Here is a 57,671-nt window from a genome sequence, read left to right as displayed (position 1 = left end):
GCTGCTGTTTCCGCAAGTCCAGCTATTTTTTCAGAGTGACTCACCAATTGGACTGTATCGCGATGAATCGCTTGGGCTGCATCGTTCATACGATGTACTTGCTGGCTGACGTCTTGAACGGCCACCAAGATTTGCTGGAAGCTGTCTCCTGCCTGGGCCACTCCTTCGCGTCCATCCTGTATAGCGACTGCAGTCGTTCCTATTGCCGATACAGCGGCGAGAATATCTGTATGGATCGTATGAATCAAGCCTGCGATCTCTTCTGCAGCCTCACCCGATTGCTCAGCCAGCTTACGTACCTCCTGAGCAACAACCGCAAAGCCGCGTCCCTGTTCCCCCGCCCGTGCAGCCTCGATGGCGGCATTCAAAGCCAATAGATTCGTCTGGTTGGATATTTGACGAATGATCGTGATGATTCCCATGATTTGCTCGGATTGAGAGCCAAGCTCGCGGATAACCTGCTCCGTACTACGGGCATGATCCGTGATTTGATCCATTTCTTGTACGAGCTCTTGCAGCTTGCCTTCACCAACCTGTGCCAACCGATTCGCGTCTGTCGCATCAGCATTTACTTGAGAGGTCGAGACTGCAATGAGTTGGATATCTCCACCGATGCGAGACAAAAAGCGTACTGTATCCGTCACCGTTTGTTTTTGTTGTTCAGAACCTGTAGCGATTTCCGAAGAAGCCACGGAAATCTGTTCGGAAGCACGTGCACTTTCTGTCGCACTCGCTGTTAATTCTTCCGAAGCTGCCGCTACCTGCTGGGCTACTCGCTGCACCTCATTGACCATACTGCGAAATACCCCCATCATCTCATTGTACATCGACGATAATTCTCCAAGCTCGTCTCGGGAACGTACAGTCACTTCCGTGGTCAAATCTCCAGTCTCTGCACGCTTCATTGCCGATACCAGCTCTTTTAGCGGTCGTACCAGCTTGTTGACAATAAAAATGCCTGTGACCAGCGCTAAGGTGGCACTAATCAGGTTGAGGAGAAACATCATCGGACGACTGCTCTCAATCGTCGTCAGCAAATCATTCTCGTAGCTCCCAATAGCTAGAATCCACCCGTTCGGAAGCTGCTTATACGCCGCCACTTTGGTAGAGCCGCCGAATTCATATTCGATCCATCCATTTTTTTGAGCGAGCATGACTTGCGTGAATTCTTCATTCGCCAAAGAGGTATTCTCGACTTTCGGGTCTGGATGAAAGATGGCAATTCCACTCGCATCCAAGATATAGGCGTAGCCAACCATGCCATTTGGCTTGTAATATTTTTCTGCCACTTCGCGTGTTATTTCATTAATTTTCTGTCTGCTCTCCTCATTAATCGTTGCATCTTGAGCGTAAACAGCCAGCTCACGTGCCTTCATTTCCGTTATGAATTGCAAGTCGGATACAGCCAGCTTGTATAGCGCGCTGCGTGCATTTTCAAATTGGATATAACCGACGACCATTAATGGAAGCATGGTTAGGATGAGTATCGTAAACACCAGTTTGTAGCGAATAGAGTAGCGTCTGGCCAACATGAAAGTCCTCTCCTTATCGGATGATCCGAATTATGTAGTTCTTCAGGATTAGTACCACAGCATCATTTTACCATCCTCTTCCACAATTCACCACAAACTCCAATAAGAAACTCGCTTTTGCTCAAATGAAAAAGCCGCTTGGCTTCATCCAAACGGCTTTCATCCTTCGTTATTCGCGTACCAAACGCTTTACAATCGCAGCAATCGCTGTAGCAGCTTGCTTCGCCTCTTCCACCGTATTCGTAATTCCAAAGCTGAAACGAATGGCTGAATGCGCAATCTTCTCGTCCAAGTGCATTGCTTTCAGCACGTGTGACAGCTCTAATGATCCGGATGTACAAGCTGAGCCGCTCGCTGCTGCAATCTTGGCGATATCCAAATTCATCAGCATGGTTTCTGTATGTGCACCAGGGAAGGACACATTGAAAATATGAGGCAATACCTGCTCACTATGTCCATTCAGGCAGAACGTAATTCCTGCTTCCTGCCAGACTGCGATCATCGCTGCTTTCATCTGTTCATACTTTTCAACCCGCTCCGCCATTTCCTCACCAGTGACCTTTGTCGCTTCGGCAAACCCAACAATCCCGGCGAGGTTTTCCGTTCCCGCTCTGCGTTTGCGCTCTTGCGAACCGCCGTGCAAAATCGGGGCAAACGGAACCTTACGCGCTAAATACAAAGCGCCGACTCCTTTTGGACCATTAATTTTATGAGCAGATACCGAGAGCATATCAACAGGCAGCTTTCGTGCATGGACAGGCAGTACACCAAAAGCCTGTACAGCATCCGTATGAAAAACAATCCCTTTTTCACGCAGGAAGGTACCAATTTCCTCGATTGGCTGAATCGTTCCTACTTCGTTGTTCCCGTACATAATGGACACCAGTACTGTATCCGGGCGAACCGCTTGTTTCAGGTCATCCAAACGGACCATGCCTGTCTGGTCAACAGGCAAGTACGTCACTTCAAATCCAGCCTGCTCCAAAAATTCACAAGCATGCAAGACTGCATGGTGCTCGATTTGCGAAGTAATGACGTGACGACCACGTTCGCGCTGTGCCATTGCTGCGCCGATGATCGCCATATTGTCCGCTTCTGTCCCGCCACTCGTAAAGATAAGTGATTGCGGATCAGCATCCATAAAGTCGGCAATCGTGTCTCTCGCATGCTCCAATGCTTTTCGCGCTTCGCGACCTGCACCATGGACACTGGATGGATTCCCGAATACTTGAGTCAAATAGGGAGTCATTGCAGCAACTACACGCGGATGTACAGGCGTTGTAGCTGCATGGTCAAAATACAATAGATCTGACACTGCTGTCACCTTCTACCAACTTTTATTCTAGATGTAAAACATATAATTATCGGCAGGACCATCGTCTTCAAAGCTGATCAAGTCTTGAAGGGAAGTCGAATCCAGAACAGCAGAAATACTATCCCGAATACGCAGCCATAAAAAACGCTTGGCCGGATCTTCTTCCTCTGCAAATTCCACAGGGCTGATCGGTCCTTCCAGCACGCGAATCACATCACCAGCAGAAATCTCATCCGGCTGCTTTGCCAGAACGTAACCGCCATATGCGCCACGAATGCTTTTTACCAAACCCGCGTTACGCAGAGGTGCAATCAATTGCTCCAAATAATGCTCGGACAAATCGTGTTTTTGGGCGATGCTCCGCAGTGAAGTCGGCCCTTCTCCGCAACGGTTGGCCAATTCCATCATGATCGTCAGCCCGTAACGTCCTTTCGTCGAAATCTTCACGTTAACAACTCTCCTCTTTGTATCGGTAATACGCGCCCGCCCCCTACATGTCTTCTGTATCGTGGGACACACTAACATCTTAGGGGGTGATATGCAGATGGCAACGAACAAACGCTCGGAACGAGGTCGCAACCACCCGTCCGAAACCTTGTACGACCAACCCGCAGGCACGATTGCTCACAAAGCCCGTTACGGTGCGAGTGAGCAGAGCAAACAACCGAATGAAAACGGTGATTTGCCCAATAAACCAGGCGGAAATGTCCGCACTTAAAATGCTAGCTCCCCCATTATTCGGGGGAGTTTTTCCTTGGCAATCCACTTCCATCCATCTTCTGTCGTTCTTCCTGGAAGCGGCGAATGTGACGCTCATAGCCGTGATCCTTTGGCTGGTAGAACGAGTAGTTTACACCGTCAGGCAGATACTGTTGAGGTACATACCCATATGGATAGTTATGTGGATACAGATATCCCTGACCGTGTCCCAGCTTCGCAGCTCCCTTGTAAGCAGAATCTCGCAGGTGAATCGGCACTTGCTTGTGACCATCCGTTCGGATACGATCCAACGCAGAATTAATTCCGTTGTAAGCGGCATTGCTTTTAGGGGCAGTTGCCAGGTACGTCGTCGCTTGTGCTAAAGGGATACGCCCTTCAGGCATCCCCACCAATTCTACCGCCTGAAAGCAGGAGATCGCAACTGTGATCGCTTGCGGGTCAGCATTTCCGATGTCCTCTGAAGCCGAAATGACCAAACGGCGAGAAATGAACCGCGGATCTTCTCCGGCATCGATCATTCTCGCCAACCAGTAAAGAGCTGCGTCCGGATCAGAACCACGAATGGATTTAATAAAAGCGGAGATCGTGTCGTAATGGTTGTCCCCACTCTTATCGTAGCGCACAGCCCTGCGTTGAATGGATTCTACGGCGACGTCCAGCGTCACCGTAATTCGTCCATCCGCTCCTGGTTGCGTCGTTGTCACTGCCAGCTCCAATGCGTTCAGCAAACGTCTGGCATCCCCTTCCGCGTATTGAATCAAATGCTCTGCCGCTTCCGGTTCTACGTTGACAAATAACTCCGCCAATCCGTTTTCTTCATCTGTAAGTGCCCGATCCATGACCTGCTTCAATTCCTCATGAGAAAGCGATTGAAGGGAAAACACTTGTGAACGCGACAAAAGCGCCGGATTCACCTCGAAAAAAGGATTCTCCGTCGTAGCGCCAATCAAAATGATCGTACCTTCCTCCACATAAGGAAGAAGGGCGTCCTGTTGCGATTTATTGAAGCGGTGAATCTCGTCTACGAACAACGTTGTCCGCTGACTGTCCATGACGAGCCGCTCTTTTGCCGCATCCACCACTTTGCGGATGTCAGCGACACCGGCCGTAACAGCATTTAACTCGGAGAAATGAGTACGTGTGGTCCCGGCAATGACTTTTGCTAGCGTTGTTTTCCCTGTACCTGGAGGTCCGTAAAAAATGACAGAGGACACTTGATCTGCTTCAATCGCGCGTCGAAGCAGCTTTCCAGGAGCCAAAATATGCGATTGCCCGATTACATCCTGAATCGTTTGCGGCCGCATCCGTGCAGCCAATGGCTTCTGTTTGCCCCCACCCTGCTGGTCGTAGGCAAACGTGAATAAATCATTCATGTTCCACTATCCTTTTACAGGCTGCCACTCCAGAATATCTCTTGCCACTACACTGGCCAAAATTAAACCAGCCACAGAAGGCACGAAAGCATTGCTTGCTGGAGGCATCCGCACTTTGCTAATCGGTGAATTCGGGTTGGAAACGATCTGTTCGCGTACATCTACACGTACGGTTACGGGAATCTCACGGGAATATACAACTTTTACCCCTTTGTAGATACCGCTTTTCCGTAGCTCACGACGAATGACCTTTGCAATCGGATCATAACTCGTTTGGGAAATATCGGCAACCTCAAAACGAGTCGGGTCCATTTTGTTGGCCGCACCCATGCTAGAAATAATAGGGATATTGCGACGCTTCGCTTCCTTAATTACATGGAGCTTCGCGGACATAGTGTCCATGGCATCCACGATGTAATCCAGTTCATGCTCAAACAGCGCATTCGCTGTTTCTTCATTGTAAAACATATTGAGAGTTACGACCTCGCACTCTGGATTGATCGTCGCGACACGCTCCTTCATGAGCTCAGCCTTTTTTTGACCGACTGTGTTCAGCGTCGCGTGGATTTGGCGGTTGATGTTCGTAATGTCTACTACATCCTTATCTACCAAAACGAGCTTGCCTACACCTGTACGTGCGAGTGCTTCTACTGTAAAGGAACCGACTCCGCCAATTCCTAATACAGCAACACGGCTATTTTTCATTTTTTCCAAACCTTCGGGACCGAAGGCCAATTCACAACGAGAAAATTGATGAAGCATATTTCGTGTCACCTTTCATTCGCAAGCGAGATTATTGGGGTAGTTCAATGCGCAACTTATAGTCAATCGGAAAAGTAGGATTGAAGAAGAAAAAAGGAGCCCCATTATGCCGTGTTGCTCCTTAGTTTTGAACCTGCTCATCGCAGGTGGGTGTCTTGCCGAACTGTTACAGACGTCCACTCTAAGGAGGCATGCCTTTACAATCACGGACGAAAAACTCCCTAAACAAACTTTGTGGCTCAAAACTATCGGATGTCACGAGCATCGCAGGGCTTTCATCATAGTATTACCAATGTATCAAAGAGCAATGCAGTTGCGCAAGTCGATTACGCTTCCACCTTTTCTTCTTCTGTGACAATTGTTGTAATGGACAACTCTTTCAATTGTTTTTCGTCTACTACATCTGGAGCGTTTACCATCAGGTCGCTCGCACTTGCTGTTTTCGGGAATGCAATGACTTCGCGCAGGTTGGTGCGGCCAGCCAAAAGCATGATCAGACGGTCCAAGCCGAGAGCGATTCCACCGTGTGGAGGTGTACCGTATTCGAATGCATCCATGAGGAAGCCGAATTGTTTCCGCGCCTCTTCTTGTGTAAAGCCAAGTGCGGTAAACATTTTTTCTTGCACTTCACGCTTGAAGATACGCATGGAACCTCCGCCGAGCTCGTATCCATTGAGAACCATGTCGTACGCTTGTGCGCGCATTTGACCTGGATCGGTGTCGAACAGGTGCAGGTCTTCGTCTTTTGGACGTGTGAACGGATGGTGCAGGGCAACGTAGCGTTTTGCATCCTCATCCCACTCTACCAGCGGGAAGTCTACCACCCAGAGGAATGCGAACTGGCTTTGGTCAATCAGACCAAGTTCAGCACCCAGCTTGGAACGAAGAGCACCCAGTGCATCTGCTACTACTTTTGGTTTGTCAGCAACGAACAGGAGCAAGTCGCCTTCTTCTACCGCCAGACGTGCTTTCATCTCGTTGATTTCTTCTTCTTTAAAGAACTTCGCAATTGGCCCTTTGATCTCGCCGTCTTTGAAGCCGATCCAAGCCAAGCCTTTCGCGCCGTAACGGGAAGCGAATTTGCCCAGGTCGTCTGCTTCTTTACGGGAGTAGTGTCCGCAACCTTTTGCGTTGATCGCTTTTACTTGTCCGCCGCCAGCTACTGCTGCTGCAAACACCTTGAAGTCGCTTGTTGCAACCAGATCAGATACATCTGTCAGCTCCATGCCGAAACGTACGTCTGGTTTGTCAGAACCGTAACGCGCCATTGCATCCGCATACGTGAGACGAGGGAATGGAGTCGGTACGTCTACGCCAACCGTTTGTTTGAATACGTGAGCGACCATCTTTTCCATCATTGGCAGAATTTCTTCCATAGACAGGAAAGAGGTTTCAATGTCCACTTGGGTAAATTCAGGCTGACGGTCAGCACGCAGGTCTTCGTCACGGAAGCAACGAGCGATTTGGTAATAGCGCTCCAAACCGGATACCATCAAAAGCTGTTTGAACAGCTGTGGCGATTGCGGCAGTGCATAGAACTCGCCTGGATGTACACGGGAAGGCACGAGGTAGTCACGTGCGCCCTCAGGAGTGCTCTTCTGGAGAATTGGTGTTTCTACTTCCACGAAGTTGTTCTCATCCAAGTAGTCACGGAACGCTTTCGCTGCTTTGCTGCGCAAAATCAGGGAGCGCTGCATTTCTGGACGGCGCAAGTCCAGGTAGCGGTATTTCAGACGAACTTGTTCATCTACATCGATCTCGTCTTCAATCAGGAACGGAGGCGTTTTTGCATCGTTCAAGATTTCGATTTCAGAGATATGCACTTCTACTTCACCGGTTTTCAGCTTTGGATTGACTGCTTCTGGTGCACGGTTTACAACTTTCCCTTTTACAACCAGTACGTATTCGCTGCGAACCTTGTCAGCCGCTTCCCAAGCTTCTTTGTTGTACTCCGGGTTGAATACGATTTGGACGATGCCAGTGCGGTCACGGAAGTCAATGAAGATGACGCCCCCGAGGTCGCGACGCTTTTGTACCCATCCGTTCAGTACGACTTCCTGCCCAACGTGTGCTGTTGTTACTTCTCCACCATGTACGGTGCGATATTGCCAAGACATGATCATTTCCCCCAACGATTTGTTTTTATTGATTTGCTTTCGCAGCGAGTACCGAAACGAGTTCCTCGCGTTTCACTTCTTGTTGCTCGCCTGTTGCCATTTCCTTTAGAACAACCGTGCCATTCGCTAATTCAGACTCACCGATGATCGCCGTAAAACGAGCCTGTAGACGATCTGCTTGCTTCAGCTGTGCTTTCATTTTCCGATCCAAATAATCCAGCTCAGCCGCAATCCCTGCTTGGCGCAATTGGTCGACGAGAACGAAAGCTGTTGTTTTCGCTTCTGGTGTCTGCACCACTACGAAGCAATCGATGCCACCCGAGATTGGCAGTTGAACACCTTGCTTTTCCAGAGCCAACAGCAGACGCTCGATACTGAGTGCGAAGCCGATGCCCGGCATATCGTCGCCGCCCAGCTCTGCAACCAGTCCGTTGTAGCGCCCACCGCCACAAAGCGTTTCTACCGCACCGATCTCCGCCATTTTGATTTCAAATGCGGTCAGTGTGTAATAGTCCAAGCCGCGAACCAGACGCGGATTTACATGAAACGGAATATCCAGTGCGGTCAAGTAGTTTTGTACGGCTTCGAAGTGTGCCGCAGATTCCTCGCTCAAGTAGTCCAAAATGGACGGAGCGTCCATCGTCAGTGTTTTGCATTTTTCGTTTTTGCAATCGAGCACGCGCAGCGGATTGCGATCTATACGAGATTGGCAATCCTCGCACAGCTCGGAGCGAACACCGTTCAAATGTGCGAGCAAATGCTCACGGTGACGCGCTCGGTCTTCTACCGTACCTACGCTGTTCAATTCCACAGAAAGTCCTGTCAATCCGAGCTCCTGATACAGACGAATCGCAAGACCAATGACTTCTGCATCGATCGCTGGATCGCTTGAGCCGATCGCTTCTGCACCGAATTGGACGAATTGGCGATAGCGGCCTGCTTGCGGGCGCTCGTGACGGAACATCGGTCCCAGGTAGTACAGCTTGGTAGGCTGATTAGGCACACCGTACAGCTTGTTTTCCACGTAGGAGCGAACAACACCCGCTGTCCCTTCTGGACGCAGCGTGAGAGCATCCGTACTGCGCGGATTGGCTACACTGTACATTTCTTTTTCCACGATATCCGTGGTCTCGCCTACACCCCGTTGGAACAACTCTGTGCTCTCAAACAGCGGCGTACGAATTTCCGCGTAATTGGAGCGGCGACACAGATCGCGGGCCTTGGCCTCCACGTAGTGCCACAGCTCTACAGTACCAGGCATGATATCCTGCGTACCGCGTGGGATCTGGATTCTTGTCATTCCTCTCGAACCTCCATGTCTTTTCAAAAACTCGGGCTAAAGCCAAACCTTCAGGATCAAGGAACCTTTATTTACGACCAAATAAAAAAGTCCCTCGTCTCCTGACATTTAGCAAATCGCCGCATGTCAGGGACGAGAGACTGGTTATACTCCCGTGGTGCCACCCTGTTTGAATAGCCCTACAATCACAAAAGGCTATCCCACTTATTAGCCGTTAACGCCGGCACACGCCTGCCAGTTACTGGGGAAAGAGGTTTCTTTCAGCCGTTCACTGCGGTCTTCAGGGATGTCATTCACCAAGCCGTTATACGAAAGCACTCTCAGCCACGGCGCTTTCTCTCTGGGCATCCGGTTCCTGGATACTTGTTCCCGTCATCAGATCATTTCTTATTCAATAAAAAAGCTTAATGTGAATCATAGCAAACCCGTCAACAGCCGTCAACAGGCGCTCGAATAAAACTTTTTTTATTAAGGATCAGTATATCCATCACTTACTTGCCAGATACCTGTCCAGCCGTTCTCGCCCCTGAATAGATCTCATCCAAATCACGGAGTTTGTTTTCGACTAATATCTTGTACGTGTCATTGTACGTTTTCGGGTCCTTTGGATTCGGAAACCGCGTCAGCTTGCCGCTTCCTGGAGCCATCAGCTTGGATACTGCACCACAGCCTAGACCAAGGATGGTTTGTACCTCTTCCATGATCATGATGTTGTAGATGCTCTCCTGCCCTGGCTCGGCAGCATATCCGACATTCTCCAGATTTCCCAAAATGTTTTTCTGCCGATACAAATAGTACGGGTCATAGCCGTTCGCCGCTGTCCACTCGGAGGCCATCTCCATCATCTTGCTAATTTCATCGCGACTGGCTACCTTGTAGCGGTCTTTGTTCTGCGTCATTTCTGATGCTCTTTTGAAAGACAGCGTATGAACCGTCAGGGAGGCGGGCATCAGCTTTTCTACCTCTTGGAGACTGTGCGCCAGCTCGGCTACGCCTTCGTTTGGCAGCCCAATAATCAGGTCCATATTAATATTGGTCAAACCCATCTCCATAGCCAGATGGTATTTCTCAATCGTCTCTTCGACGGTGTGATGGCGTCCGATCGCCTGGAGCGTCTCCTGCGTGAACGACTGTGGATTAATGCTGATCCGATCCACTTCCCACTGCTTCATCACATCGAGCTTTTCGCGTGTAATCGTGTCGGGTCTTCCCGCCTCAACGGTCAATTCACGCACATCTCCCATGTGTGGGAACGAACGATGCATCGTCTCAAACAGCTGGTTCATGTCATCTGCGGTAATACTCGTAGGGGTTCCGCCACCGAAATAAATGGACGTAATCCGTTGGTCATTCGCGCGAAGCCACTCTCCCATCCGCTCCATCTCGTAATGGAGGCCTTCGAGAAACGGGTTAACCGAAGCCGTATGACTGCGAATGGCGTAAGCAGGAAACGTACAGTACGCACACTTCGTCGGACAAAATGGAATGCCGATATACACCGACAGTTCGCGATCAATTTGATACAAATCAGGCACGACGTAGAGCTGTTTGTCTACGATTTCTTGCAAGAGCTTTAGCTTGTATGGACGCAAAATCACATCCTGCTGCAATCTCTTGTGTGATTCCTGTCTGTCTACACCAGCGGCGTTCAACTGATGCAGCAGTTTCGTCGGGCGTATCCCGGTCAAAATACCCCAGCCTTGCTCCATGCCCGTGTATTCTTCCAACATCAATAACAGCGCATAGCACAGAGCTTGCTTGGCCGTCTTTTTCATCGCTTTTTCATCACGTGCTACGTAGTCTCTCTCCACCTGATGGGAGATGCTTCGTTTGCCATTGTATAACTCTCCCGAAGCTACGACTCCATTTTCATGCACGGTCAATGCCAGCTTGATTTTTAAATCAGCCTCACCTGTCCACGCGGGCACAAAAGCGAGCGCTGGATCTTCGTAAAATAACGCGAGAATTAAGGAGAGTTCCCGCTCGAATGCGTGTCCCTCACATATGATCTGTATCATGGAGTTCACCTGCTTTTTTCAAAAATGCCACTCCTCATCATAGCCGACGACAATTACTCGGGTCAACTAGACAAGTTGTGGCATCATGTGCAAGGTCACTTTCGTTTTTGCCGAGGGTGTTGGTTATCCCGCAAGCCTGGATAAAAATCTTGGGCCGTTTCTACATTTTGTAGTGACGTTTCTTTCTCCAAATCGTCTTGAAAATCAACAGACAAAAACTGCCGATTCAATCCTTGCGCGAATGTTTCCTTCTTTGACTGTCTCACGATGAATTCCTCCTGAAAAGCTGCGTGCGCTAGCATCTAGTAAACTTTAGTATTGCCTTACCAGCTGAAAAGCAATCAGGGAACCGATGCAGAACTTTGTCGTTTTTTGCAGGAAAAAGCAGGAGAAATAGCGAAGTGATTATTTTGGTAAAAACATGCAAGATCGCAATGAATTCTAAAAGCTACGTATTTCGGAAAGGATGTCTATCGTGTTTGTTCGTCAAAAGATCCTGAGGAGTCTCCTGACTGTCGTCTGTGCCATTTCCCTCCCCGTTTCTGCAGCTTGGGCCGCCGGTTCTGTTCAGGTCACCGTGGACAAGCTCAATGTCCGTTCAGGTCCTAGCCTCCAAGACGCTATCGTCACTACACTGCCGAACAAAACTGTGCTGCCCGTCATCTCCACCAAAAATGAGTGGATTCAGGTAAAGCTTCCGAACGGTCAAAGCGGTTGGGTAGCGAACTGGCTCGTCAACACACAGCAGCAACAGCAACAACAGAAACAGCAACAACTGAAACCAGCAACTACATCTGCCAAGCAAGTAGAGAGTACCACGACCAGTGTCAATGTTCGTTCTGGACCCGGTCAGACATATGCAGTTGTACAAACAATCAATCCAGGTACGCGCTACCCTATCGTGCAACAGAGTGGCGAATGGATCCAAATTCAACTCAACGCAGGAACAAAAGGCTGGGTCGCGAACTGGCTTGTAAAAGAAGCAGGTACGGGACAAGCAGTTTCTCCACCCTCTACTGGTAGCACACCCCCAGCAACCAATCCTGCGGGCACAGTCTCACAAACGAAGCCTCCTGCCGTACAAGGAGCCAGCCTAACCTTGGATTTCGCTCCGTACGTATACGCCACGCCAGATGCCAGTACACCTGCTATCGGTCAACTACATGCGGGCGAGAAAATCACGGTCTTGAACAGACAAAATGGTTGGGTTCAATTCCCTTACGATGGAGTCAACGCTTGGCTCTCCACCGATCAAACTAACCCGGACACAGGTCAACCGACTCTGCCCGAAAATGGAAATGGAAGCACGCCACCTCAGACAGGGCAACCATCTTCTTCAAGTCAAACGGCCACAGTAAAAACGGACGGATTGAATCTGCGCAGTGAACCGAATACAACCAGTGCTATTCAAGCTACACTTCCAGTCGGAAGCAAGCTGACTGTTTTGGAGAGTCGTGGAGACTGGTATCGTATCAACACAGCGGCCGGAAAAACTGGCTGGGTGGCAGGCTGGCATATTACAGTGAATCAACCAAACATACCTACTCCGAATGGCCCATACGTGACAATCATGAATCCAGATACCAATGTTCGTTCTGGTCCGAGTACCGATCACGATGTTATCAAACAGGTACAGCCTGGCGAGAAATACGGGATTGCCAATAAATCAGGCGAGTGGTTCCAAGTTAACTTCCTTGACGGCTCCACAGGCTACATTGCAGGCTGGCTCGTTTCTGCTAATGGTGCACAAGCAGTAGTACGCAGTAATGATCTTGCCGGCAAAGTTATCGTCGTCGATGCTGGACATGGTGGCACAGATGGTGGTTCGACTGGCTCCAGCTTCTCTACTTTAGAAAAAACGGTCAATCTGCAAGTATCTCTGCTCCTGCGCAACAAGCTGGAATCGGCAGGTGCCAAAGTCATCATGACACGGGCTGATGATCGCAAGCTGACCCTGCAACAACGCGTCGACATCGCAATTCAAAATCAGGCTGATATTTTTGTCAGCGTCCATCATAATACGCATCCAAACTCTGCAACGAATGGCTCGATTATTTTCTACTACAGCCAAGGTAACTCTAGCAAGCTCGCCTCCCTGGTTCAAACGGAACTGGTGAAAGCGACGAACTACAAGGACATGAATTATCGGTACGGAAACTATTTCGTTCTACGCGAAAACCCGGTGCCATCCATTTTGGCCGAGATCTCCTTCTTATCCAACTACAACGATGAGATTCGCGCACGTTCCGAGAAACAGCAGGATCTTGCAGCGGAAGGTCTGTTCAAAGGGATTGTCCAGTACTTTAATACACAAAGCAATCAGGGAGGCTGATCCCTCTCTCACCAAAACCCCCATGCGAAAGAAGCTGGCTCAAGCTCTCTCCTATGGGGGTTTCTTTTTAGCGCATCCGATCGTATCAAGGCAGGCAGGAATTCCGAAAGGATTTGCGAATATCATAAGGCATCGAAAGGAGTGATGACGGATGAAAAACAATCACAACATCAGCAAACGCACGGTATGGACGCAGGTGATCACAAGTTAACCTTTGAAAATGGAGTGATTTCTATTAAAACCATGTTTGAGTACAATTGGATGGTTCGTGAAGAATGGCTGAAATGGTGTGAGGATGTTCCGATGGAAGAATTGCTTCGTCTGCGGTTCGGTGGTGTCGGGGGTATTTTGCACACACTCTTCCATGTTATTGATGTAGAGTGGAGCTGGATTCAAGTCATGCTGGGAAGGCCGGATTTTCAAGAAAGCTTCGACCTTCACAACCGGTTGGAAAACGTTCGTGAGCTGGAGGCAACTTTTCGCCCTGATGTGCTTCAATTTTTGCGCAATTGGGATGAAAGTATGGAAACAAGAGACTTTCAGGATACGAAGCCAGACGGCAGCATCGCTACGTACACATGGGGTGAAATTATGCGACACATGATCGCTCATGAAATCCACCATCTCGGGCAGCTATCGATATGGGCACGAGAAATCGGGAAAAAGCCGATTTCCGCAAACCTGATTGGCAAAAATCTGATTCTCCCTTCAACCAATTTCATTCACTGACCCGATTCAGTACTGAAACGACAAAAACGATTGCATTCGGCAATCGTTTTTGTTTTTGACTTCGCGATATGGATTAATACGGCGAGCCAGCCAGCGGGAGACCTCTGAAAGCATGCATGCTTTCATTCCCCCTGATCCTTGTGTTTACGATTCCACAATCAATGTGACTGGGCCATCATTCAACAGACGTACGTCCATCATTGCGCCAAAGCGTCCTGTTTCCACCTGAAGCCCTTTTTCACGCAGCTTGGCGTTAAACAGCTCGTACAGCGGTTCTGCCTGCTCTGGTCGTGCGGCAGCCATGAAGTTGGGTCTTCTGCCTTTTCTGCAATCGCCATACAGAGTAAATTGTGATACGGACAAAATTTGACCACCCTTGTCTAATACAGAGAAGTTCATTTTGCCTTCCTCGTCTTCAAAAATACGCAAGTTCGCAATTTTGTCTGCGACAAATTCTACTTCTTTTTCTGTGTCTTCATGCGTAATTCCTACCAGTAGCATTAAGCCGTGTTCAATTTGTCCGACGACCTCACCTGCTACGGTAACACTCGCTTCTCTCGTTCTTTGTACGACAACCCTCACAGTGACTCATCCTTCCTGTTATGTAAACAAGAACACCCAATCCACGAGGGATTAGGTGCTCAGTATCCGGCGAACTGAATAAATATCTTTGATGCGCTTGATGCGCTCTACTACTTTCAACAGATGATCCACATTGCTGATCGAGATCGTCATATGAATCGTTGCCACTCGATTTTTATCGGACTTGCCACTGACAGCCGCAATGTTCGTCTTTGTCTCTGCCACAACCTGCAATACATCGTTTAACAGTCCGCTCCGATCATTGCCCGTGATCTCGATCTCTACATGGAAATTATGTTTGAAATCGGTATCCCATTCGACATCAATCAGACGCTCTGTACATTCGTCTGTCAGTACGTTCGGACAGTCCAGTCGATGCACCGATACCCCACGACCTCTTGTAATGAAACCGATAATCTGGTCGCCCGGGACAGGTGTACAGCAACGAGAAATACGGACCAACAAATTATCCAAGCCACGGACTTTGACGCCAGACTCACTCTTGGCAGAACGATTTGCTGGATTCGGTTTGACCTCAGGAATGGTCGGGTTTTGTTCTTCGCGCTCCCGACGGAGTTTGTCTAGGAGACGAGTCGTAATTTGCGATGCCGTAATGCCGCCATAACCGACTGCGGCAAACATGTCTTCTGCCCCTTGGAAATTAAACCGGGCTGCCGCTTCCTTCAGGTTCGCTTCCGTCATCGCTTCTTTTACATCAAAGCTGCGCGACTTGATCTCCGCTTCCACCATCTGCTGACCCTTGGCGACATTCTCTTCCCGCTTCTCTTTTTTAAACCACTGTTTAATTTTATTGCGAGCATGCGCGGATTTGGCCATCTTTAGCCAGTCCTGACTAGGACCGTACGAATGCTTGGAGGTCAGGATTTCGACGATATCGCCTGTTTTCATCGCATAGTCGAGTGGTACGATCTTGCCGTTCACTTTGGCGCCGATCGTTCTGTTTCCTACCGCAGAGTGAATCCGGTAGGAGAAGTCCAGCGGTACAGAGCCTTTTGGCAGCTCGACTACATCGCCTTTTGGCGTGAAGACGAAAACCGTATCGGAGAAAAGATCCTGCTTGAGACTCTCCATGAACTCTTGCGCGTTCGGAGCTTCTTCCGATCCACCTTCGATAATCTCCCGCAGACTGCCCAGCTTCTCTGCAAACGAGCCTTGCACGATGCTTTTGCCTTCCTTGTACGCCCAGTGAGCCGCGATCCCGATCTCAGCTGTTTGGTGCATATCCCAAGTGCGGATTTGCACTTCCAATGGCTCACCTTTTGGACCAATCACTGTAGTATGGAGTGATTGGTACATGTTCGTCTTTGGCATGGCAATGTAATCTTTGAATCTGCCTGGCATCGGCTTCCACAGGGTGTGTACGATACCGAGAACCGCATAACAGTCGCGGATGTCATTCACGATGATCCGCAACGCAAGCAGGTCATATATCTCATTGAACTGCTTGTTTTGTCTCGTCATCTTTTTAAAGATGCTATAGATATGCTTCGGACGTCCCGAAATTTCTGCCTCGATATTTAACTCGCCCAGCTTTTCTCTGATTGTATCCGATGCTTCATTCAGATAGGCTTCACGCTCTACCCGTTTTTTTTGCATCAAATTCACAATCCGATAGTACTGTTGCGGATTCAAATACCGAAGTGCCGTATCTTCTAGTTCCCATTTGACGGAAGCGATCCCCAAGCGATGGGCAAGTGGCGCAAAGATTTCTAGCGTTTCATCGGAAATCTCACGTTGCTTCTCCTCGGACATATGCCGAAGTGTCCTCATGTTGTGCAGACGGTCTGCCAGCTTGATCATGATGACGCGGATGTCCTGTGCCATGGCAACCAGCATCTTGCGGTGGTTTTCGGCGAGCTGCTCTTCTTTGGACTTGTATTTAATTTTTTCCAGCTTGGTCACTCCGTCTACCAGGAGAGCTACATCCGGTCCGAACTGCTCACGGAGATGATCAAGCGTAATCTCGGTATCTTCCACGACATCATGCAAAAATCCAGCCGCAATCGTAACGGCATCCATATGCAGGTTTGCGAGAATACCCGCCACGGCGATTGGGTGCATAATGTAAGGAACGCCTGATTTGCGTATTTGCCCTTCATGCGCTTTTTCGGCAAGCTGATAGGCACGTGTAATCAGGTCCAAATCCGATTGTGATAAATATGTGCTTGCTTTTTTTACTACCTCATCAATGCCGGTAATCATAGTTCCCTTCCCTTATCCTCTCAGTAAAATAACCTCGATCGAGGCCTTCTCACGGAGGAGCGACCGCATTATAGCGGAAAGTTTCACCGAAGTATTGCCGGAAGCAGACGCTGAGGCACTTCGTGATGCGCTCCGGAAAGTTTAAGCCTGGACGCATTTCGCACTGTGAAGCACTTGAACTTTCCTATACGTCTAGAAAACTTGGGCTTTGCCAAGTCTTTTGGCGCAGGCGAAGGCTTACTTGCACGTATCATGTCTGTCTATTTCATACTATTATCTTGTATGTCGTTCGTCTTGTAAAGCTGAATTCCCCTGTAAAGTATGTACAGCCGCAGAAAAAAGAAAAAAACGGGCATTTCACCCGTTTTTCCTTGTTGCATCAATTAATATTGAACGAGCGATTTGACAGGAATTTCACCTATTTTGCTACGTCCATCCAAGTAGGACAGTTCGATGAAGAAAGCAGCTCCGACTACCTTGCCTCCGAGTTGCTCAATCAAATTGATTGTTGTCTCAATGGTTCCACCTGTCGCCAGCAAATCGTCTGCAATCAGAACACGCTGACCTGGTTGGATAGCATCTACGTGTACAGCCAGTGCATCTTTTCCATACTCCAGGTCGTAATCCGCCTTGATGGATTCATATGGCAGCTTGCCAGACTTGCGGATCGGCACAAAGCCAATTCCCATTTCATACGACAATGGAGCACCTACTACGAATCCACGTGCTTCTGGACCCGCAATCACGTCTGCTTGTACTTCACGTGCGAAGACAGCCAAGTCTTGAATCGCAGCTTTGTAAGCAGGGCCATCCTTCAACAGAGTAGTGATGTCCTTGAAACGAATACCTGGCTGTGGAAAATCTGGGATAACACGAATGTATTGTTTAAAATCCATGAAAAATTCCTCCTAAACAGTGGTTGGTTCCACCAATTGATGAAGCGCTTGAATCATTGCATCAGAAGAAGAAAGCAATAAATCCGTAGCAAGCTGTGCCTCTTCCTTCCAATTCGCGTAGAGCATAGAGCTCTCGAGCGGCCTTTTCGCAGTGTTGGCCCTGAGTGTGTACTGCTCGGTTTCTTCTACTAAAAACTCCAGCTCCATAAAAATGGCGATCATGCCGTCCAATAGATTTCTTTTCCATTGCAGCTTTTTGGCCAATGCATCCATATGGATTTTTTTAACAGTTGGCACCTGGACGAAAAACTGGTACAACTGTTTAAAATGATCCCGGCCCGGACAGGAAAGCCGCTCCATTCCCAAATCCGGATCACCAAACAAGCAGTATATTCGCTCCGCTTGTTTGAGCAAGACACGAACCACTTCCAATTCGGAACGATGCTTCGGCAAATCATATAAAATCACGTTGGAAGAGGCTGTGATATTCGTCTCCTCTCGACCAACCACGAACAAGGAACTCACCTGATCACTTGCCGCTTTCGCTGCCAATGGCTCATAGCTTTCCTCGCGAAACAGAATGGTCACCGAATTCGACTCCGCCATCACTTGCTGCCATTTCTCTATCTTGTCACGACTGCCTCGCCAGTCAAACACTTGCTGGTGTCCAACAGACAAATCACGGATCGTCAGCTGAGGCTTTCGATTTCCGTTCCATTCGTTTACAGACAATTCTCCCAATACGTGAAAACGCGCCTTCGGCGTTACTCTCTTTGTTACATGTGCCCAGTTGAAGCCAATTGCATCCAAAGAGGTTCCCGCTTTGTTCAATGTACACTTTAAATGATTGTCATCGCGCCCAATGGTGCGCATCCCTTGCGTTTCTACTTCTTCTAATAAAACGAGCGGTGTTGGATTCCCCATTCCATATGGGGCGAGCTGTTCGAGTTGCTCCGCCGCGGTCAAGCTGATCTCTTCCATGCTCATCGCAACGTCCACTTTGGTCATCGGCGTAAAGTCTTCAGCCGACAACCACTCTCCAGCGAGCTCGTTTAATTTGTGGCGTAATAAGTCGAGATTTTCTACAGGCAACGTCATCCCCGCTGCCATGGTATGACCGCCATAGTGCGGTAGCCATTCCTTGCAAGCAGTCAGACCTTCATACATATCAAAACCTGCAATGCTTCTTGCCGAACCTTTTGCCGTTCCTTTTTCCGGATCAATGCCAAGCACAATCGTTGGACGGTAAAAAAGCTCGACCAATCGGGAAGCTACGATCCCTACCACGCCCACGTTCCAGCCTTCTTTAGCCAGAACGAGAACATTGTTCTGGTCTGGCGGATACAGCTCATTCACCATCTGTACAGCTTCCTCAGTCATCGCTGCGACGATTTCCTGACGTTCGCGGTTTAAGTCGTCCAGCGCCTGGGCACATTTCTCAGCTTCATCCATATCCGAAGTCGTCAGCAATTTCACAGCGGATTCAGCCGTCTCCAGCCTTCCGCTTGCATTGAGACGCGGTCCTAGCGCAAAGCCTACATGTCCCGCAGACAGCTCGGTATCAGCCAACCCACAAACTCGGATTAAGGCTTGCAGACCAAGGTTCCTTGTATGATTTAAGCGCTTTAATCCTGCACGAGCAAGAATACGATTTTCATCTACCAACGGCACCAGATCCGCTATCGTCCCCAATGCCGCCAAATCAGCCAAATGCAGTGGCGGTTCTTTCAGCAAGGCATGCCCCACTTTAAAGGCGACCCCCACTCCCGCCAACATATCAAACGGGTACGAACAGCCGGGCTTCTTGGGGTTAATCACAGCAAATGCCTCCGGGATGATTGCCGGAGGTTCGTGATGGTCGGTTACAATGACGTCAAGACCCAACTGGTTCGCGTACGCTACCTGCTCCACTGCACTGATCCCTGTATCGACAGTAATGATCAGCTTATAGCCGCTCTGATGCAGATGCGCCAATGCGTCTTTATGTAACCCATACCCTTCTGTAAAACGGTTGGGAATGTAGTAGTCAAAAACAGCGCCGAGTTGGCGCAGTAGATGTACCATAAGCGATGTGGAGCTAACCCCATCGGCGTCGTAATCGCCGTATATGCAAATCGGTTCTTGCCTTTGAATGGCTTGTTGAATGCGATGCACGCTTTGTTCCATTCCATCCAGCAAGTAAGGGTCATGAAACAATTCTGGACCGGCTTGCAAAAAATCACGAGCCTTTTGTGATGTGTCAATGCCACGTATCACCAGTAGCTTGGATACGAGCGGAGTAAGCTGGCAATCTGCGGCAATACTAGCAGCAAGCTGCTCATCATAGATGGCCAGTTTCCAGCGTGTTTTCGCTTTCAGCATGGGCTTTCCTCCAATCCTCATTCATTATAGAGGATGGAGCACAAGCCTGACAATAGTGAGGCTTTCTCCGGTAAAAAAAGGAGAAAGCCACGGGAATATCCCCGCGGCTTTCGGATTAGCTTTCGTTTGGAGCAGTTGTATAGCGCTTCTTGTTCATTTCTCTCTTTTTCAAAGAGACCCAGATTTGCGCAGCGATAAAGATCGAAGAGTAGGAACCACTGAGCAATCCGAAGATCAGTACCAGGGAGAAGTTGCGAATCCCTTCGCTTCCCAGGAACACAATCGCAACGGCTGTCGCCAAAACGGTTACCACAGTAAAGACAGAGCGGCGCATTGTCTGCCACAAGCTCACGTTTACCAAGTGTTCCAGATCTTCAATTGTCTTGGTCTTCATCGTGCGTTGATTTTCACGGATACGGTCAAAAATAACAATCGTATCGTTCAAAGAATAACCAACGATGGTCAAGATCGCTGCGATAAAGGTCAAGTCAACCTCAAGTCGAAACACGGAAAACAATGCGATCGGGATAAATACGTCATGCAAGAGAGCAATCGCACACGCGACCCCGATCAAGAACTGAAAGCGGAACGCTACGTAGATGGCAATCCCAAGTGCAGCGAACAAAATTGCCAGTCCCGCATTGCGTACCAATTCTTGTGCAATAATTGGATCAACCGTAGACTCTTGCTTGGTTACCTGATCACCGTACTTGGCTTTCAATGCCTGTTCAATCTCCGTCAACTTTTCCGGTGGAATGGTTTCTTCAAAGCGTGTAAAAGCTTGTTTTTCCCCATATGCTGTCGCATTTGTAAAATGTGTCTCCGGTAGCTTTTCCTGGACGATCGCATCAATATCAGTCGTCGAGAACTCTTTGCCGATATACATATCCAGACGTGTACCTGCTTTAAAATCAACCCCGAGATTCAACCCAAGAGTGAACATGGACAGCAGGCCCAACACAAGAATAATCAATGAAATCACAAAAAACTTTTTACGGTTTTTTACAATGTTGTACTTATCAGCGTACTCCAGTGCTCTATAACTCACCAATTTCACTCTCCTTTACCCCGAACCAAGACGGCTTCTTGAATAGGTTCGTACGGATCAACAAGCCGAGGAGGAAGCGAGAGGCAAAAACGTTTGTAAAAATACTTACGATCGTTGTCAGCATCGAGATAATCGCAAAGCCTTGGATAGAGCTAGTCCCGAAGAAATACAATACCACAGCTGCGATCATAGCCGTAACCTGTGCATCCAAAATGGTGACCAAGGAACGTCGTTCACCTGCACGGAATGCAGATAGAATCGTCTTACCGGAACGGATCTCTTCCTGAATACGTTCGTAGGTAATAATATTCGCGTCCACGGCCATCCCGATTCCCAAAATGAAACCAGCGATCCCTGGCAGTGTAAGCGTCGCATCCATCCAATCCAGGAAGAGCAGGGAGAGATAGATGAAAGCTGCCAATGTAAGATTCGCAACCAAACCTGGCAAACGATAAACCACCAGCATGAACAGGAAAATAAAGGCTCCACCGATATATCCTGCATACAAGGTTTTTTCCAAGGACAACGCACCAAGCGTAGCCCCTACAGATGTTACCTGTTTCTCAATCAGTTTGGCCGGCATTGCACCGGAGTTAAGTAAGTCAGCCAACTCTTGCGCCGATTCTTGCGTATAGTTACCGGTAATTTGTGCACTACCACCGGAAATGACAGACTGAATCGTCGGATTGGTCTGCATTGTATCATCTAGGAAGATTCCCATTGGCTTACCAAGATTTGCACGAGTCACGTCTTCTAGAAGTTTCGATTCTTTAAATTTGACAGTAACCAACGGTCTTTTCAGTTCGTCGTAACCGACTGCTGCTCCCCCTGGAGCCAAATCGCTACCTTGCATCAACGTCTTGCCTTCTACGTCACGGAACGTAAGTACGGCTGGTTTGCCGATCAACTCACGAAGCTTTTCCTGATCAGCATCATGGGAGGCAATCCTCACGCGGATTCGGTCCGGCAGCTCGACGTTTACCTCTGGTTCGGTAACGCCACCGATATTCACCCGTTTTTCAACCATTTGCGCTGTTGCGGCCAATAATGTTGTATCGACCTTTTGTCCTTCATTCAGGGGCTCTACCTGATACAAAATCTCAAAGCCGCCCTTTAGATCCAATCCTAGTGTGATATTGCTTGCTACTTGTCCAGTCGTGGTAAACATACCGCCCAACAAGCCCACCACTACCAGGAACAAAACAAGTCTGCTCCATTTAATCATGTAATACCCCTCTTTCCTAGCCGTGCCTCGTCGTCGACACGAAAACCAATATGCCCATTATAGCGAAGTAAGAAAAAACGTGTCAATTCATGCTGGAAAAGCGAACCATGGTAACCAACCCCTTATCTGCATCGCGCATTTTTACCTATACGATTTAGATAGGAAGAAGTTTCACTAAGAATTTTTGTACATTTGAATCATGAGGTAATTCATATACTTGTTAGGCTTCAAGGACAAAATGTCGTTGACAAGCTGGTGAATCGGTGGCATTTGTTTATAGCCATTCGTGACGCATTCCCAAACGTCTTCAGGTGCCACGTTGTCGTACCCCAAGAGAGCAAATTCCTCTGCCTTGCTTACACAAAGACTTGCGACTTGCCCATACCATTCCTGTTTTTGCGCTTGGTCCATCCCAATTTCCCCCTCAAAGTAGTCATGCCGACAGCGGCACGTCCATATTCTTTACTGAGTGAATTTATCCTTGCAAAGGAGCCTTCCATGAAACAATCCTTCTTTTACGGAACGGTCATCCTCATTATTGCTGGTGGCATTACCAAAGTGTTTGGCTTTGCTCACAGGATCGTGTTGTCGCGCATTATCGGAGCGGAAGGAATGGGGCTTTATCAGATGGTTGTGCCCCTTTTATACTTTCTGATTACTGTGACGACATTCGGACTTCCGGTTGCCATTGCAAAGCAAGTGGCAGAGACGGAAGCGGCTAATAATCCGCGGCTGACTCGCCGATTTCTGTTACTAGCCTTATCGGTCGCCGGCGGGATCAGCCTCTTCATCTGTGTCCTGCTCCTCTTGTTCTCTCAATGGATTTCTGGAATGCTATTCGCGGACCCTCGTGCACACATTGTTCTGCTTGCAGCCATTCCGGTCATCCCGATTTCCGGCATATCTCTTGTCCTGCGAGGATACTTCCAAGGCAAGCAAAACATGATCCCTACTGCCGTCTCTCAACTTGTGGAGCAAATCGTCCGAATGGCACTGGTCGTTGTCATGACGATGTCGTTTCTTTCGGCAGGCATTGAGTACGCCACAGCAGGGGCTGTCGCCAGCATTATTTTTGGAGAAGCCGCCGGACTCTTGTACATTCTCTGGCAGTATCGTAAAGGCAGCAAAAAAGCAGCAGCCCAGCTTCTGGATAAGCCTCTTCTTATGACGGTTTCAGCAAGCAAAAAGAGCTTGTCGCAACTCATCCATGTCGCACTCCCTGTCACGCTTAGCCGCATCATCGGCTCCATTGCTTACGTGTTAGAGCCAATGCTCGTACCGTACGCGCTCGTCATCGCAGGCTTTACCACCTCGACGGCTACTGGGTTGTACGGACAGTTTGCCGGAATGGCCGTTCCTTTGTTACTTTTTCCCACTTTTTTAACGTATTCCTTGTCCGTTTCCCTCGTTCCTGCCGTGGCTGAAGCGGCCTATCAAAAAAATGCTCCACTCGTGCATCGCCGCATTTATCAAGCCATGCGGATTACACTCGTCATCGGAGCACCTTGTACCGTCTTGCTCACCATTTTTGCAGAACCGTTATGTGTCCTGCTCTACGGCAATGAGTATCGGGAGGTTGGCGTGCTGCTAAAAGAGCTGGCACCGTTCTCCGTCTTCCTGTTTTTCCAAGCACCGCTTGCAGCTGCCTTGCAAGGCCTCGATTACGCTCAGGTCGTTTTTCGAAATACGCTGATCAGTGCCATCGTCAAGACTGTCGCCATGTTTTTTTTCACCGCGCATCCAGCTTTCGGCATTCACGGCGCTGTCATTGCTCTTAATATCGGCATTACGCTTGGAACGTTATTGCATTTTGCCAGCCTGATCAAAAAAATTGGTTTTACGGTCGACCTTCGGGAATTCGGCAAAATCGCGGTCGCCATGCTGCTCATGGGTTATTCCGGTTCTTACATTGCCAAGCACTGGTTTATAGACGTATCGATTGGACAGCTATTGACTGCAAGCACCTTCATTAGCACCTTGCTGTACATTGTCCTGCTCGTCACCATGCGCGTCTTGGGCAAGCAAGACGTGCGTCGCATTCCGTGGATCGGCGAACAACTCGCCGTGTTCTTCCCTCGCCGCTAGCGCTCACTGTAGCGGCTTGTCTTTTTTGTCCAAATACATGATTCCACGTTCATCAATGCTGCAAAAAGAAATCTCTCGAATGTCTTTGATTCCGTATTTCCGGATTTCTCGTTTCAGCCAAAGCTGGTTCTGTCCGATCTTGTTCAATGCCTCCGTTCTCACCTTGCCATCGAGAATCAGTGGGATGGGCAGACCTTTGTAAGAAACAGGACCGACTTGAGGCTTGCTCATCAACGATAAATCTTCCCTTGTGATCTTGTCTTTTTGCTCCTTCAAAAACACACTCATCTGTCCGGTTGGCTCCAAAATCGCAAATTCAACATCGGCAATGTTTTTTACGTCTTTCTGCCGCAGGTGTACCATCAAATCATCCATGTTCAAGCGATTGCGACGCATCGCCTGCTCCCTGATTTGCCCATTTTCTATAATCAAATCGGCAGAGCCGTCCACTGTATCGCGGAATTTCTTGCTCTTCAATGACACATAAGCGAAGGCGACCTCCAATAAGGCAATCAACAGCATCGGCAAATAAAACCGAAGAGCAGGCTGATCGACATCCTCAATCGCCAGTGCAGCCATTTCTGCAAGCATGATCGAGATGACTACATCAAAAACGGACAGCTTTCCCAATTCCCGCTTTCCCATCAACCGCACTAAGATCAGGAGGAAAAAATACGAGAAAAGGGTGCGAAGTAACACCATTGTAAGATTATCCACTTTCGCTGCCCCCCAAAGAACATTTGATACTAGTGTTCAACAGGGGGCAGGGAAAGTATTAGCACCAATTACAGCCACTTTCGCTTGCGGAAAATGTGAAGCATGGCAAACGTCATGGCTAGCATAATCACGAGTGCCACGATCAGCATATACGGTTCGGCTTCTTCACCCAGCCATGCGAAAGTATTCATCCCGAATAGTCCGGTGATAAATGTCAACGGAAGGATGATCGTGGAGATAATCGTAAGAACCCGCATCGTCTCCGTTGTTTTGGCGCTAATAATGGTGTAGTACGTATCCAACGCACCGTTAACCAGATCACGGAAGGTTTCCGTTGAATCCGAAATCCGCTCCAAGTGGTCTGTTAGGTCGGTGTAGAACGGAACGTTTTCCTCGGAAATATCGAAGGAGTAACGGCCGTTGACGTTTGCGAAAATTCTTTTTTGCGGCATGATCACACGCCTGATTAAAATAATCGTTCGCTTCAACGCCAGGAACTCTTCGGTAATTTCCTCCATCTGATGTTCATAAATCTCGTCCTCCAGCTCGTCAATCCGCACACTAATCCGATCAATAATGGGAAAATATTCATCGGTAATCCCGTCTACAATGGCATACAGCAAATAGTCAGGACCTCTGTTCAAGTAAGAAATGTTGCGGTGACACATGGCAGCGATCCGACCGATGGTATTCATCGGGGACTTGTGGATCGTCACGATGTAGTTAGGGCCGAGAAAAACGTTCAGTTCTACCGTTGTGATCTCGTCATCGCTTTCTTCATTGTAACGCAGGGCGTGAAAAACGAAGAAATAGTAGTCATCGTACTTGTCTACCTTGGCACGTGGACTGACGTGCAGGCAGTCCTCAATTGCCAGCGGGTGAAAGTCGAAAATCTTGGCAATATAGGGCAGTTCATTGTTTCCCACATCATACAGATCGATCCAGAGCAAATCCTCTGGTGATTTCAGCCATTGATCCTTGGTTGACAGATCAACGTCGTGAAACATCTTCTGTTCAGAGTGGTTATAAAAGTACGTTTTGATCAATCTTCCTCACCCCCATCTCGTTCCCCATCCATCATACGAAAATTCCTATCAATGTTCAACGCGAAGATGAATACGTGAGCCAAGCCTCTCATATAGATGTACAAACACTTCCAATAAGGGGGTACATACCGTGCGAAGTGCATCCACCTCTGTACTGACAGGTCTACTGTATACGACATGTCTTGTTTTAATTGGAGCATTGCTCGCGACCCTGCTCCTTAGCTTCACCTCGATACGTGAAGGCACGCTGCCCTATTTTACGTACGTGAGCAATGCCATTGCCCTCTTGATCGGGGGATTTGTTACTGGACGTCGTTGCGGCGGCAAGGGCTGGTACTACGGCGGACTTACCGGACTCACTTACTTCCTTTTCATCATCTTGATTGGCTTCCTCGGCTTTGACGCACCTATGCAATGGGGGACCTTCCTGTTCTTGTTCGGCGCTTTTGGAGTGGCTGCGTTAGGTGGGATTCTCGGCGTGAATTCGGCCAATTCCAACAACAAGCATAAAGGCGGTAAACCTAAAGTTATCAAGCCTCGCCGCTAAAACAAGACAGAAAAAAGCAGGTGGATTACCCACCTGCTTTTCGCATGTATTATTTGGATTCTTCTTTTGCTTCTTCGCTTTTCGCTGGTTCACTCTTTGCAGGTTCGTTGCTGGAAGAAACTACGCTGTTGATCGCACCACGATCGAACGTAACGTTTACGTTGTGAGCAATACGCAAAGTGATAGTATCATCAGACAGGTCTTGGATCGTTCCATGCACTCCACCGATTGTTACGATCTTGTCGCCTTTTTTCAGAGCACCAAGCATAGCGTTGCGTTGTTTTGCCTTCTTTTGTTGCGGACGAATCAGCAAGAAGTAAAAAATCGCAAACATGATGATAATCGGTAAAAACTGAGTCAAGCCATCCATGAAAAAAATCCCCCTCGATTAAAAAGATCTATCTTCACCCAATCCATATTGAGCGAAAAACTGGTCGCGGAAATCTTGCAAGCGGTCTTCGGCAATCGCCTGACGCACCTGTTCCATTAACTTCACCAGGAAGTGCAGGTTGTGGTAGGTAGTTAATCGGATGCCAAAGGTTTCCTCCGACTTGACCAGGTGTCGGATGTAAGCACGTGTGTAATTTTTGCAAGTGTAGCAATCGCAATTTGGATCAAGCGGGGTAAAGTCGCGCGCGTATTTTGCATTGCGGATGACCAGTCTTCCCTGGCTTGTCATGCATGTCCCATTGCGGGCAATTCTTGTCGGCAACACACAATCAAACATGTCGATGCCGCGGATCGATCCCTCGATAAGAGCATCTGGTGAACCAACCCCCATCAAATAGCGGGCTTTGCTTGTCGGAAGCAGTGGAACGGTGTGCTCCAGCACTTCATACATCAAAGGAAACGGTTCTCCCACGCTCAAACCGCCGATCGCGTATCCTGGGAAATCCATGGAAACGAGATCGCGTGCACTTTGTGCGCGCAAATCGTTGAACATGCCACCCTGAACGATTCCAAACAAAGCTTGTTCGTTTGGACGAGTATGCGCCTTCAGGCAACGCTCTGCCCAGCGGGTTGTTCGCTCCATTGATTTTTTTACGTAATCGTACTCCGCAGGATAAGGAGCACACTCATCGAATGCCATGAAAATATCGGCACCCAACGCGTTTTGAATCTGTGTAGCCTCTTCAGGACCAATAAAAAGCTTTTCTCCGTTTAAGTGGGAACGGAAGGATACTCCTTCCTCCGTGATCTTGCGGAGGTTGCTAAGGCTAAATACTTGAAACCCGCCGGAATCAGTCAGAATGGCACGGTCCCAATTCATAAAGCCGTGCAATCCGCCTGCCTCGCGAACAATTTCATGCCCTGGACGAAGAAACAAATGGTACGTATTACTGAGGATGATGCCCGCGCCAATCGCTTTTAACTCTTCGGGGCTCATCGTCTTTACTGTCGCTTGTGTACCGACAGGCATAAAGACAGGGGTGTCAATCGTCCCATGAGGGGTATGTAGCTTACCGAGACGTGCACCAGTTTGTTTGCATGTTTTGATTAACTCGTAGCGTACAGCCAAATCTTTGCACTCCTCAAGCTATGTATGTAAGTCTTACCTATTATAGAAAAACTTCTGGGTGAAGTAAACCCACCTGACTAATAACAGGTGGGTTGTTCACATTTTTATAAAATTAACATCGCATCGCCAAAACTGAAGAAGCGATACTCCTCTTCCACAGCCATTTTATAGGCACGCATCACATTCTCTTTTCCTGCCAAAGCGCTCACTAGCATGACGAGCGTAGACTTCGGCAAGTGGAAATTCGTCAGGAGCCCGTCTAGGATGGAAAACGTGTAGCCCGGATAAATGAAAATATCCGTCCAACCAGAGGTTGCCACCAGCTTTCCTCCATTCGCGCGACCTACTGTCTCCAATGTGCGGCATGATGTCGTCCCGACAGCGATTACTCTTCTACCTTCTGCTTTAGCCTGATTCACCAGCTCTACTGTTTCCGCGGGGATCTCATAGTACTCCGCGTGCATGACATGCTCTTCCACGGAATCCGCTGATACAGGGCGAAAAGTCCCAAGGCCCACATGCAGGGTCACGTAAGCCAGCTGTACGCCTTTGGCAGCGATTTGTTCCAAGTACGGCTTCGTGAAATGAAGTCCGGCTGTCGGAGCTGCTGCAGAGCCGCGCTCCTTCGCATAGACTGTCTGGTAACGCTCACTGTCCTCCAGTTGCGCGTGAATATACGGAGGCAAAGGCATCGAGCCTAATTGGTCGAGAATCTCATAAAAGATTCCCTCGTACAAAAAGCGCACGATTCGTCCACCCGTCTCTGTCACATCTTCACAAACACAACGCAAAAGACCGTTACCAAAAACTACTTCTGTCCCCGGCTTCATCCGCTTCCCGGGCTTCACCAGCGTCTCCCAGCGATCGTCACCAAGTGATTTCAACAAAAGGATTTCTATTTTTGCACCAGTCTCCGCCTTTTCTCCAATTAATCTGGCAGGTAAAACGCGGCTGTCATTCATGACGAGTACATCCCCTGCCTGGAGGTGATCGATTAAATTGGTAAATTGCTGATGAACGATATTACCTGTTTGTTTCTCTAACACGAGCAATCTCGATGAAGTTCGGTCTTCTAACGGGTGCTGGGCAATCAAATGCTCCGGCAAATCAAAATCAAATTGTTGCACGTCCACGAAATCGTTACTCCTTTTTGCGGTAGATCTTGTGGCAAACGACTTACTTTTCGATTGTCACATCCTGGTAGTAGTGTTGCAAGATATCTTTGTAGTCATACCCTTCCTCTGCCATCGCACGAGCTCCGTATTGCGAGACGCCAAGTCCGTGCCCAAAGCCAGTACCACGGAAGATGAATTGTGACCCATTGATCATTTCTACTTCAAACTTGGTGCTGCGCAGAGGGGAACCACCTTGTTGAAACACAGAACGGAAAGCATCCGGTGAAGAAACGACGATCGGCGTCCCGTTTGCTTCCATCGCGATCACCCGTCCAGATGGACCTCGTTCTGTCACTTTCAGGCTCGTTACGTTCCCTGAAATGCGTGGAGCTTTGTTCTTGTCATGCGCGGCATTGATCATGGCTGCAACCTCTGTAGCGGTAAACGGTCCACGTGTCCACGCATACGCATTTTCTTCTTTTACTTCTGAGAGGATCGTTACTTCTGCGCCAGTAGGGAGTACGGACAACACACGATGCGTCGTGGTACTTGGACCTGAGCGCAAATTGGTATTCTCGGTCGAAATGACCGCCATTCTTTGTCCCGCTGAATTGCTCTGGCCTGTTTCGGTTACCAGATCATTTCTTACATAGCCGAGCGATCCATCTGCTAAAGCCACGCGATACCATACGCTCGCATTGTCCATTGGATACGTGTCTTTACTCTCGACAGATCGCAAATAAGGAACCGGATTGCCCCATACTTCTGTGCCGTCCGCCGTCATACCGCCTGCATTGGAATAGAAGAGCGACTCGGCTGGCTTGCCTTGGTAGTAAATGATTTCGCCTTCTGTCTCGTTGACGGCCTCACGCACATCATCAGACTCTTTTGTATAGCCATAATACGCCTGTTCGAAAACCGTATCGGACACATTGGCAACTCCATACTTATTGCCTTGCCACACAGCACGAGTTCTCGACAGAACCGCCTGTGTTTTCAACGCTTCCATCGGCCAGCCTGGAGCCATTTCAGAGCCAACGACTCCATACAGATACTCTTCCATTGGAAGCTCATTTACTAGCGTCAAGTGACCATTGTATTCCGACAGCTCCATCTCACCGCGATAGGTGCGCTGCTCTCGTTCCACAACGCCAATCACCGATTCATCGCCTGCTTTATTCGCTTCAACTGTCAGCTTTACTTGTGGGGAGAATACATACTTCCAAATCACTTCATCTGGTGATCCGTATACATCCTGCTTCAATATAACATAAGCTTGGTTGTCTGGCTCCTGATAGGAGAAAGAAGGAAATGCGGCACTTGCTCTTCGTTTCAATTCTTTGACCGCATCAGGACTAACCTCGTCGCCAATCCAAACCGCATATTTAACTTTATCCCCATCTGATACCATCACGGGATAAGCAGGAATACCTGCTGCTTCAAATGACGCTTGCCATTCTTGTGCTTCTTTTAAGCTTTTGAATTTACCCGCTTCGAGTCGATGTGGACCTTTTACCAGCGGATTCTGCCCGATTGCTTGGGCAACCGTTTTTGCCTGATTAGCAGCAGCCTGATACGTGTCATACGTTCCGCTTACGACCTGATAAAGGGTCTGACCGTTTCGCTTTGCCACCTGGATGGAGCCCTCGTATTTTCGTTGGCTCATTTGCTGTGCAATCTGCTGTGCGCGATTCCAGTCCCCTGTTTCGGCAACGATCAGATGATATTCATCAACCCGGTAACGAGTTGCATCTCCCTTTAATTCGGGTAAATCTGTCTTGCCCTCGGGTCCATTGAGTACGACTTCCATTCCATTTTCAGCCGTTAGCGTAACGGAAGGAACTACTCCCCGATAGCCTTGTCCTGTATCCACAAATAGCGCAACCCTGATATTGTCGCCGGCTGCCTGCGCTGGTACTTGTCCTCCCACGAGAACTACTGATAGCAGGCCCACCGAAAGGACTTTCCCCATCCATTTCTTTCTCATGTCGTCCATTGTCCTTTCTCCACCTGATTTTCAACAAAAATTGGCATGTCTTCCCATGTTTTTCGACAATCATCGGCTGATCTCCTGCCTTTTTCGTAAAATGGGACCAAACGCCCGCACGCAAAAACCACCGGAACGATGAGCTCCGATGGCCTTCACACTTACCTATTTAAACAACCGGAATAAATACATGCCAAGAGAAAGGACGATGCTGATGACAATACAAGTCACAATTGGAAAGTAGAACTTGACGTTTTCCTTTTCTACCACGATATCTCCAGGCAAACGCCCCAGTGGCAAAAATCTGCCTCCTACCTGCCACAAAAGACCGATTACGATTAAAGCAGCACCACCAATAATAAGTAGCTTGGCTACAGGATTCACGATTTCATCTCCCGACCAAAGTGTTGGTACGCACTCGGGGTGAGAACACGCCCCCGCGGCGTCCGCTGCATAAAGCCAATTTGCATGAGATATGGCTCGCAAACATCTTCCACCGTTTGTGACTCTTCCCCGATTGTTGCTGCGATCGTATCCAGTCCAACAGGTCCACCGTCAAAGCGATCAATAATTGCTAGCAACAGTTTATGGTCGATATGATCGAGACCGCAGGCATCCACTTGCAATCTTTCCAGCGCTTCTTTGGCAATCTCTGTCGTAATGACGCCTTCGCCTTTTACTTGAGCAAAATCGCGAACTCGCTTCAGCAAACGGTTTGCCACTCGGGGTGTTCCCCGCGAACGTCTGGCAATCTCCTCTGCTCCACCTTCTCGAATGACAACCTGCAGGATGTCGGCTGCCCGTGAAACGATGAAGGTCAGTTCCGGGACTGTATAAAACTCCAGGCGATTTACAACTCCAAAGCGATCTCGAAGCGGCGCGGACAGCATGCCAGCTCGCGTTGTGGCCCCGACCAGTGTAAATGGCGGCAAATCCAAACGAACACTGCGAGCACTTGGCCCTTTACCGATAATGATGTCCAGCGCAAAATCCTCCATAGCCGGATATAAAACTTCCTCTACGCTTCGGTTGAGCCTGTGAATCTCGTCAATAAACAGGACATCCCCTTCTTGCAAATTCGTCAAAATCGCCGCCAAATCACCCGGACGCTCAATTGCCGGACCAGACGTCGTGCGGATATTCACACCCAGCTCATTTGCGATAATTTGCGAAAGGGTCGTCTTCCCCAGACCAGGCGGACCGTACAGCAATACGTGATCCAACGACTCTTTCCGCATTTTGGCTGCTTCAATAAAAATTTTCAAGTTTTCCTTCACGTGCTGTTGACCGATGTACTCGTTTAAATAGCGAGGACGGAGGCTCAGCTCCGCCGCATCTTCTTCCCAATTCATATGCGTCGTGATGATCCGAGAATCCAAAATCCTACCCCCTCATGAGCAACGCAAGCCCTTGTTTGATGAGCTTTTCTACACCATCGCCCTCTTTTGATTTCTCAGACAGCGTGTTTCTAATTTTTTGCAGTTCACCATCAGAGTAACCCAGTGCGGTCAATGCATCGAGCGCTTCGTTCAGTGCGGACACGGCTTGCTCGCCTGCTGTCAAATCACCCGCTGCAACAGTCAAAATCGCAGATGGTGTGTACCCTACCAATTTATCCTTCAAATCGAGGATAATGCGCTGGGCAGTCTTTTTCCCAATCCCCGGAAATTTCGTCAAATAGGTAACATTCTCCTGTTGAACCGCCATCACCAGCTGCTCAGGAGTCGCCGCAGCCAGAATCGCCAAGCCGCCCTTTGGACCGATTCCGCTAACATCAAGCAGCTTGCGGAATAAATCGCGTTCGTCACGGGTAGCAAAGCCGTACAGCAGAATGGCATCTTCCCGCACATGGTGGTGGGTAAACAATTTGGTTTTGCTACCTTCATACCGAACGAATTGGTATGGGTTTGGGCAAAACAGTCGATAACCAATTCCGCCCGTTTCGATAACTATGTATTCCGAATCGAGATAACTAAGTGTACCTTCTACAAAATCAATCATTTCTGAACCCCTTCCGAAATGGAAATGAACGCGCGAAACTGTGCGTGCGTAATAGCAATACCCAATGCGTCCGCCACGTCGTCAGGCTTTGGTACTTCTTTTAACCGCAATAGGAGCTTCGTCATTTCCTGTATTTGCTTCTTCTCTGCTCCCCCGTATCCAGTCACGGCTTGCTTGACCTGCATCGGGGTATATTCATAGACCGGCACACCAGCCAGCTCTGCTGCAAGTATAATAACCCCTCGCGCTTGACCAACTGTAAAGGCCGTCGTCACGTTTTTATTAAAGAAAAGCTTTTCGACGGACATTTCATCGGGACGATATGTTTCCAGAAGGCTCTGCATTGCCTCAAATATCTGTTTCAATCTAAGCGGTACTGGCAATCCTGCTTCTGTCTGAATGCTTCCATATTGGACGGGACGCAATTGGCTGCCCTCTTTATCCACAACCCCGAAGCCAACAATCGCAATGCCAGGGTCAATTCCTAAAATGCGCATAGTCCACTCTCCGTGAGCAAAGATTCTACTCTCTACTGTAACACAAAGCACCTAAAAAGCGAACGTGTATTTCCATAGCAAAGACCCGCTCCCTATAAAAGGAACGGGTTATACGGCGTCGTTAGTGTTTGTTCATTCCGAGTGAATCCGACACATCATGCTGCATGTGGGCATAGTCGTCTACGCCACTCTGCATGTGCTCTTTGATCTTGTTGATCTGTTGGTAATTGAGCTTGTTGTGCCCCTGGTTCAACTGAACGTACAAACGCTGATGGAACTGGTCTTTGTAGCTACCTCTAGGCATGGTAGACATGGTCTAAAGACTCCTCCTTCGATCACCGTATGAAAACAGTATGGCGCAAGCGCAAAGGCGCTATGATACCAAGATTTACGCCACATGAGCCAGACATTTAATTGAAACGATAAGCAGTGGAGGTGTTGGTTGTTGCGAAGCAAAGTCCTTATTTTTTGTCTATGCCTTTTCGTAATCGCACTGTCAATGCCGCACTCTACATTTGCCAAGGTCAAGAATGACATCACGGTCACCGTTTCAGTGTCACCCGAATCCTCCTTCCAAACGACCATGTCCTTCCGTGATCAAAAGCAATTTACGAAGCGGCTATTGGGCTCTACTACTGAAGTCGCCTCTTATAACCCGCACTGGGTACGAGCTACACTGACCGTAAAACAACGAATGTATGTATATGATCACGATGGCCAGCTTTATGAAAAAGAAATGCCTCGTCGTTATGTTTTGAGAAACGATGTTCGCCAGCGGATCGAAGAAATGGTCAAGTCCGTAGAGGCTGCCCATTTTGCACAAGCCATTCCCTGGGAACAGGTGAAAAAAAAGTTAAAACGGATGGAGTTCGGTACCGTGATTGATTTAGAGACAGGCCAACGTTTTGATGTCCAGCGCAGAGCAGGCAGTCGCCATGCCGATGTTCAACCGTTGACACGCAAGGATACACAGATCATGAAGATCATTTATCAAGGGAAATGGTCATGGAAGCGCAGAGCCATTCTGGTAGAGGTAGACGGTACTTATTTTGCAGCATCCATGCACGGAATGCCTCATGGCTCTGGCGCGATTAAAGGAAATGAATTCCCCGGGCATTTTTGCATCCACTTTATCGGCAGCTCCACCCATCGGCGTACAGAGCCCGATCCTAGTCACAGCATGATGATTCTCAAGGCCTCCGGAGCACTTGCGACTACCATAAAAGGGGCGTCTCCTGAAGAGCTCGTCGGCTATTTTCTCATCGCTCTGCATGAGCACGACACCCATGCGATGCGAATGACAACCGACGGATTCTCACTTCCAGAAGAACTGTCCGCGATCGAATCTGTGCGATCGTCAGAAATCGTCATTCCGTCAGACGAACGAGGCCCCCTCTTGATAGAAGTTCCTGTTCGACTCACGTACATCGCCCGGGAAGACGGTAATTTTCGACGAACATGGAAGTTTCTTTTGCGCCGCGAAGTGCCGGGGGAACGCTGGCGAATCATTGCGGTTGAACTGAATCCATAGTTCCATAGCAATGGAAACAAAAATCCCTTTCCAGTCCAATACGTGATGGTTACACGAAAGGCTCGAAAGGGATTTCTTTTGGTTCACCCGTTTTCATTGGCCACTCCATTGGTATTCGCCATAAGTGGACAATACACTGTTATACTCTGCCACATTCCGAATGCGAATCCCCCGTTTCAGATTCTCCCATTCCTCTTTTGGCAGACTCGCTTCCATTTTTGCAGTATCGATTCGATAAAAGGTTTGCACCACATCTTGTTCAGCAGGCAGACCATGAAAGAGAGTAAGCATGCCGTCCGCAGCTATTCCGATATGTCCATTCTCCTTGCACGCTGGCGCTATATCCTGCTCGCGTTTCATCAAGATCATCTTGACAGGTTCTGCTTGTACAATTTCCCATCCATTATAGTTGCCAATGACGTCTGCCAGTTGATTGGTCCGAACTGACACATGTTCTTCGTCTCGGACCCCACACAAATAATGGCGAGCTAAAATCAGTTCGTACGACGTCCCCGCTACTACATCTGCTTTGCCTGTATGGTTCAGTAAACGAGCAAGACCCGAATCGTTTCCGTCCTTTCCTACTAACAGGATGCCGATTACAACGCCAGTGGCTAATGCTGCACCCCACGACGCGTAAACCACCCACTTTTTCTTCTCAGTCACATAGAACCCCTTCTTTTATATAGGCTTTTCTTCCTATCATTACCACAAAGAAAGTGGGACATACGCGACCAATGAGGGATTGACGTTATATTTTTTTATTTTTTTCAATACAAAAAATTAATATACTATTTCATCTAGCTATCTATCCAGCGTCTGATTCTAATGATAAACTATTTTTGCTTGGCATTATTGTAAACTTATGGAGGTCATTTCAAACATGAAGAAAACGAACAAAAAAATGCTGACTGCTTTCCTCCTCAGCACTTCTTTGGTTGTTGGCGCACTCTCTTTTCCTCTTACTCCTGTAAGCGCGCAAACAGATTCTGTCCTCAAGCTCCGCCTGTTGGAAACGACAGATATCCACACCAACATCGTTAACTATGACTACTATCAAGACAAAAACACAGATGAGTTTGGCCTCGCAAAAACAGCGACATTGGTCAAAAAAGCAAGAGAAGAAGTGAAAAACAGCATCCTGATCGACAACGGTGACTTGTTGCAAGGAAACCCATTGGGCGACTACGTGGCAAAAATTGACCCGTTGAAAGCTGGAGATACTCACCCTGCTTACAAAGCAATGAACCTGATGGACTATGATGTTGCCAATATCGGTAACCACGAGTTCAACTTTGGTTTGGAGTTCTTGGAAACCAGCTTGAAGGGTGCGAAATTCCCTTACATAAATTCCAACGTCTATGTAGACGACAAGGACAAAAATCCAGACAATGACAAAAACATGTACACTCCTTACGAAATCCTGGAGCGCACATTTAAAGATGAGAACGGCAAAGATGTAAAACTCAAAGTTGGCGTTATCGGTTTTGTTCCGCCACAAATTATGCAATGGGACAAGGCTCACCTGGAAGGAAAAGTAATCGCGAAAGACATCGTGGAAACTGCCAACAAATTCGTACCTGAAATGAAGAAAAAAGGTGCAGACATCATCATCGCGGTTCCTCACTCCGGGATTGGCCCTACCGAGGGTGGTCCTCAATTGGAGAACGCTAGCTACCAACTGAGCAAAGTAGATGGTATCGACGCGATCCTGTTCGGACACTCCCACTCCGTATTCCCTGGTCCTGGATTCGATAAAATTCCAGGCATTGATGCAGAAAAAGGAACGATCAATGGTAAACCAGCCGTTATGCCTGGCTTCTGGGGTAACCACCTCGGCGTGATCGACCTGACGCTGAAACAAGAAAACGGAAAATGGAAAGTGGCTGAGTCCGCTACCAAAGTAGTACCGATCTATGACAAAGCTAACAAAGCATCCTTGGCTGATGCAGACAAAGCGATCGTAGATGCAGTAAAAGAAGATCACGATAAAACGGTTGAATGGGTTCGTTCTGCTGTCGGGAAAACATCTTCCCCTATCTTCAGCTACTTTGCACTTGTGCAAGATGACCCTTCTATCCAAATCGTAACCAATGCACAAAAATGGTTCGTTGAGAAAAACGTGAAAGGTACAGAATACGAAGGCATTCCAGTTCTGTCTGCTGGTGCACCATTTAAAGCAGGCGGCCGTAACGGAGTAAGCTACTACTCCAATATTCCTGCTGGTACAATCGCCATCAAAAACGTATCTGACTTGTACATCTACCCGAACACATTGAAAGCGGTTCTGGTCGATGGAGCTACGGTAAAAGAATGGTTGGAGCGCTCCGCTGGACAGTTCAACCAAATCGATCTGAAGAAAACTGATGAGCAACCACTCATCAACGAATCTTTCCCAACATACAACTATGATGTAATCGACGGTGTTACTTATCAAATCGATGTTACACAGCCCTCCAAATACGCTGTAGATGGAAAAGTAGCAAACAAAGATGCAAACCGCATCAAAAACCTGTCTTATAACGGCAAACCAGTAAAACCTGAAGACAAATTCATCGTCGTAACCAACAACTACCGTGCAAGCGGCGGCGGTGCGTTCCCAGGTCTGGATGGCAAAAACATCGTAATCGATTCTCCAGATGAAAACCGTCAAATCGTAATCGACTACATCCTGAACCAAAAAAATATCGACCCAGCAGCAGACAACAACTGGTCTTTTGCTCCAGTAGATGCGAAGCTGAACGTTACATTCACTTCTTCTCCTGACGCGAAACCATTCGCTGAAAAATTGTCCAATATCAAGTTCATCAACGTATTGGAATCTGGGTTTGCGAAATTCTCTATTGATCTGTCCAAGCCTGCTTCCAAGTAAGCTTGTCAACAACACAAACATCCCTCCTTCGAGAGGGATGTTTTGTTTTATCCGATTATCCGACAAAATGGTAATGACCCCATGGAGAACGCTGGAAGATTCTTTCTCCATCGTTTAAAAAACGTTGGCGATTCGCCATCACTTTGCCTTCCATTTGGATCAGCTGCATGACGCCCTTCATGTGGTAGCCTGGGCGCTGACTATACAAGCCCGTTACCTCCCGCAAGAAATTATCCGGATAGCGAAGCAATTGATGAACAGCCCAAATCTGGGTATCAGATAAATAGTTGACGTTACTATAGGCTTCCATCGCTTCCACAAAGGAATCCATGCGGTACTCTTGCATCAACAGCATTCGCGACATTAATTGTACAAGGTCGACAAGCTGAAGATCATGACCAACTGTATCAAGGTCAATCAAATAGCAATTGCCTCGCTCCGTAAGCAAAAAGTTATGACTCGCCACGTCTCTGTGCGCGAGTGTCCCCCTCTCCATGGCTACAAACATTTCTGGCGTCAAAGGCAGCTTGTAGGCAGATTGCAGCATCTCCTTGCCATCTCTAAGAACGTGATCTGCCTGGTGCGAAATGAGTTGCTCCAGTTTTGTCTGGGGTCCTTTCTGTTCAATCGACCACATCAACCGCTCAAAGTATTCCAAGCGGCTCTCCCATTTATCTAACAGAGCCGGTTTTCCTTCATACGCATACGTATGAGCAATAGGAAAACCCTGAGCTGCAACATGAAAACGGGCCAATGTTTCTGCTGTTTTTTTAACATCGAAAAGAGAAGCGTTATCTGCTTCATGCCCATCAATCATTTTCATGATGGTGTAATGACGGTCTTCAAATGCAAAAATTTTGGACCCTTCATGATTCGCCACATACTGCACCGTATGATGAAAGCCCTTCTCATGCAGTGCATCCGCTAACTCAGTCACCCACACAGCTTTTTCGACCTGCTTATATCCTTTGAGTATCCAGTGGCCCCGGTCTGTTTTTAACAGGTTGACGTTTCGCTTCGGCTTCACCCCGTAGATTTGACAGCGAAAAGCCTTTTCAATGGTGGATAAGATTCCTTTGTTCATCCCATACCCTCTCAGTAAGAAGAGGATTCTTCATGCCCATCTCCCCAGTTCGGCCAAACCCCTTGTTCGGGCATGGAAGCCATACACGGGGAAGGCGGGAACATCACGTTATTGTGAATCTCCTGTGGAGAACGAGTGTACTTGCCTTTTCGGCCTCTGTACTCCCGAACTTCAGAAGAACACTCACATGATGATGACTCCACTGGTTCCGGGCACACAGGCTTCTTCGCTCGTGGCCGCTTTAATGGCATGGGTGGAAATGGTGGTGGGCATGGATAAGGAAACGGCATCGGTCTGATCGGTGGTGGGACGATTGGAAATGGATTGATTGGTCGCATTTGTTCTGGACTCACAATCGGTCGTCGATTCGGATAAAACGGGCCAATCCACGGGTTCCCATACGGTGGGCAAGGCGGAAATGGCGGGCATGGTGGCATGAACGGCGGTGGGAATGGCCGGAATGGACGCACCTGTGGCGATGGCCTGCGATCTTGCTCTGGGCTTACCCTCGTAGATGGCTTCAGCTTCTGTTGCGGGCTCACTTTTGAAGGTGGCTTGAGCTGCTGTTGTGGGCTCACCCTCGAAGGCGGCTGCATAGGTTGCAACGGGCTCACCCGTGGCGGTGGATAGTTGGGCTGCATAGGTTGCAACGGGCTCACCCGTGGTGGTGGATAGTTGGGCTGCATGGGTTGCAACGGACTCACCCGTGGCGGTGGATAGTTGGGCTGCATGGGTTGCAACGGACTTACCTGTGGTGGCGGATAGTTTGGTTGCATGGGTTGCAACGGACTTACCCGTGGTGGCGGATAGTTTGGTTGCATGGGTTGCAACGGACTTACCCGTGGTGGTGGATAGTTTGGCTGCATCGGTTGCAATGGACTTACCCGTGGCGGTGGATAGTTTGGCTGCATCGGTTGCAACGGACTCACCCGTGGCGGTGGATAGTTTGGCTGTGGGCAAGGTGGGCATGCATAGGCTGGCGGTCGTGTAGGCTGTAATGGCAAGACCTGAGTCGGTGGTCTATATGGAATGTTGGGCACATTTTGATTTGGTGGAATCGCTGGTGGATAAATATACGGACTCACTCTGGTTGGAGGTGGAGTCGGTATGAGTGGACGTATAGGAACAGGTGGAATCGGCGGCAGCACATTTTGCTCCTCGATTGGTTTTTCAATCGGCTCCGTTGGTTTTGGAATTGGCTGTGTTGGTGGTGGAGGTGGTAATGTTGGTGGTGCCGTTGGCCTGACTACCTCTGGTGAAACTGAAGGGACTGGTGGTCTTGGCATTTCTTTGGGAGGTCTAGGCATCTCCTTGGGTGGCCTCGTTGGAATGGGAGCCGGCGGTAGAGTAGGTCTGGTCTCCTCCCTTGATTCGATTTGTACTTCTCCGGATTCTTCCGGCTCAATTGGCCGCCTTTCGATTTGTTGCGGTACCTCCATCTCTTCCTCTTCCGTAATCGGTCTTTCTTTCACATAAGGGGCTGCCTCACTCATTGGATGGGGGGGCGTCGTTCTTTGCGGTGGTCGGACAGGAACTTGTTTCGCCGGAATCTTGATTCTCGCTCCAGGATAAATTGTATCGGGAGTTTTTAATTGACTATTAAGGCGTAACAGTTCTTTGTAATCGACCCCATATCTTTTGGCGATCTTCCACATCGTATCGCCTTTTTGGACGATGTGTATTCTCAATGTTTTTCTCCTCCCTTGCACCAAACTCCCTAACATCGTATGCAGTCATGGGCGTTTTGCTCCTTGACGCCACTCCTTTGTTGGGAGGGAGCAGAAAAAGAAAAAACCAATCCCTCTAGGAATTGGTCTGATGCATATAAAATGGATACGTCCCGAGCTGACGAACTTGACAACCAATGGCTTCAATCTCCGCAAACGCTCCTGGCAACAAGACGTCGTCCATCTTCTGCTCAATGTCGATGACAAAAAAATAGTTTCCGAGTGCTTTCTTCGTCGGACGTGATTCGATGCGAGACAAGTTTACCTTTCTCCAAGCAAAAGCAGCCAGTACTTGATACAATGCTCCTGGGAAATCTTCCGGCAGCGTGACCAGTATCGTTGTCTTTTCTTTGCGGGAAACCGGCAGATCAAGACTTTCCTGACCGACGAGAACAAAGCGCGTGTAGTTATTCGAATAATCTTGAATTTGTTCACGCGCAAACTCCAATGGATAGATCTCTACATTTAATCGAGTACCAACAGCAGCCCACGGCTCTTCTGGATGCTCGCTCACCATTTTTGCAGCCAATGCCGTACTGTTTACCGTTTCGATCGCTGCTTCCGGCAAATTCTCACGCAAAAAGTTGTGGCTTTGTGCAATCGCTTGAGGATGTGACAGCACTCTCTTAATAGCTGACAAAGGCAATGGGTGCTCTCTTTTTGCCACCAGCAAGTTTTGCGTAATGGGCAATGCTAGCTCCGCCAAAATGGGCAAATCCACTTCGTGAATGAGCCAATCCAGTGTAGAATTGACTGTTCCTTCAATGGAGTTTTCCATCGGTACGACACCGTATGCCACTTCCTTTTTGGAAACAGCGTCTAGTACTTCAATAATACTTGGGTACGGAACGAAAGATAGCTTTTGTCCGAGCGACAATATCCGCGCTGCTTCTTCGGTAAACGTTCCACGCGGTCCTAGAAAAGCAAGTTTCTTCTCCATGGCTACTCCTATCCACTATGGTCTATCTCTGATGGATTTCTACCTGTACGCCATTTTCGTCCGGTTGCAAGATCATCACGCGGTACGAGATGTCGTGCCCTTTCATCACTCTGTCCACAAATGCACGCAGCTTCTCTAATTCTTCATCCGAAGAGAAAAAGCAGAGGATCGTCGGTCCAGCACCGCTTAAAGCAGCCCCCAGTGCCCCGTGTTCAGTCGCTTTGTCCAGGATTTCGTTCAAGCCAGGTACAAGCTTTGCTCGATACGGCTGATGCAACCGATCCGACATTGCCCGTGCCATCAGGTCGAGTCTGCCTTGTGCCAGTGCAGCAACTAGCAAACTACTATGACCCACATTATATACAACATCCTCTCTGCTGTACACCTGTGGCAAGACGTTCCGCGCTTTTTCTGTCGAGAGCATGAATTCTGGGATTACGACGAGAGTCTGTAATCCCGCCGGAGCAGAAAACCGCACATAAGGAACGGGATCTCCTGGTACTTCAGGCATCGTCGCAACAATGATTCCACCAAACATCGAGGCTCCCGCATTATCCGGATGCCCTTCCAAGCGTGTTGCCTTTTCAAACAATTGCTCACGAGTAAATGGTTCGCCAGCGAGATGGTTGGCCGCTACAAGTGCACCTACAATCGCAGCGGCACTGCTCCCCAACCCCCTCGTCAAGGGAGCATCACTGGAAGCACGAATCGCGAGCTCAGGAATGGCGAGACCTGCTTCTTGAAACAATCCCGCCGCAACCTTGTACAGAAGATTGTTTTTGTCCGTCGGCGTTCCTTGCAGCTCCTTACCCACCATCTCTACTGTCGTATAATCACTGATTTCCATTTCTACGACAGAATACAACTGGAAAGCCATGCCCAGCGCATCGAATCCCGGTCCCAGATTCGCTGTCGTTGCCGGTATGGTTACTTTTACACGTCGTCCATTCATGATACAAATTCTCTCCCACTTTGACGAACCAGCTCCATCACAGCTTCGTGTGTCGCCGGAACAGAACGCGGCTCTTCACCTACCAGCTTTAAAGCGATATTTGGGTCTTTTAGTCCGTTTCCAGTCAGCACGCACACGATCTGGCTGCCGGGTTGAAGCCTTCCAGCCTCATGCAGCTTGATAATGCCAGCCAGCGATGCTGCCGAGGCAGGCTCACAAAACACCCCTTCACTCTTCGCCAGCAAATGATAGGCATGCAAAATTTCTTCGTCCGTTACACTATCGACGAGACCACTTGATTTCGAAATGGCATTCAAAGCGCCATCCTTGCTCGCCGGGTTGCCAATGCGAATAGCTGTCGCAATCGTTTCAGGATTGGCTACCGGTTCGCCATGAACCAATGGCGCGGCTCCCGCTGCCTGGAAACCGTACATCTTAGGCAAGCGGCTCGATTTTTTGGCTGCGAAATATTCCTCGAAGCCCTTCCAATATGCTGTAATGTTACCTGCATTGCCGACTGGGATGGCCAAAATGTCAGGTGCGTCCGTCAGCGCATCGCATACTTCAAATGCCGCGGTCTTTTGTCCTTCGATCCGGTAAGGGTTCACGGAATTCACCAGTGTAATCGGCTCTTTCGCTGTGATTTCGCGAACGATATCCAGCGCTTCATCAAAATTACCGTCTATCGCGATGACTTCTGCACCATAGGCGATAGCCTGAGCCAGCTTGCCCAACGCGATGTTGCCATTCGGGATCAGTACGATGCAACGCAATCCTGAGCGTGCCGCATACGCCGCAGCTGCTGCTGATGTATTCCCCGTCGAAGCGCACATAATTGTGTTGCTTCCCTCTTCTACCGCTTTGGCTACAGCCATGACCATGCCTCTATCTTTGAAAGAGCCGGTCGGATTGAGCCCCTCGTACTTGACGTACAGCTCCACCCCCAATTGTTTGGATAGGTTCGGGGCATGGATCAGGGGAGTGTTTCCTTCATGCAAGCTGACCAGCGGAGTTTTTTCTGTGATCGGGAGAAATTCCCGGTAACGTGCCAGGATGCCAGACTGTCGATCGAAAGCCATTATTTGTCTCCTCCTTCTACACGGTAGCAGCTCTGCACAGTTGATACGATATCCATCTGCTCCATGTAAGCCAACACCGCATCCATGTCACTTTTTGAGGACAGGTGTGTAATCATAATAATCTCCGCTTCACGTCCGTTGTTGAACGGTTGCTGGATGACCTGCTCAAGGGAAATATTTTTGTCTGCCAACAGCTGCGTAATTTGAGCAAGTACACCGCGTTTATCTGCAACTACGATGCGCAGGAAGTATTTCGAGAATTTTTCGCTGTCTTCTTTCAATACTTTTTCTTTGTATGGAGCAACCATTCCGCGTCCATTCACTCCTAGCTTTCTGTTTTTGACGACAGTGACCAGGTCAGACACAACGGCGGTAGCGGTTGGCAATTCACCTGCGCCCGGGCCGTAAAACATGGTCTCCCCTACTGCTTCCCCATGTACGTACACGGCATTATAGACGCCATTTACGGAAGCGAGTGGATGGGATTTCGGAACCAGAGTCGGCTGCACACTTACCTCAATCGCCTCTTCGTCACGACGAGCAAGTCCGAGCAGCTTGATTTCATAGCCCAGTTGTTTGCCATAGGCGATATCTTCCTTACTCACGGAACTGATCCCTTTTACGTCTACATCTTCGAGCTTCATCGGTACACGGAAGCCCAGCGTTGCCAGAATCGCCATTTTGCGGGCAGCATCAAAACCTTCTACATCAGAGGTAGGGTCCTGCTCCGCATAGCCCAGTGCTTGCGCTTCTTTCAATACCTCGCTATATTCTGCGCCCTCTTGACTCATTTTGGTCATAATGTAATTGGTTGTCCCGTTGACGATCCCCATCATTTTCGCGATACGGTCTGAGGAGAAGCCTTCTACTAACGCCCGCAAAATCGGTATGCCACCAGCCACGCTTGCCTCGTAGAAAACGTCACAGCCCTTTTCTTGCGCCTTCGCTAAAATTTCGGCTCCGTGCAACGCCATCAGATCTTTGTTGGCTGTTACTACGTGCTTACCTCGTTCGAGTGCACCCAAAATATATTCCTTCGCAGGGTGAATGCCACCAATTACTTCTACGATGACTTCAATTTCTGGATCATCCAAAAGACTAGCAGGGTCAGTGGTCAGCGCGCCCTCCATGGATGAAAGATTGCGAGATTTTTCCGCATCCTGAACAAGAATACGGGAAACCTCAATACTGAGGCCGGTTTGCTTTTGCAAATCCTCCTGATGCGCTTGAATAATGCGTACGACACCAGTCCCTACTGTTCCAAAACCCATTAATCCCAATTTAATGCTCTGCTTCTCCATGTCTCTCTCCCCTGCCTTTTCTTTATTGTTTTTTGCTTAGCCTCTACCGACGATCATCGCTTTGCGGACGCCCGGGATCAGCTGCAAGTTATCCAAAAACTCCGTGCTAGATACGCGAAGATTAGCCATATCGACTGACATGGATATGGTAGCAATCCCTTGAAGTGGAATCGTCTGATTGATGGTCAATACGTTTCCACCTTGATCTGCTACATATGTGAGCACTTTGGATAAGTAACCTGACATGTGATCCAAAGAGAAAGTAATCGTCATAATCTTTTCGCTCATCATCGCATTGAACGGAAAGATGCCATCTTTGTACTTATAAAAAGCACTGCGGCTCAATCCCACCCGTTCAACCGCTTCATTCACGGTATCCACTTCGCCGGATTCCAGCATCTTCTTGGCTTCAATCGTTTTGGCAATCGATTCTGGCAGGATGTCAGATCGAATCAAGTAGAATTTTTCTTCCTTTTTCATGCGTTGTGTCCTCCTGAGAAAAACAGTTGTTTCTTCATAGAGGACATTATAACGGAAAGCATGTGATGTGACAATCCTTATCCGCCACTTTTTTTCATCGGATCATATTTGGTTTACTTTAATTACATGAGGGGGAGCTTCTTCGCGCACAATAATGCGTATCTATGGAGGAGGTGAAAGGCAAATGGCCGGACGTGGAAAGTCAGATAAATCGGAGCGCCGTAACAATCACCCAGCGGGTAAGCCAAGCAGTCTCGATCAGTTTGGCAATGACATGCGGGGCAAAAAGATGGCACAATCCCCAAACGTGATTGAAGATCCGAGCGGGAACGGATAAATAAGCACAAAAAACCCGGGACATCATTGATCCCGGGTTTTCCTGATTCGATTAGTATGCCAAAGAGGACAGACCGTTAATATGAGTCAAGTAGCGAACATTACTCGCTTCTTTCATCAAGGTTGCTGGCAAGCCTTTCAGCTTCAGTTGGCTTGCGCCGATTGTTCCGATCGCGTCTTTACGGCCCAAGCTACCCAGTGTACCAGAGAATACCGGTTTAAAGGTATCCATTTTGGTGCCGTTGAAGTGTGCGAAGAGATTGTGACCAACTACTTCGCCCATTTGCCATGCCAGTTGCGCAGTCGGAGGGAATGGACGACCTTCTGGCCCCATTACGACCGCACTGTCACCTGCAAGGAATACATCAGGGTGAGAAGTAGATTGCAGGAATTCTGTAACAGTTGCACGCCCGCGGTTTACTTCCACGCCGCACTCAGCCACTACGCGATTTCCTTGTACGCCACCTGTCCATACCATTGTTTTGGTTTCAATGGTACCGCCATCTTTCAGGCAAACCGTGGTTTCTTTCATTTCGGTTACAGGTACGCCTGTCAGGAACTGAACGCCGCGTTTTTCCAAGCTCGTTTTCGCACGCTCAACCAAGTCAGGAGCAAAACCAGCCAAAATGGATGGACCTGCTTCTACACAGTAGATGGATACGTCTGCAAAGTCTACGCCGTGTTTGTGGCACAGATTTGGCAACATATCAGCGAATTCCCCAACCAGCTCGATACCTGTCAGACCGCCACCACCTACAACGAAGGTAGCATCTGCTTTATTTTTGCTCGTCTTGTATTCAATCACGCGCTCTTCGAGGTGTGCACGCAGACGATTTGCTTCTTCTACAGATTTCAGTGTAAAGCTGTACTCTTGCAGACCTGGGATTCCGAAGAATGCGGTTTCACTTCCCAGCGCAATCACCAGAGCATCGTATTTGATGGACTCGCCGCTCGCCAATGTTACGCGTTGGGAATCGAGACCAATATTTTCTACCGTGTCTACTACGAGGTTAATCTCTTTGCCACGCAGCAATCTTTCCAGAGGGAGAGCCACGTTTTGTTCAGACAGGTTTCCTACTGCCAAGCGGTGCAGTTCCGTAATGATTTGGTGAGTAGGAAAACGGTTTACCACCGTGATCGACGCTTCTTCAGCCGTCATGTATTTACGTGCAGTCAATGCGCTGAGCAAACCGCCATAACCGCCGCCTAGAATCAGAATATGCTTCGCCATGCCCAATCCTCCGTCCTTGTCTTACATTCCATAATAAAAATACTAGCGTTTTTGTTGTTGACGTTCTGCTGATACTTCCAGGAATGCTTGTGCGAAACGCAAAGTTTTTTGTACTTGCGGATCCTTGAGCATTTTGAGAATACCGAACAAACCGATAGTAGACTCTTCTACATGAACACGGTCATTGGCTTCAATGGCTGCTTGCGCAATACCTTTCGCTTTATCAGAGATCGGTTTTACGAACTCTTCCATTCCGCCTTTGATGTCGTCGATCAACACATGATCATTTGCTACTGTTTGTACCAAATCATATGTTTTGGTCAAAAGAGTTGTCAGTTCTGCCAATTTAGGCAGGTTCGCCACCAATACGTTCAGTGACTCTTGGATTTCTGGTTTCATCAACTGATCGAGTACATCTTGTTGCTGCGCTGGTGCCAGAGTTGCAGTGCTTGCTACTTCAGCAGCAGCTTGAGCTTGTTGCGTAGTTGTTTGAGACATAAAAAAAACGTCCTCCTTTGCTTTGGAATAGAGGCCTTTCATTCTCGATGCCTGTTCATACGAGTAACGGCCGCTATTCTCCCTGAGCATCCGATAATAATTGCTTGTAACATTTTTCACAAAGTAAAGCAGACAACGGATTCGAACAATAAAAAGTGAATGATTTCACAAGTATTTATTCAGGAAAGCGTACACAACAAATCCATCAAGTGAACAGGCTCGATGTAGAACTCTATGTACTCTACTATATACCTTCTTTACAGGAACATCAAAGGAAAAAAACCGCTTCCTTAGGAAGAAGCGGTAGTTGAGAGCTTTTTATAGTAATCTTTGATCAGTTCATGGTGCTTTTCATTGATATCCGTAAAGATTAATTCAATGATCGATTGCTTGTCTTGGAACGTTTTTTCCACGATTTTCGCCATCATGACAATCTCCTGCGCTTGCTTCGGTATCTTGAAAGACAAGTGGAGAAAATCGCCCTTCGACACATAACCGTCTGTACCCAATACAAGACGGGTAGGAGAGAATTTCAGCAACACTGCCTCGCCTTTTTCTTCGATCGGTCTAGCTCCCATCACCTTGTACGGAACAGAAATACCGAGATCTGGGGAGATGGGATCCTGCTTGCGCTTTTGTGTAATTTCTACCCCTACACTAATCGGAATCATCCCTAAAAGCTTGATCGGCCAAAGCGTTTGCTCCGAAACTACTTCCAAATCAATGGTATTCACTGCCGCATCCGTTTCCCAACGAATGCGTACAGTTGATCCGAGAAGCTCTGCTTTTGTTTCAGGCTTCATCTCGTAGGAAACGACGAGATAACTGCCCTTTGCATGTTCAACCAAAACTTGAACAGGTGTCTGTACCTGCTTGGAGATGATTAGCGGTAGCGTCGCACCGCGTTGGAGTCGTTTATCCCCCAAAAATGGGTTCAGTGATGGGATATCAATCATGGTTTTTGTCACTCCACAAAGTCAAACTCTAATTTGCCGATCCGAACGGTATCCCCGTCTTTTGCTCCCAGCTTGCGCAGAGCATCATCTACACCCATGCTGCGCATTTGTCTTGCAAAACGCTGGGCTGCATCATAGCTGTTCAGATTGGTCATGCGTACGAGCTTCTCGATCTTTTCACCGCTGACAACAAATACTTCGTTATCACGCGTAATCTCGAATGCGTCTGGTTCTTTTTCTGCTCGGAACACCACGCGCTCTTCCACTTCCGCAACTTCCTCGACAGCAGGCTTGTCCGGAATCGTCGCCAAGGTATCCCCGATCGCATACATCAATTCTTGTACGCCTTGACGGGTGGCAGCAGAGATCTCGTACACCTTCACATCTGGAGCCTTTTCCTTGAAAATACGCAGGTTTTCCTCTGCTTCTGGCAGTTCCATTTTGTTCGCGACTACAATTTGCGGACGATCTTCGAGCTTCAGGTTATACATCGTCAGCTCTCGGTTGATCTGCAAATAATCCTCGTATGGATCGCGTCCATCTACCGCTGCCATGTCAATCACATGGACGATCAAGCGTGTACGCTCTACGTGACGCAGGAATTGGTGACCAAGACCCACACCTTCATGTGCGCCTTCAATCAATCCTGGCAAGTCAGCCATTACGAAGCTTTGCTCGCCCAAGTCCACAACACCCAGATTCGGTGTAAGGGTCGTAAAGTGATACTCCGCAATTTTTGGCTTGGCCGCTGTTACACTGGACAGCAACGTGGATTTTCCGACACTCGGATAGCCAACCAAGCCCACATCTGCAATCAGCTTGAGCTCCATGACAATGTAACGCTCTTGACCTGGCTCTCCGTTCTCCGAGATGTGTGGGGCTGGATTCGAAGAGTTGGCAAAACGAATATTACCTCGTCCACCACGTCCGCCTTTTGCAATCACAGCACGTTGGCCCTGCTCTACGAGATCGGCAATCACTTCTTTGGTATCATCATCAATGACAGTTGTTCCAGGTGGCACGCGCACAACCATATCTTCCGCGCCTGCCCCGTGCTGAGATTTGTTGCGGCCATGCTCTCCGCGAGGTGCTTTGAAATGTCGTTGATAGCGGAAATCTACCAGTGTACGCAGACCTTCATCCACGACAAACACGACATCTCCGCCTTGACCGCCATCTCCACCCGCTGGACCACCCAGCGGTACGTACTTCTCCCGGCGAAAGGAGACGGCTCCGTTACCACCGTCCCCGCCTTTTACATATACTTTTACCTGATCGACAAACATGGTGTCACCTCTTTCATTCCGCGAATGGAACCACCAATTTCAGGATCCATTCTTCTTCCGTATGTATCCACTCGGTGACCTCCACCGTACTCTGTTCGCTTTTACGTATCAGCTTTTCCAATTCTTCCATTCCGGATGCACGAAGTACACCGGCCAGGTCAAAACGAAAATGAACGCCACGCTCATCCATCTGCAAGCTTACCTGCATGCTGGCTGCTTCGTACCCGCTCTGGTCTACATGATCGTTCACTGTGCATAATATCTCTGACACCAACTGGAACAAGTCTTGCTCGTTCAAAACTACTCGCGTGAGATCCACATGATTGCACACGTCTACTTCTAAAAGCAATTCATTGTTCAGTGCATTAAATGTCAAGAAGAAGACGGACAACAAGGAGCTATTCAATCGGGCAACCATCGATTCCTGCATCGCCATCTGTGCGATGCGCTTCAAATGGGCCTCTCCTTGTTCAGTACGGTTCAAATGCAAATAGCCGAGCAGAACCTGAACGTGGTTCAACCAGTCGTGCCGCTGCCTGTTCAGAACGGTCAGCAGTTGGTCTGTCTGATGCGTAAACAGCCTCCGCTCGTCCCCCATCACATTCACCCAAGTCGATAAGAATATCTTTCCCATCTATTGTACCATAAAAAAGTGCCGGACAAAAAGAAAACCCAGCTATATCGCTGGGTTTTTCTTAACAAATATTTACGCTTCGGAAGCAACTGGCTCGATCACAACTTGTTTGCGATCACGGCCCAGACGCTTGAAACGAACAACACCATCTGCAGTTGCAAACAGAGTGTCGTCTCCGCCTTTCATTACGTTCGCACCTGGGTAAATCTTTGTTCCGCGTTGACGAACGAGAATGTTACCAGCAGTAACGAATTGCCCGTCGCCACGTTTCACGCCCAGACGTTTGGAAATGGAATCGCGACCGTTCTTTGTGGAACCTACCCCTTTTTTCGATGCGAAAAACTGAAGGTCCAAGTTAAACAGCATGTTCATATCAGACACCTCCCTGCCATTTACGATCATTTACTTTTACGTATTTACCGTAATTCGCCTCAACTGACAAAAGAGCAATTACCATGCTCTCTGCCAAAAGCTGTTGTTTCTCGCGTGTAGTCTCATCATCCGAAGAAGAAAGACTCCACTTCAAGAACCCACCGCCTTCTTGTGCGACAGCGACATCAGGAGTGATGCCCGTCAAAGGTTGGATGGCGTTTAATATACCAAAGCTGATGCCTGATACAGCAGAACAAACGATGTCTGCCCCATAGGCACCCGCATTGGCATGTCCGGAAATACTAATTTCATGGATACCGTGCTGCGCACGGCTCACGATCACTTCAATCATAACAAGTCACCAATTAAGCGTTGATCTTCTCGATCACAACTTTGGTGAATGGTTGACGGTGACCTTGCTTGCGACGGTAGTTTTTCTTGGCTTTGTATTTGTACACGATAATTTTCTTCGCTTTACCGTGTTTTTCTACTTTACCAGTTACCGTAGCACCAGCTACTGTAGGAGCTCCTGCAGTAACTTTGCCGTCTTTGCTTACGAGAAGAACCTTGTCAAAAGTAACTACTTCACCTTCAACGTCAGCCAATTTCTCGATGAAGAGAACTGCTCCCTCTTCAACTTTGTATTGCTTTCCACCGGTTTCGATAATTGCGTACACTGTGTGCACCTCCTATACTCAGACTCGCCTTTACAGGTGCGTCGACGAGCGACGGCTTATGTACCTGATTCGTGCGGTTACAGTATGCACGAGGCATATCTGCATGACAACCATTAGGTTATCATAGCTACAATAGCCCAGTCAAGTTATTTCGACTGTAGACGCTCCGCCTCTGCCCGATTTCCGACGTATCCAATTCGAAACTCGTCCGGGCCCATAGTAGGAACAAGCTGCTTATAGACATAGACAGGCCATGTGATTGCTTCTGCTTTTTCCCACTCCTCTATCAAGTCCAACAATCTTGGCGGCATGTCCACGAGAACAGCCTCCGCATCTTGGCTCTTTGCCAATGCGGTGACTTCGGCGTACAAGCGCCGAAATAGCTCGTCTACTCGCCAAACTCTCCCTCGACCCTTGCATGCCTCACACGGCTCCGTCAGCCGCTCCGACAGGCTCGCACGCATTCTTTTTCGCGTCATCTCGACTAATCCAAGCGTCGTCATCCCGAGAACAGTCGAAGGGACGAGATCCTTCGCCAGCTCTTGTTTCAATCGCGAGATCACTCGCTCCTTATTGCTCTGCTCTTTCATGTCGATGAAATCAATGATCACGATGCCACCGATATCTCGCAACCGCAGCTGCCGGGCAATTTCAGCTACTGCTTCCAGATTGGTCGCCGTCACTGCCTGCTCCCGCTGTTGCCCTCCCCCACCTGTGAATGATCCGGTATTTACATCGATGACCGTCATCGCTTCAGTCCTGTCGATGACCAAGGACCCTCCACTCTTGAGTGGCACATGTCGATCGCGAGTACGAATCAGCTCCACCTCGACACCCAAGAAGTCAAAGAGCGGCTGTTTGCCCTGATACCAGCGAAGCTTCTCTTGTACTTCCGGAGCAAAAGCAGCCAACGCCGCTTTTACCTTCTGGTGAGTCGCCGCCCCTTCTACCAACAGCTCATCCATTCCGTTTGCCAAGCCATCTCGGAGCGCCACCTCGACCAACTCTGCATCCTGAAAAATCCGCCCGGTCGAGCGCAGTCCCTCCGCTGTTCGCAGCATGTCCTGCCAGCGATTGCGCAAATAGACCAGTTCGTTAATGAGTGTCTGCTCTTCTGCTTCCGCCGCTTCCGTGCGCAGAATACAGCCTTCTCCTTGCGATACTGTCGATGAGATCACCTGATGCAGCCGTTTTCGCTTGGTATCATCGGTTATTTTACGAGAAAGCGATATGCTTGCTTCAGTCGGAAGGTACACCAAGTAACGCCCCTGCAAGCTGATCCGCATCGTAATTTTTGGTGCCTTCATTTCCAGCGCCTCTTTACTCACTTGAACCAATACCTTTTGCCCTACGTGAACGCGCTCCGCAATGCTTGGTTTCGCTGCTCCGCCCGACTCCACACCCACTGTGTCATCTACATACAAATAAGCATTTTGGTCTGTACCAATATCAACAAAGGCGGATTGGATACCAGGCTTCACATCCGCGATCCATCCTTGATAAATGTCACCAACGCTTGCGTGTGCTCCCACATCCTGTGTACGCCATTCCTGCAATTTCCCGTTTTCCATGAATGCGATGCGGATACTGCCACCTTGTGCACTGATCGCTACTTGTTTCACTGCCTTCACTCCTTATTCCCCGTACAAACATTGCCCAAAAGAAGGATAACCGGGCTCATAGGAAGTAATCTAACATAGCTGCCAAGTCAAGGTAAAGGAGATAATCCATGATTCATGCTGGTGATTTAAAAATAAGAGACTTATCCCCCAATGATGCCGTTCACTTAGTCAAATGGCTTTCTGACGAGCGAGTTTTGGCCTATTATGAAGGTCGCGATCGGCCACATGACGAGAAGCTCGTGCAGCAAAGCTTTTTTCCGGAAGACGACGGCGAAAATCGCTGCCTGATCTGGTACGCGGACAAACCGATTGGCTACGCGCAATTTTATCCACTTGATGCCCCGGGAAAACAACTGTATGGGTATGCAAAAGACGACGTCGTTTACGGCATGGACCAGTTCATCGGAGAGCCTGCTTACTGGAATCGCGGTATCGGCACTCAGCTCGTTAAAGCCATCCTCTACTATCTCCACAAGGAAAAAGGAGCACAAAAAGTAGCGATTGACCCGCAAGCCTGGAATGAACGAGCCCTGCGTTGCTATGAAAAATGTGGTTTTCGAAAAGTAAAAGAGCTTCCTCTGCACGAATGGCACGAAGGAAGCATGCGTGATTGCTGGCTGATGGAATGGATCGCTCCTGCAGACTAAGGTCTAAAGGCTAAAGGAGCTTACCCACTGCGGCGTCGTGCTTTTGTTCAAACAGCAGGGCATGCAATAGCTGCTCCTCTGCCAAGAGACCCGCGCCTTGCACGTAGAAAAGATGTGAGCATCCCCGCCGCAACTTGTGGGAGACTGCCAGTACCGTCTCCTCAGGATGCACGCGTATGGCTTGAACGGCAGCTTCTTCTTGCTGCCGGTCGTATTTTTCCACAAGAAAGCGAAAAAATTGATATGGAAACCGTAAAAATGCTTGAATGTTCAACGTCAATAAATAAATTCCGATCACTGCTAAGTTGTACTTCAACTCCAGGCTGGACATCCCCACCATGATCCCCGCAAAAAGCGTACTACCTGTCATCGATATCATCGTCGCCTGCCTATACGACATAAACCAGCATAGAACGGCCAAAAAGATTCTCCCGCCATCCAATGGCCAGATTGGCAACAGGTTAAACAGCGCAATCGTCAAATTACTTACCAAGAAAAAGCGGGCCCACTCTTCCGTCCATATCCCCATAAACCAAAACAAGTACGAAGCAGCCATCATCACCATATTTAAAAAGGGCCCTGCGAGTGCCACGACAATCTCATCCATTGGGTCCGTGGCGTACGAGTCTTCTATCGTCGCTACACCACCAAAAGGCAGAAGCTGCACTTCTTTAACGGTCCATCCGAGCTCGCGCGCCATCGCTACATGCCCCAATTCATGGATCAGTACGATGACAAACAACGTAATGACCTCCAAAAAATGGCCTGTCACCACGGACAAGCCGATCACCGCCCAAAATAGCAGGTGAATGCGAAACCGAATGTCAAGCCAACCTCCCCTATTCAAACGGTATCACTTCCAGGGGATTAACAAATTGCTCATTCACTTTCGCCCCTACATACAGATGACGTGATGTCTGGTCCATTACCCGTGCGGTTCCGATGACTTGACCTGGTTTAAGGACCTCGTCCTTCGTCACCCCTATACTATCGAGATTGCCCAGCCATATTTCCCGCCCTTTGGTTAGACGAACAATCACTGTCGTCCCATAATCAGGCTTTTCACCGACAAACGCGACCCAGCCAGCCTCTCCTATCGTGATTTGATCGTTCATTCCCGTATGCAGGATCACATTTGCACTCTCTGGATCATAGGATTTTATGACTTTCCAGCTACTGGGGAGCTTCCACACAGCATTTGCGTCCTTTGTTGTGCTCGTGGCTGGCACAGCAGGGGGATTGGTAGCTATCGAAGGAAGCATCGTCGGAATCGGACCAACTCTTGCTTCATACCAGTCCGCTACCCCCGAAAAATTAAAGTCCCGTGTCATGACTTCCCTCGCGGAGCTTTTCCAAGAGGCAGGGATCAGCGTAGTTTGAAACAATACATAAGCAGCACCAATCAATAAGACAGATGCTAAAATTTGCACGCCCCACTTTTCATGGGACGGTGGCTGGTCCATCATATCGTTCTCGCGCGGCGAGTAACTGAATGGGTTTGGTGTTTCTTCGATGGGATCTTTCCATTCATCGACGTAGGGAGTATAGCTGTCTCGCGACTGTGTTCGGATTCTTTCCAAACGCTCTCTCCGTCTTTCTTTTACTCGATCGACTCTGTCAAACATGTCCATCCCTCCGCAGGCCAAGCCTTTAGTATCATCCTATGACTTGTCTACCTGCTTTATGACGACCGTTGTCCCTCTCCAACGCCCCAGCGAATCGGGTGGAAACACGCAAAAAAGACAGTCTCCCTATTGAGAGACTGCCTTTGAATCAGTCAATTTTACAGTTTAGTTACGCTAGCAGCTTGTGGTCCACGGCTACCTTGAACGATTTCGAATTCAACCTTTTGACCTTCGTCAAGAGATTTGAAACCTTCTGACTGGATTGCGCTGTAGTGTACGAATACGTCGTCGCCACCCTCAACTTGGATGAAGCCGTATCCTTTTTCTGCGTTAAACCATTTTACGATACCTTGTTGCATGAAACAAAACCTCCCTGAACATTACGCCCCACGAGGCGAAAGAGTGTAGCGTTAACCTCTTTTTTACAGATAAGCCTTTTGCGTCAAGGAAAAAAAGTCATACGAATTGCGATTGACAATTGGTGACGTCACTCACAATACGTACGACTCCATACCAATCAATCAAACACTATAACTTGTAAAAATGGTTAACTTAGGATGATTTTAGCATATGTATTTGCATTTGTCACGCATTTCGTGAGTGTTCAAAAAGTCATCTATTCAGCACCGAGAAAGAGACGAGAACCTGACGACTTTTTGAACAACTCCTTTAATCAAAACGCAACTTGTCCTTGCGCATCCCAATATTGAGCACCACACCAATGATCAGGAAGTTGGTTATGAGCGAACTCCCTCCGTAGCTAATGAACGGAAGTGGAATACCCGTAATCGGCATCAACTGAATCGTCATCCCAATGTTCTCGAAGATCTGGAAGGTAAGCATCCCTACGACACCCGCGACAACGTAGGAGCCGAACGGATCTTTAGCCTCCATTGCAATGCGGATCATTCGGTAAATCAAGACGAAAAACAGAATCATCAGCAAGCCCGCTCCGACAAACCCCAGCTTCTCTGCAATGACGGTAAAGATAAAATCACTTTCTCCTACCGGCACCCATCCAAAGCTCGCTTGCGTCGGCGTAGCAATCCCTTTTCCGAACAATTGCCCTGAGCCGATGGCAATCAATGCTTGCTTGAGCTGGAACCCTCGTCCCATTGGTTCAAGATCCGGGTTCATCCAAAAGAGGATCCGATCCCATTGATATGGCTTGATAATCTTGAAAAAGATATCCTGCTTGTATTGATACAACAGTGTCATGGCGGCAAAAAAGCTGCCGACCAGCCCGACCATATACAATACATGCTTCATCCGTATACCACCAACGATGAGCATAGTGGCAAGCATACCCGTATAGACCATGGCCGTACCCAAATCAGGCTGAACCAAAATCAAAAGCAAAGGTACACCAACCAAAGCCATTACCGGAATCAGCTTATAAAAATAGTAAAACCGATCCGGATCGTTTGCCCTCCTGGACAAGAAGCGGGCCACCGTTATGATCGTGAACAGCTTCATCGGTTCAGAAGGCTGAAACAACACAGGACCAAGGTCATACCAGCTCGTCGTATTGTTAATGGGCTTCGTTTGAAATACCCCGATCAAAAGAATCAGACCGAGTGCATATAAGACATAGGCCATGTTGTGGAATAGGCGATAGTCAAATAGCAATGTCACACCTAGCACAATAAAGCCGATGACATACCATAGGACCTGCTGATGCGCTTTATCTACACCTGCCGCAGAACCGGAAATCCCCAAATAGCTGAAGATACCAAGCCCTACCAAAATCAAAATGATGGTCCAGTCAATGGTT

58 protein-coding genes, 1 other RNA gene, 1 pseudogene and 1 other annotated feature (2 of these 61 running past the window's edge) are annotated in these 57,671 nt (G+C 48.5%); of the genes and pseudogenes, 10 read left to right on the top strand and 50 right to left on the bottom strand.

What is annotated here, in order from left to right; translation table 11 throughout:
* From ACKKE8_RS10700 to cymR, 3 genes are all read right to left on the bottom strand, one after another.
* On the bottom strand, positions 1-1,532 hold the 5' portion of the coding sequence (locus ACKKE8_RS10700) for a methyl-accepting chemotaxis protein (protein WP_409178151.1). Its footprint begins 133 nt before the window's first position; 1,532 of the gene's 1,665 nt are visible here — the first part of the coding sequence; its start codon is at positions 1,530-1,532; the stop codon falls past the left edge of the window.
* Between the two features lie 169 nt (positions 1,533-1,701).
* Positions 1,702-2,847, bottom strand: a complete 1,146-nt coding sequence (locus ACKKE8_RS10695; protein WP_409178150.1) for a cysteine desulfurase family protein — start codon at positions 2,845-2,847, stop codon at positions 1,702-1,704.
* 27 nt (positions 2,848-2,874) lie between these two features.
* The gene (gene cymR, locus ACKKE8_RS10690; protein ID WP_017247589.1) at positions 2,875-3,294 is read right to left on the bottom strand and encodes a cysteine metabolism transcriptional regulator CymR; all 420 of its coding nucleotides are present in this window, start codon (positions 3,292-3,294) and stop codon (positions 2,875-2,877) included.
* A 97-nt stretch (positions 3,295-3,391) separates the two neighbouring features.
* Here cymR and ACKKE8_RS10685 point away from each other — a divergent pair, with 97 nt between their 5' ends.
* The gene (locus ACKKE8_RS10685) at positions 3,392-3,565 is read left to right on the top strand and encodes a hypothetical protein (RefSeq protein ID WP_409178149.1); all 174 of its coding nucleotides are present in this window, start codon (positions 3,392-3,394) and stop codon (positions 3,563-3,565) included.
* Positions 3,566-3,581: 16 nt separating this feature from the next.
* On the opposite strand, the gene ACKKE8_RS10680 is transcribed toward ACKKE8_RS10685, so the two are convergent.
* From ACKKE8_RS10680 to ACKKE8_RS10650, 7 genes are all read right to left on the bottom strand, one after another.
* A complete protein-coding gene (locus ACKKE8_RS10680) occupies positions 3,582-4,940 on the bottom strand; it encodes an AAA family ATPase (protein WP_409178148.1) in 1,359 nt (452 codons plus the stop codon).
* Between the two features lie 6 nt (positions 4,941-4,946).
* Positions 4,947-5,702, bottom strand: coding sequence for a ThiF family adenylyltransferase (locus ACKKE8_RS10675; protein WP_409178147.1), 756 nt, complete (start codon positions 5,700-5,702; stop codon positions 4,947-4,949).
* A gap of 94 nt (positions 5,703-5,796) precedes the next feature.
* A non-coding RNA gene (gene ssrS / locus ACKKE8_RS10670) (6S RNA) lies at positions 5,797-5,978 on the bottom strand.
* A gap of 50 nt (positions 5,979-6,028) precedes the next feature.
* A complete protein-coding gene (gene aspS, locus ACKKE8_RS10665) occupies positions 6,029-7,819 on the bottom strand; it encodes an aspartate--tRNA ligase (RefSeq protein ID WP_409178146.1) in 1,791 nt (596 codons plus the stop codon).
* 25 nt (positions 7,820-7,844) lie between these two features.
* Entirely contained in the window at positions 7,845-9,119 is a 1,275-nt protein-coding gene (hisS, locus tag ACKKE8_RS10660; protein ID WP_409178145.1) for a histidine--tRNA ligase, read from the bottom strand.
* A 491-nt stretch (positions 9,120-9,610) separates the two neighbouring features.
* Complete coding sequence (locus ACKKE8_RS10655) at positions 9,611-11,137, bottom strand: coproporphyrinogen III oxidase (protein WP_409178144.1); 1,527 nt, start codon at positions 11,135-11,137, stop codon at positions 9,611-9,613.
* A gap of 95 nt (positions 11,138-11,232) precedes the next feature.
* Complete coding sequence (locus ACKKE8_RS10650) at positions 11,233-11,403, bottom strand: hypothetical protein (RefSeq protein ID WP_409178143.1); 171 nt, start codon at positions 11,401-11,403, stop codon at positions 11,233-11,235.
* Between the two features lie 200 nt (positions 11,404-11,603).
* Here ACKKE8_RS10650 and ACKKE8_RS10645 point away from each other — a divergent pair, with 200 nt between their 5' ends.
* Together ACKKE8_RS10645 and ACKKE8_RS10640 are read left to right on the top strand one after the other, a co-directional pair.
* Positions 11,604-13,469: an SH3 domain-containing protein gene (locus ACKKE8_RS10645; protein WP_409178142.1), complete on the top strand. Its 1,866-nt coding sequence runs from the start codon at positions 11,604-11,606 to the stop codon at positions 13,467-13,469.
* A gap of 234 nt (positions 13,470-13,703) precedes the next feature.
* The gene (locus ACKKE8_RS10640; RefSeq protein WP_409179091.1) at positions 13,704-14,198 is read left to right on the top strand and encodes a DinB family protein; all 495 of its coding nucleotides are present in this window, start codon (positions 13,704-13,706) and stop codon (positions 14,196-14,198) included.
* A 144-nt stretch (positions 14,199-14,342) separates the two neighbouring features.
* Here ACKKE8_RS10640 and dtd read toward each other — a convergent pair whose 3' ends face one another.
* The 7 genes from dtd to ACKKE8_RS10605 form a co-directional block, all read right to left on the bottom strand.
* Positions 14,343-14,780 carry a D-aminoacyl-tRNA deacylase gene (dtd, locus tag ACKKE8_RS10635; protein WP_409178141.1) on the bottom strand — a complete coding sequence of 146 codons (438 nt, stop codon included), beginning with the start codon at positions 14,778-14,780 and terminating at the stop codon, positions 14,343-14,345.
* Positions 14,781-14,831: 51 nt separating this feature from the next.
* Positions 14,832-17,003, bottom strand: coding sequence for a bifunctional (p)ppGpp synthetase/guanosine-3',5'-bis(diphosphate) 3'-pyrophosphohydrolase (locus tag ACKKE8_RS10630; protein ID WP_106839325.1), 2,172 nt, complete (start codon positions 17,001-17,003; stop codon positions 14,832-14,834).
* Between the two features lie 383 nt (positions 17,004-17,386).
* A complete protein-coding gene (locus ACKKE8_RS10625) occupies positions 17,387-17,899 on the bottom strand; it encodes an adenine phosphoribosyltransferase (protein ID WP_173608447.1) in 513 nt (170 codons plus the stop codon).
* Between the two features lie 12 nt (positions 17,900-17,911).
* Positions 17,912-20,260 carry a single-stranded-DNA-specific exonuclease RecJ gene (gene recJ, locus ACKKE8_RS10620; RefSeq protein ID WP_409178140.1) on the bottom strand — a complete coding sequence of 783 codons (2,349 nt, stop codon included), beginning with the start codon at positions 20,258-20,260 and terminating at the stop codon, positions 17,912-17,914.
* 115 nt (positions 20,261-20,375) lie between these two features.
* On the bottom strand, positions 20,376-21,308 hold the full coding sequence (gene secF / locus ACKKE8_RS10615; RefSeq protein WP_409178139.1) for a protein translocase subunit SecF: 933 nt from the start codon (positions 21,306-21,308) through the stop codon (positions 20,376-20,378).
* Positions 21,298-22,533, bottom strand: a complete 1,236-nt coding sequence (gene secD, locus ACKKE8_RS10610) for a protein translocase subunit SecD (RefSeq protein WP_409178138.1) — start codon at positions 22,531-22,533, stop codon at positions 21,298-21,300. The genes secF and secD overlap by 11 nt, the downstream gene beginning before the upstream one ends.
* A 174-nt stretch (positions 22,534-22,707) precedes the next feature.
* The gene (locus tag ACKKE8_RS10605) at positions 22,708-22,944 is read right to left on the bottom strand and encodes a post-transcriptional regulator (protein ID WP_409178137.1); all 237 of its coding nucleotides are present in this window, start codon (positions 22,942-22,944) and stop codon (positions 22,708-22,710) included.
* Positions 22,945-23,031: 87 nt separating this feature from the next.
* Here ACKKE8_RS10605 and spoVB point away from each other — a divergent pair, with 87 nt between their 5' ends.
* Positions 23,032-24,618: a stage V sporulation protein B gene (gene spoVB, locus ACKKE8_RS10600; RefSeq protein WP_409178136.1), complete on the top strand. Its 1,587-nt coding sequence runs from the start codon at positions 23,032-23,034 to the stop codon at positions 24,616-24,618.
* A gap of 3 nt (positions 24,619-24,621) precedes the next feature.
* On the opposite strand, the gene ACKKE8_RS10595 is transcribed toward spoVB, so the two are convergent.
* Both ACKKE8_RS10595 and corA read right to left on the bottom strand, forming a co-directional pair.
* Entirely contained in the window at positions 24,622-25,335 is a 714-nt protein-coding gene (locus ACKKE8_RS10595) for a DUF421 domain-containing protein (protein ID WP_409178135.1), read from the bottom strand.
* Positions 25,336-25,403: 68 nt separating this feature from the next.
* Positions 25,404-26,381: a magnesium/cobalt transporter CorA gene (gene corA, locus ACKKE8_RS10590; protein WP_016739224.1), complete on the bottom strand. Its 978-nt coding sequence runs from the start codon at positions 26,379-26,381 to the stop codon at positions 25,404-25,406.
* A gap of 130 nt (positions 26,382-26,511) precedes the next feature.
* Between corA and ACKKE8_RS10585 the strand changes: the two genes are divergently transcribed.
* Entirely contained in the window at positions 26,512-26,928 is a 417-nt protein-coding gene (locus ACKKE8_RS10585) for a TIGR04086 family membrane protein (protein WP_409178134.1), read from the top strand.
* A 49-nt stretch (positions 26,929-26,977) separates the two neighbouring features.
* On the opposite strand, the gene yajC is transcribed toward ACKKE8_RS10585, so the two are convergent.
* The 9 genes from yajC to ACKKE8_RS10540 all read right to left on the bottom strand — a co-directional run bounded on the left by yajC (position 26,978) and on the right by ACKKE8_RS10540 (position 34,360).
* Positions 26,978-27,298 carry a preprotein translocase subunit YajC gene (yajC, locus tag ACKKE8_RS10580; RefSeq protein WP_017247568.1) on the bottom strand — a complete coding sequence of 107 codons (321 nt, stop codon included), beginning with the start codon at positions 27,296-27,298 and terminating at the stop codon, positions 26,978-26,980.
* Between the two features lie 18 nt (positions 27,299-27,316).
* A complete protein-coding gene (gene tgt / locus ACKKE8_RS10575; protein WP_409178133.1) occupies positions 27,317-28,447 on the bottom strand; it encodes a tRNA guanosine(34) transglycosylase Tgt in 1,131 nt (376 codons plus the stop codon).
* A 104-nt stretch (positions 28,448-28,551) separates the two neighbouring features.
* A complete protein-coding gene (queA, locus tag ACKKE8_RS10570; protein ID WP_409178132.1) occupies positions 28,552-29,580 on the bottom strand; it encodes a tRNA preQ1(34) S-adenosylmethionine ribosyltransferase-isomerase QueA in 1,029 nt (342 codons plus the stop codon).
* A gap of 43 nt (positions 29,581-29,623) precedes the next feature.
* Positions 29,624-31,558, bottom strand: coding sequence for a SpoIID/LytB domain-containing protein (locus ACKKE8_RS10565; protein ID WP_409178131.1), 1,935 nt, complete (start codon positions 31,556-31,558; stop codon positions 29,624-29,626).
* A 156-nt stretch (positions 31,559-31,714) separates the two neighbouring features.
* On the bottom strand, positions 31,715-31,933 hold the full coding sequence (locus ACKKE8_RS10560) for a DUF2905 domain-containing protein (RefSeq protein WP_012685583.1): 219 nt from the start codon (positions 31,931-31,933) through the stop codon (positions 31,715-31,717).
* Positions 31,930-32,928 (bottom strand): Holliday junction branch migration DNA helicase RuvB, encoded by a 999-nt coding sequence (gene ruvB, locus ACKKE8_RS10555; RefSeq protein WP_012685582.1) that lies wholly within the window; start codon positions 32,926-32,928, stop codon positions 31,930-31,932. Before ruvB ends, ACKKE8_RS10560 begins: the two co-directional genes overlap by 4 nt.
* 4 nt (positions 32,929-32,932) lie before the next feature.
* The gene (ruvA, locus tag ACKKE8_RS10550; protein WP_048032131.1) at positions 32,933-33,550 is read right to left on the bottom strand and encodes a Holliday junction branch migration protein RuvA; all 618 of its coding nucleotides are present in this window, start codon (positions 33,548-33,550) and stop codon (positions 32,933-32,935) included.
* Positions 33,547-34,047 (bottom strand): crossover junction endodeoxyribonuclease RuvC, encoded by a 501-nt coding sequence (gene ruvC / locus ACKKE8_RS10545; RefSeq protein WP_007724528.1) that lies wholly within the window; start codon positions 34,045-34,047, stop codon positions 33,547-33,549. Before ruvC ends, ruvA begins: the two co-directional genes overlap by 4 nt.
* Before the next feature lie 121 nt (positions 34,048-34,168).
* The gene (locus ACKKE8_RS10540; protein ID WP_047072775.1) at positions 34,169-34,360 is read right to left on the bottom strand and encodes a hypothetical protein; all 192 of its coding nucleotides are present in this window, start codon (positions 34,358-34,360) and stop codon (positions 34,169-34,171) included.
* Between the two features lie 129 nt (positions 34,361-34,489).
* Here ACKKE8_RS10540 and ACKKE8_RS10535 point away from each other — a divergent pair, with 129 nt between their 5' ends.
* Positions 34,490-35,578: a hypothetical protein gene (locus ACKKE8_RS10535; RefSeq protein WP_409178130.1), complete on the top strand. Its 1,089-nt coding sequence runs from the start codon at positions 34,490-34,492 to the stop codon at positions 35,576-35,578.
* A gap of 93 nt (positions 35,579-35,671) precedes the next feature.
* Here the strand turns inward: ACKKE8_RS10535 and ACKKE8_RS10530 are convergent, their stop codons facing one another.
* Positions 35,672-36,244, bottom strand: a complete 573-nt coding sequence (locus tag ACKKE8_RS10530) for a BofC C-terminal domain-containing protein (protein ID WP_409178129.1) — start codon at positions 36,242-36,244, stop codon at positions 35,672-35,674.
* A 217-nt stretch (positions 36,245-36,461) separates the two neighbouring features.
* Between ACKKE8_RS10530 and ACKKE8_RS10525 the strand changes: the two genes are divergently transcribed.
* Positions 36,462-38,450: a bifunctional 2',3'-cyclic-nucleotide 2'-phosphodiesterase/3'-nucleotidase gene (locus tag ACKKE8_RS10525; protein WP_409178128.1), complete on the top strand. Its 1,989-nt coding sequence runs from the start codon at positions 36,462-36,464 to the stop codon at positions 38,448-38,450.
* A gap of 55 nt (positions 38,451-38,505) precedes the next feature.
* Here ACKKE8_RS10525 and ACKKE8_RS10520 read toward each other — a convergent pair whose 3' ends face one another.
* Both ACKKE8_RS10520 and ACKKE8_RS10515 read right to left on the bottom strand, forming a co-directional pair.
* Positions 38,506-39,534: a phosphotransferase gene (locus ACKKE8_RS10520; RefSeq protein WP_409178127.1), complete on the bottom strand. Its 1,029-nt coding sequence runs from the start codon at positions 39,532-39,534 to the stop codon at positions 38,506-38,508.
* Between the two features lie 183 nt (positions 39,535-39,717).
* Positions 39,718-40,494 (bottom strand): hypothetical protein, encoded by a 777-nt coding sequence (locus ACKKE8_RS10515; protein WP_409178126.1) that lies wholly within the window; start codon positions 40,492-40,494, stop codon positions 39,718-39,720.
* Positions 40,495-40,641: 147 nt separating this feature from the next.
* Between ACKKE8_RS10515 and ACKKE8_RS10510 the strand changes: the two genes are divergently transcribed.
* Complete coding sequence (locus tag ACKKE8_RS10510) at positions 40,642-41,010, top strand: hypothetical protein (RefSeq protein WP_409178125.1); 369 nt, start codon at positions 40,642-40,644, stop codon at positions 41,008-41,010.
* 125 nt (positions 41,011-41,135) lie between these two features.
* Here the strand turns inward: ACKKE8_RS10510 and ACKKE8_RS10505 are convergent.
* The 6 genes and pseudogenes from ACKKE8_RS10505 to ACKKE8_RS10480 all read right to left on the bottom strand — a co-directional run.
* Positions 41,136-41,189, bottom strand: a pseudogene (locus ACKKE8_RS10505) (LysM peptidoglycan-binding domain-containing protein); the annotation flags it as partial.
* A 148-nt stretch (positions 41,190-41,337) separates the two neighbouring features.
* Positions 41,338-42,201 (bottom strand): prephenate dehydratase, encoded by an 864-nt coding sequence (gene pheA / locus ACKKE8_RS10500; RefSeq protein ID WP_409178124.1) that lies wholly within the window; start codon positions 42,199-42,201, stop codon positions 41,338-41,340.
* A gap of 22 nt (positions 42,202-42,223) precedes the next feature.
* Positions 42,224-43,153, bottom strand: a complete 930-nt coding sequence (gene thrB, locus ACKKE8_RS10495; protein ID WP_409178123.1) for a homoserine kinase — start codon at positions 43,151-43,153, stop codon at positions 42,224-42,226.
* Positions 43,150-44,232: a threonine synthase gene (gene thrC, locus ACKKE8_RS10490; protein ID WP_409178122.1), complete on the bottom strand. Its 1,083-nt coding sequence runs from the start codon at positions 44,230-44,232 to the stop codon at positions 43,150-43,152. Before thrC ends, thrB begins: the two co-directional genes overlap by 4 nt.
* Positions 44,232-45,533 (bottom strand): homoserine dehydrogenase, encoded by a 1,302-nt coding sequence (locus tag ACKKE8_RS10485; RefSeq protein ID WP_409178121.1) that lies wholly within the window; start codon positions 45,531-45,533, stop codon positions 44,232-44,234. The genes thrC and ACKKE8_RS10485 overlap by 1 nt, the downstream gene beginning before the upstream one ends.
* A gap of 36 nt (positions 45,534-45,569) precedes the next feature.
* Entirely contained in the window at positions 45,570-46,013 is a 444-nt protein-coding gene (locus ACKKE8_RS10480) for an ACT domain-containing protein (protein WP_409178120.1), read from the bottom strand.
* Between the two features lie 184 nt (positions 46,014-46,197).
* Here ACKKE8_RS10480 and ACKKE8_RS10475 point away from each other — a divergent pair, with 184 nt between their 5' ends.
* Positions 46,198-46,350 (top strand): hypothetical protein, encoded by a 153-nt coding sequence (locus ACKKE8_RS10475; RefSeq protein ID WP_164724500.1) that lies wholly within the window; start codon positions 46,198-46,200, stop codon positions 46,348-46,350.
* Between the two features lie 51 nt (positions 46,351-46,401).
* Here ACKKE8_RS10475 and ACKKE8_RS10470 read toward each other — a convergent pair whose 3' ends face one another.
* The 9 genes from ACKKE8_RS10470 to ACKKE8_RS10430 form a co-directional block, all read right to left on the bottom strand.
* A complete protein-coding gene (locus tag ACKKE8_RS10470) occupies positions 46,402-47,580 on the bottom strand; it encodes an NAD(P)/FAD-dependent oxidoreductase (protein ID WP_142063261.1) in 1,179 nt (392 codons plus the stop codon).
* 42 nt (positions 47,581-47,622) lie between these two features.
* Positions 47,623-48,078, bottom strand: coding sequence for a DUF1641 domain-containing protein (locus ACKKE8_RS10465; protein ID WP_007728644.1), 456 nt, complete (start codon positions 48,076-48,078; stop codon positions 47,623-47,625).
* 290 nt (positions 48,079-48,368) lie between these two features.
* Positions 48,369-49,034 (bottom strand): PilZ domain-containing protein, encoded by a 666-nt coding sequence (locus tag ACKKE8_RS10460; protein ID WP_409178119.1) that lies wholly within the window; start codon positions 49,032-49,034, stop codon positions 48,369-48,371.
* An 8-nt stretch (positions 49,035-49,042) separates the two neighbouring features.
* Positions 49,043-50,320 (bottom strand): GTPase ObgE, encoded by a 1,278-nt coding sequence (gene obgE / locus ACKKE8_RS10455; RefSeq protein WP_409178118.1) that lies wholly within the window; start codon positions 50,318-50,320, stop codon positions 49,043-49,045.
* Between the two features lie 13 nt (positions 50,321-50,333).
* A complete protein-coding gene (locus tag ACKKE8_RS10450) occupies positions 50,334-50,918 on the bottom strand; it encodes a Spo0B C-terminal domain-containing protein (protein WP_409178117.1) in 585 nt (194 codons plus the stop codon).
* Between the two features lie 108 nt (positions 50,919-51,026).
* Positions 51,027-51,320 (bottom strand): 50S ribosomal protein L27, encoded by a 294-nt coding sequence (gene rpmA, locus ACKKE8_RS10445; protein ID WP_005832382.1) that lies wholly within the window; start codon positions 51,318-51,320, stop codon positions 51,027-51,029.
* Between the two features lie 7 nt (positions 51,321-51,327).
* Entirely contained in the window at positions 51,328-51,678 is a 351-nt protein-coding gene (locus ACKKE8_RS10440) for a ribosomal-processing cysteine protease Prp (protein ID WP_409178116.1), read from the bottom strand.
* A gap of 13 nt (positions 51,679-51,691) precedes the next feature.
* Positions 51,692-52,003, bottom strand: coding sequence for a 50S ribosomal protein L21 (gene rplU, locus ACKKE8_RS10435; RefSeq protein ID WP_012685563.1), 312 nt, complete (start codon positions 52,001-52,003; stop codon positions 51,692-51,694).
* Positions 52,004-52,013: 10 nt separating this feature from the next.
* Positions 52,014-52,092, bottom strand: a sequence feature (ribosomal protein L21 leader region).
* 57 nt (positions 52,093-52,149) lie between these two features.
* Positions 52,150-53,625 (bottom strand): Rne/Rng family ribonuclease, encoded by a 1,476-nt coding sequence (locus ACKKE8_RS10430; protein ID WP_409178115.1) that lies wholly within the window; start codon positions 53,623-53,625, stop codon positions 52,150-52,152.
* A 107-nt stretch (positions 53,626-53,732) separates the two neighbouring features.
* Between ACKKE8_RS10430 and aac(6')-35 the strand changes: the two genes are divergently transcribed.
* Positions 53,733-54,272, top strand: a complete 540-nt coding sequence (gene aac(6')-35 / locus ACKKE8_RS10425; protein WP_409178114.1) for an aminoglycoside 6'-N-acetyltransferase AAC(6')-35 — start codon at positions 53,733-53,735, stop codon at positions 54,270-54,272.
* 10 nt (positions 54,273-54,282) lie between these two features.
* On the opposite strand, the gene ACKKE8_RS10420 is transcribed toward aac(6')-35, so the two are convergent.
* The 4 genes from ACKKE8_RS10420 to rodA all read right to left on the bottom strand — a co-directional run.
* The gene (locus ACKKE8_RS10420) at positions 54,283-55,119 is read right to left on the bottom strand and encodes a M50 family metallopeptidase (RefSeq protein WP_409178113.1); all 837 of its coding nucleotides are present in this window, start codon (positions 55,117-55,119) and stop codon (positions 54,283-54,285) included.
* Positions 55,112-55,897: a peptidoglycan DD-metalloendopeptidase family protein gene (locus tag ACKKE8_RS10415; protein ID WP_409178112.1), complete on the bottom strand. Its 786-nt coding sequence runs from the start codon at positions 55,895-55,897 to the stop codon at positions 55,112-55,114. The genes ACKKE8_RS10420 and ACKKE8_RS10415 overlap by 8 nt, the downstream gene beginning before the upstream one ends.
* A 158-nt stretch (positions 55,898-56,055) precedes the next feature.
* A complete protein-coding gene (locus tag ACKKE8_RS10410) occupies positions 56,056-56,256 on the bottom strand; it encodes a cold-shock protein (RefSeq protein WP_005832370.1) in 201 nt (66 codons plus the stop codon).
* A 310-nt stretch (positions 56,257-56,566) separates the two neighbouring features.
* On the bottom strand, positions 56,567-57,671 hold the 3' portion of the coding sequence (rodA, locus tag ACKKE8_RS10405; protein WP_409178111.1) for a rod shape-determining protein RodA. It continues 26 nt past the right edge of the window; the window shows 1,105 of its 1,131 coding nt (coding positions 27-1,131); the start codon falls outside the window, past its right edge; its stop codon occupies positions 56,567-56,569.

The sequence above is a fragment of the Brevibacillus fortis genome (assembly GCF_046196545.1).
Lineage (GTDB): Bacteria > Bacillota > Bacilli > Brevibacillales > Brevibacillaceae > Brevibacillus > Brevibacillus fortis_A.
Note: the sequence above shows the minus strand (reverse complement) of the source record. Positions and strands in the feature narration are given on the sequence as shown.

Excerpts from the sequence above, each read along its gene's own strand:
- yajC (WP_017247568.1), bottom strand. The coding sequence starts at position 27,298 with ATGGATGGCTTGACTCAGTTTTTACCGATTATCATCATGTTTGCGATT.
- thrB (WP_409178123.1), bottom strand. The coding sequence starts at position 43,153 with ATGAATGGACGACGTGTAAAAGTAACCATACCGGCAACGACAGCGAAT.
- obgE (WP_409178118.1), bottom strand. The coding sequence starts at position 50,320 with ATGTTTGTCGATCAGGTAAAAGTATATGTAAAAGGCGGGGACGGTGGT.
- thrC (WP_409178122.1), bottom strand. The coding sequence starts at position 44,232 with ATGGCTTTCGATCGACAGTCTGGCATCCTGGCACGTTACCGGGAATTT.
- pheA (WP_409178124.1), bottom strand. The coding sequence starts at position 42,201 with ATGGAGAAGAAACTTGCTTTTCTAGGACCGCGTGGAACGTTTACCGAA.
- ACKKE8_RS10565 (WP_409178131.1), bottom strand. The coding sequence starts at position 31,558 with ATGGACGACATGAGAAAGAAATGGATGGGGAAAGTCCTTTCGGTGGGC.
- ACKKE8_RS10510 (WP_409178125.1), top strand. The coding sequence starts at position 40,642 with ATGAGTGGACGTATAGGAACAGGTGGAATCGGCGGCAGCACATTTTGC.
- ACKKE8_RS10485 (WP_409178121.1), bottom strand. The coding sequence starts at position 45,533 with ATGGAGAAGCAGAGCATTAAATTGGGATTAATGGGTTTTGGAACAGTA.
- ACKKE8_RS10480 (WP_409178120.1), bottom strand. The coding sequence starts at position 46,013 with ATGAAAAAGGAAGAAAAATTCTACTTGATTCGATCTGACATCCTGCCA.
- ACKKE8_RS10605 (WP_409178137.1), bottom strand. The coding sequence starts at position 22,944 with ATGGACCAAGCGCAAAAACAGGAATGGTATGGGCAAGTCGCAAGTCTT.
- ACKKE8_RS10465 (WP_007728644.1), bottom strand. The coding sequence starts at position 48,078 with ATGTCTCAAACAACTACGCAACAAGCTCAAGCTGCTGCTGAAGTAGCA.
- ACKKE8_RS10460 (WP_409178119.1), bottom strand. The coding sequence starts at position 49,034 with ATGATTGATATCCCATCACTGAACCCATTTTTGGGGGATAAACGACTC.
- ACKKE8_RS10540 (WP_047072775.1), bottom strand. The coding sequence starts at position 34,360 with ATGTCTACCATGCCTAGAGGTAGCTACAAAGACCAGTTCCATCAGCGT.
- aspS (WP_409178146.1), bottom strand. The coding sequence starts at position 7,819 with ATGTCTTGGCAATATCGCACCGTACATGGTGGAGAAGTAACAACAGCA.
- ACKKE8_RS10475 (WP_164724500.1), top strand. The coding sequence starts at position 46,198 with ATGGCCGGACGTGGAAAGTCAGATAAATCGGAGCGCCGTAACAATCAC.
- hisS (WP_409178145.1), bottom strand. The coding sequence starts at position 9,119 with ATGACAAGAATCCAGATCCCACGCGGTACGCAGGATATCATGCCTGGT.
- ACKKE8_RS10645 (WP_409178142.1), top strand. The coding sequence starts at position 11,604 with ATGTCTATCGTGTTTGTTCGTCAAAAGATCCTGAGGAGTCTCCTGACT.
- ACKKE8_RS10625 (WP_173608447.1), bottom strand. The coding sequence starts at position 17,899 with ATGGATTTTAAACAATACATTCGTGTTATCCCAGATTTTCCACAGCCA.
- ACKKE8_RS10675 (WP_409178147.1), bottom strand. The coding sequence starts at position 5,702 with ATGCTTCATCAATTTTCTCGTTGTGAATTGGCCTTCGGTCCCGAAGGT.
- rpmA (WP_005832382.1), bottom strand. The coding sequence starts at position 51,320 with ATGCTGTTTAACTTGGACCTTCAGTTTTTCGCATCGAAAAAAGGGGTA.
- ACKKE8_RS10630 (WP_106839325.1), bottom strand. The coding sequence starts at position 17,003 with ATGATTACCGGCATTGATGAGGTAGTAAAAAAAGCAAGCACATATTTA.
- ACKKE8_RS10440 (WP_409178116.1), bottom strand. The coding sequence starts at position 51,678 with ATGATTGAAGTGATCGTGAGCCGTGCGCAGCACGGTATCCATGAAATT.
- ACKKE8_RS10410 (WP_005832370.1), bottom strand. The coding sequence starts at position 56,256 with ATGCAACAAGGTATCGTAAAATGGTTTAACGCAGAAAAAGGATACGGC.
- spoVB (WP_409178136.1), top strand. The coding sequence starts at position 23,032 with ATGAAACAATCCTTCTTTTACGGAACGGTCATCCTCATTATTGCTGGT.
- ACKKE8_RS10685 (WP_409178149.1), top strand. The coding sequence starts at position 3,392 with ATGGCAACGAACAAACGCTCGGAACGAGGTCGCAACCACCCGTCCGAA.
- ACKKE8_RS10415 (WP_409178112.1), bottom strand. The coding sequence starts at position 55,897 with ATGTTTGACAGAGTCGATCGAGTAAAAGAAAGACGGAGAGAGCGTTTG.
- secD (WP_409178138.1), bottom strand. The coding sequence starts at position 22,533 with ATGATTAAATGGAGCAGACTTGTTTTGTTCCTGGTAGTGGTGGGCTTG.
- ACKKE8_RS10470 (WP_142063261.1), bottom strand. The coding sequence starts at position 47,580 with ATGGCGAAGCATATTCTGATTCTAGGCGGCGGTTATGGCGGTTTGCTC.
- ACKKE8_RS10520 (WP_409178127.1), bottom strand. The coding sequence starts at position 39,534 with ATGAACAAAGGAATCTTATCCACCATTGAAAAGGCTTTTCGCTGTCAA.
- recJ (WP_409178140.1), bottom strand. The coding sequence starts at position 20,260 with ATGCTGAAAGCGAAAACACGCTGGAAACTGGCCATCTATGATGAGCAG.
- ACKKE8_RS10450 (WP_409178117.1), bottom strand. The coding sequence starts at position 50,918 with ATGGGGGACGAGCGGAGGCTGTTTACGCATCAGACAGACCAACTGCTG.
- ACKKE8_RS10680 (WP_409178148.1), bottom strand. The coding sequence starts at position 4,940 with ATGAATGATTTATTCACGTTTGCCTACGACCAGCAGGGTGGGGGCAAA.
- ACKKE8_RS10655 (WP_409178144.1), bottom strand. The coding sequence starts at position 11,137 with ATGATACAGATCATATGTGAGGGACACGCATTCGAGCGGGAACTCTCC.
- ruvA (WP_048032131.1), bottom strand. The coding sequence starts at position 33,550 with ATGATTGATTTTGTAGAAGGTACACTTAGTTATCTCGATTCGGAATAC.
- ruvC (WP_007724528.1), bottom strand. The coding sequence starts at position 34,047 with ATGCGCATTTTAGGAATTGACCCTGGCATTGCGATTGTTGGCTTCGGG.
- ACKKE8_RS10525 (WP_409178128.1), top strand. The coding sequence starts at position 36,462 with ATGAAGAAAACGAACAAAAAAATGCTGACTGCTTTCCTCCTCAGCACT.